Here is a 55,318-nt window from a genome sequence, read left to right as displayed (position 1 = left end):
TCCTTGCCGCTGTTGGCGTGGCTGCAATCGACCATGATGCGGCTGGGGATTTTCAATCGGTTCAAGTCAGCGTGGATTCTGGCCACGCTCTCACGATCATGGTTGGGTCCGTGGTGCCCGCCGCGCAACACCAGGTGAGTATCCGGGTTGCCTGGCGTTTGAATAATCGCCGGGTGTCCCTGACTATCGACCCCGAAATGCCGATGTGGATGGGCTGCCGAGCGCATGGCGTCAACCGCAACGGTCGCTCCGCCGTCGGTGCCGTTCTTGAAGCCTACCGGCATGCTCAGGCCGCTGGCCATTTCACGATGTATTTGTGATTCGGTGGTACGTGCGCCGATGGCCACCCAACTGAGCAGGTCATCGAAGTAACCTGCTGCCATGGGTTGCAACAGTTCGGTGGCCACTGGCAAACCGAGGCGGATCATTTCCAGCATCAGCTCGCGGGAGAGTGTCAGGCCGCCGGCCATGTCGTCACTGCCATCCAGGTGCGGGTCGTAGGCCAGACCTTTCCAGCCGACGGTGGTGCGCGGTTTTTCGACATAGGCACGCATCACCAGCAGCATCTCGCCGCTGACGGCTTCAGCCAGTCGGGCGAGCTTGCCAGCGTATTCAAGGGCGGACTGAGGATCGTGGATCGAGCAAGGGCCGACGATTACCAGCAGGCGCTGGTCTTCACCATTGAGAATTGCGCGGACCGCTTGGCGGTGGGCGGCGACTTGTTGGCTCAAGGCGTTGCTCAATGGCAACTGCTGTTTGAGTTGCAACGAGCTGGGCAGACGCAGGGTCAGTGCTTCGTTGGCGGAATTGAGGGTGGACAGCGGCAGAGCAGAAACGGACGAGTTCATATTCGGTCTTCCTGGGCAGGCGGCGGGTTGTTCCCGCTCGCTCAGCCCTACTGGGGTGTTCGACAATTGGCCGTATTGGCTACATGGGCGTGTTTGCCACCTGTGGGTGACCGATCGGAGGCGGCAGGCTGTCCCGAGCGGAGGCTGGTAAATCGCCAGGCGCTAAAGCTGTCGTAACGGTAATAAGTGGCGTAGTTCATTTTGTGAATCCTCAAAAGTGTCTGGTGTGTTGCGGAAAAAGTCTGGGCCTGAAAAAACAAAACCCCCGATCGGGAAGCCGACCGGGGGTTGAGAAATCTCTGGTAGGCGACCCGTTTTCATGGGCGCCGTGTGGGTATCAGGCGCGCCAGTGGCTAAACCAATACCCAAAATAAAAGCTGACCGAAGCGCAAACGTCATTCACCCAGGCAGCCGCAACCGAGCGCATGGCGCTGACGGTAAGAAGCTGTGAAAGGGCGTTGAACATGGTCTGTCTCCGATGAATGCGCCGAGCTTACTAGAGCCCGATATGCCTCAGCAATCAGAAATTGCTATCGCGTGAGCAACAAAACGCCTATTGCTTGAGCGCAGCGTCAGTTGTGCCACACTCGGCACTTTGCCTGATGACCATGGAAGAATCATGTCGACACTGACCATTGCCGCTGCCCAGGCAACCTCCATTGCCGGTGATCTTGCCGCCAACATTGCTCGCCATATGCGCTTCATCGAAGCTGCAGCGGGGCAGGGCGTGCAACTGCTGGTTTTTCCGGAGTTGTCCCTGACGGGCTATGAAGGCAAGGAGGCTGCAGCATTGGCCGTCGACCCGCAAGACGCAGTCCTTCAGCCGTTGCGCGAAGTTGCTCGTGAGCATGGTGTAACGACGGTCGTCGGCATGCCTGTCCGGTTGGAAAATCATCCTGGAGTGTTGATTGGTGCTCTGATTCTGGGTGCTGATGGCTCGCTCGTGGTGTACAGCAAACAGCATTTGCACCCGGGCGAAGAGCTTGTTTTCGCCCCTGGGTTCGGAGGGCCTGCCCTGGACATCGGCAACCACAAGGTTGCGCTGGCAGTCTGCGCCGATTTTTCCCACGCCAGTCACGCGGCTGCGGCGGCTGAACAAGGGGCTGACCTGTACGCAGCAGGCGTATTGATCAGCGAAAAAGGTTACGCGGCAGACACCGCGCTGCTTCAGGGTTATGCACGGCAACACGCCATGGCCGTGTTGATGGCCAACCACGGTGGCCTTACTGGCGGATGGCAGTCGGCAGGGCGCAGCGCGATATGGTCCGAAAACGGTTCATTGGTCGTTTCCGCGCCGGGAGTGGGTGACTTTTTGCTGGTTGCCCAACGAGACGCCGGAACCTGGCAGGGGCGGGTCGTTCCTGTGATGGTGGGCTGAATGACATTCCAGTTGCGGAAAGCGGCGCCAGAGGATCTGGCATTTTCACGCAATCTCACTTGCCAGAACATGCTGCGTTACTACATTCATCATGATCTGTTGTGGCAGGACGAAGCATTCGACGTAGCCTGGTCGGGACGCGAGAACTGGCTGATATTGCGTGATGATGTGGCAATAGGTTTTTTCAGTCTCAGCCGGGACAGGCGGGCGTTATATATTCGTGAACTGCAGATTGCTCAAGCCTTTCACCGCCAGGGCGCGGGTTCCTGGGCGATTGATCAGGTTATCGGCATGGCCCAGGAAGAGCAGCGGCCGGCTTTGCGCCTGACAGTCTTCGAAAACAATCCGGCGAAACATTTGTATGAAAGAAAAGGACTACACGTACAAGGCGAGGACGAGTGTTTTCTGCGAATGCAGCTGGATATCAGTACACCTGTGCTCTGAAACCCACGGCCGGCAAGCCTTCGATGATGAATTGAAACTTTTTAAATGCTGCTTGCCGCTAGGTCTGTCGGGCACTTTTTGCTAAGGTGTCCGGCATCCCAATAAGACCATATCGCGAGGTGTCTGCTTGATTAGGGTGCTAGTGGTCGATGACCATGATCTCGTTCGTACAGGCATTACACGGATGCTGGCCGATATTGATGGCTTGCAGGTAGTGGGCCAGGCCGAGTCCGGGGAAGAATCCCTGATCAAGGCCCGAGAGTTGAAACCCGATGTGGTCCTGATGGACGTCAAGATGCCTGGCATCGGCGGCCTGGAAGCCACGCGTAAACTGCTGCGCAGTCACCCTGACATCAAGGTGGTCGCGGTTACTGTATGTGAGGAGGATCCTTTTCCTACTCGCTTGCTGCAAGCCGGCGCTGCGGGTTATCTCACCAAGGGTGCCGGGTTGCCGGAAATGGTGCAGGCCATTCGGCTGGTGTTTGCCGGGCAGCGCTACATCAGCCCGCAGATTGCTCAGCAGTTGGCGATCAAGTCCTTTCAACCGTCCAATGATTCTCCGTTCGATGCGTTGTCCGAGCGAGAAATCCAGATCGCGTTGATGATTGTCGGCTGCCAGAAGGTACAGATCATTTCCGACAAGTTGTGTTTGTCGCCGAAAACCGTGAACACCTATCGCTACCGTATTTTCGAGAAGCTTTCGATCAGCAGCGACGTCGAGTTGACGCTGTTGGCGGTTCGTCACGGCATGGTTGATGCCAGCCTCTGACCATGACTGAAGCATTCGATTCCAGCGCCTTCCTGTCGACCGTCAGCGGGCGCCCCGGCGTGTATCGCATGTTCGACAGCGATGCGCGTCTCTTGTATGTCGGCAAGGCCAAGAACCTCAAGAAACGCTTGGCGAGTTACTTTCGCAAGACCGGTCTGGCGCCGAAAACCGCTGCGTTGGTCGGTCGCATTGCGCAGGTCGAAACGACCATTACCGCCAACGAAACCGAAGCGCTGTTGCTTGAGCAGACGCTGATCAAAGAATGGCGGCCGCCTTACAACATTCTGTTGCGCGACGACAAATCCTATCCTTACGTGTTTCTCTCGGACGGACAGTTTCCGCGCCTCAGCATCCATCGCGGGGCGAAAAAAGCCAAAGGCAAATATTTCGGGCCTTATCCGAGCGCGGGTGCCATTCGTGAAAGTCTGAGCCTGCTGCAAAAGACGTTTTTCGTCCGACAGTGTGAAGACAGCTATTACAAGAATCGAACCCGCCCGTGCCTGCAATATCAGATCAAGCGTTGCAAGGCGCCTTGCGTCGGTCTGGTCGAGCCTGAGGTTTATGCCGAAGACGTGCGTCACTCGGTGATGTTTCTCGAGGGGCGCAGTCACGCACTGACCAATGAGCTGTCCACGGCGATGGAGGAGGCAGCGATCAACCTGGAGTTCGAGCGCGCCGCCGAGTTGCGCGATCAGATTGCATTGTTGCGCCGCGTACAGGATCAACAGAGCATGGAGGGCGGCACTGGCGATATCGACGTCATCGCTGCATTCGTCAACCCGGGTGGTGCCTGCGTGCATTTGATCAGTGTCCGTGGCGGACGCGTATTGGGTAGCAAAAACTTCTTTCCGCAGGTCGGTATCGAAGAGGACGTGTCGGAAGTCATGGCCGCGTTCCTTGGCCAATATTTCATCAGCAGTCCGGAACGCGACTTGCCGAGTGAACTGATTGTCAACGTCGTGCACGAGGATTTCCCGACGCTGATCGAAGCGATTCATGAATTGCGTGGCCGGGAACTGGCCATCAGTCATCGGGTGCGGGGCACGCGCGCACGTTGGCAGCAACTCGCTGTCACCAATGCGGAGCAGGCGCTGGGCGCGCGGCTGGCCAATCGTCAGCACACCGCGGCACGCTTTGATGCCTTGGCTGAAGTGTTGAAGCTGGATGAGCCTCCGCAGCGCTTGGAATGCTATGACATCAGTCACTCCAGTGGTGAGGCGACGGTCGCGTCCTGCGTGGTGTTTGGTCCGGAAGGTGCAATCAAGTCGGACTACCGTCGCTATAACATCGAGGGTGTCACGGCGGGGGATGACTATGCCGCCATGCATCAGGCCTTGACGCGGCGTTTCAGCAAACTCAAGGACGGCGAGGGCAAGTTGCCGGATATCTTGCTGGTCGACGGCGGCAAGGGGCAGCTATCGATGGCCCGTGATGTTCTCAACGAACTGGCCGTGCCGGACCTGATCTTGCTGGGTGTCGCCAAGGGCGCGACCCGCAAAGCTGGTTTTGAAACTTTGTATCTGAATGATGCGGCGCACGAGTTCACGTTGCGCGGTGACTCCCCGGCGCTGCATCTGATCCAGCAGATTCGCGATGAGGCCCACCGTTTTGCAATTACCGGACACCGAGCCCGTCGCGGCAAAACCCGCCGAACGTCAACCCTGGAGGGCGTTGCCGGCGTCGGCCCAACCCGTCGTCGCGACTTGTTGAAACATTTCGGTGGATTGCAGGAGCTGTCTCGTGCAAGCATCGAAGAGATCGCCAAAGCCCCGGGGATCAGTAAAAAGCTCGCAGAGTCGATTTATGCAAACCTGCATAGCGAGTAGAATGCCCCTTCACCTCGTAGCCAGTTGTGCCGATGAATATCCCTAATCTGATTACCGTTCTACGCGTTCTGCTCATCCCGATCTTCATTTTGCTGTTCTATCTGCCTTATCAGTGGAGCTACATGGCCTCCGCCTCGGTGTTTGCCTTTGCGGCAGCCACGGATTGGCTGGATGGTTATCTCGCCCGCCGTCTCGAACAAAGCACTCCCTTCGGAGCGTTCCTTGATCCGGTCGCCGACAAGCTCATGGTTGCGGTTGCGCTGGTACTGCTGGTGCAAGAGCACGGCAATCTCTGGCTTACGTTGCCAGCTGCCGTCATCATCGGTCGCGAGATTGTCGTCTCGGCATTGCGCGAGTGGATGGCCGAGCTCGGCGCTCGTGCTCATGTGGCCGTTTCAAATCTCGGAAAGTGGAAAACCGCTGCGCAGATGCTCGCGCTGGTGATTCTCTTGGCCAATCCAAGGGATTTCAGCTTCTGGGTTGTGTTGGGTTATGCCTTGCTGATGGTGTCGGCCGGCCTGACTTTGTGGTCGATGGTTCAATACCTTCGTGCCGCCTGGCCACATCTGAAAACCGATGTTGAAAAGAAATAAAACTTTTTTGAATCAAAGGGTTGACGGGGCTTCTGAAATCTATAGAATGCGCCACACCAAGCGGGAATAGCTCAGTTGGTAGAGCACGACCTTGCCAAGGTCGGGGTCGCGAGTTCGAGTCTCGTTTCCCGCTCCAATTTGTACAGTGTTTGTTGTTGTGCTACTGACAGCAAATGCTTTGAGGCCGAGTAGCAAAATGGTTATGCAGTGGATTGCAAATCCACCTACGCCGGTTCGATTCCGACCTCGGCCTCCACTATAAACAAGCTCCGTAGATCCATGATTTACGGAGCTTTTTTATTTCCAGTGTGCTGCAAGATTTAGTCTTGAAAATCGGCCATTGCGAACTTGCTTCACTGGGGAGTGATGTATATATTTCCCGCACTGCCGCTAGAGCCTGATCCTTTAGGATTACGACTCGGCAGTTGAACAGAGCAACACCGCGCTACCGCCCGAATGGCGAAACTGGTAGACGCATGGGACTTAAAATCCCCCGCTCGTAAGGGCGTGCCGGTTCGATTCCGGCTTCGGGCACCATCTTAAATCAAGGGTTTGCGGGCGAAAGCTGATGCAAGCCCTTGTTTGTTTCCGGTTCGCAATTTTGGCGATGGTTCGCTATTCGCTTTGTAGGCATGACTTTTTTGCCATTACGATTGCGGATGTACTGCTCAAGCGTGTTCGCATCTCTTTGTTCGGTTAAATGCGCAACATCCATCGAGGCCTGCAGCCCTGAGTCCGGTTTGTCGTCTCACCGTGCCGCGCGTGCTGGCAGGAGGTGTGATGGCATTCGGTAATTTTCCCGATAGCGTCTTCAAGGCAGTCAATTTAAAAGTAATAAGGAAATTATGTGCTACGGAAGCTCATGCTGATTTTCGCCGCGTCTCAAATCAGTGGATGCGCCTTCCTCATTGCGGATTCTTACGGGGGCTATAGCTGCTTCGAAGGGACGAAAGTGGAGTTCACAAGCTTGATGCCTTTAGTGGGGCCTCTCATCATTCTTGATCTGCCCTTCACACTGATAGCAGACACTATCGCTTTTCCAACGTGCTTGTAACTTCCAGGGCTTTGGCATCCAGACGACCTGCGGCCAAGCCGTGACAAAAACCGGAGGATAGATGAAAGGAAGCTGCGCCTGTGGGGCCGTAGGTTATGAGATCGACAGCATTGATATGCCGATCAGCCATTGTCATTGCGTGACTTGCCGCAAGACCCATGCAGCGGCGTATGTCTCTACGGCTGGAGTTCTAAGGGAGCATTTCAGATGGACTCAGGGCCTGGCGGCACTGAAGGCTTTCGAATCGTCTCCGGGGAAGATCCGACACTTCTGCTCCAGCTGCGGATCGCATCTCGTGGCTGAGCGAGTCGGCTCAGCTGCAATGATCGTGCGAGTTGCCACGTTGGACGAAGATCCTCGTGCCAGGGCTGAATATCACATCTGGACCGAGCATGACGCCGCCTGGCTGGATGGGGAAGGGCTCCCCAAGTATTCCCAGTGGCAGCCCGGCCGGTAATGGTGACTTTACCGGGACCGGGGTGCGCGGACTCTATCAGCCCTTGCCAAAACCAAATATCGAACGCCACTTGCTCGATTGTTTGCGTTCGTAGAACGGCGTCGTCTGTTTAAGGAAGTAATCGCTAAGCCCTGACTCGCTTTCAGACACGCGATAGAGGTCGACCGGCTCACCGTCAGGAGCGGTATCTCCCGCGACATTGCCTGCCTCGCGCAAGACCAGTTCAATGTCGCCGTCAGCCTCGATGCCGATGATCAGGTGCGGTTTTTCGTCCACCGAGGTGTCGTGCATCAGCGCAAGAAATGCACGCTTCACGTTGCGGTGGCTGGCCAGTAGTTGCGTCAGCGACTGCACCATCTTCGACGGGTACTGGGCCGGTTGCCCGAGCAGCACTTTGGTTTCTTTTTCTACCGTGCGGACTGTCGCCTTTTGGCCGACTTGGTCAGATAGCAGATTGCGTACCTCTTCCGGGAAGAACTCTTTTCCATAAGGCGATTTCGGATTCAGGAAGAGGTGGGTGCCTTGCGTCATCTCGAACAAGGATCTGGCCGGGAGCTCGAGGTAGGACTCCTCGCTGTCTATCGATTTCTGTAGCGTTTGCAGCGAGGAAAAAAACGGGATGACAGAAGTACCGTCCGGTTTTTCCCAATGCGCGATGCTGACTTTGCTGCCGGCCTCCAGATCCGCTGCGCCGTCCTCAGCGTCCGTCGAACCGAGAACGTAGACAGGGGAGTTCAGCAAAATCCGGAAGAACTCAGGCCGATGGGCAGGCTCGTCGGCGGCCAGTCTGAGCGATTGCTCCAGTGAGTTCTCTTGGTGATTCCTGATGTCCATTCGACTACTCCTTAAAATCAGACCTGAACTGGAAGGCAACAACGGACCTTTATTCTGCCTGTCGTCGTTCACAAAAAAAAAGGACCGTCAGCTTCTTGGTAAAGATATTACTAAGTGTTGCCGCAACGCATAGTTGTTTGTTAGATTGCGCGCCTCAAAAATTAACAGGGACGCGTTATGTTTCTTATCTGGCAAGGCTGGGGCATTCTTTCTATTCTGATTCCATTGGTGGGTCTGATTTCTTTCGCCGGACTTCCAAATGGGCTAGGTGTCGGTGTTGGCTTACTGGTTGCCGCTGCAGCTAATGCCTTTATTGGTCACAAGCTGAATAACGCACCGGGCAAAACCTACATTGACCCCGCCACTGGCGGCGAAGTCGTTTTCCGCAAAAAGCACACGTTGTTCTTCGTGCCGATGCAGTACATGTCGGTGCTGATGGTTATCGTTGGGATGTTCGCCTTGCTCAACCTGCACTAAGTACAAAAGGTAAACAGGATGCGCGTGGTCTTTCATGACGGCCACGCGCTCTTTGCGATCGTCCCTGTCAGGGTTTCCCTGATCGCTTAATGAACTCAGCGGTGGCAGAATTTCTCCCCGTGACCCTGATCTATCGGGCGCCGCGACCTTGAAAGCGGGTCTGATCCATGAATTCCTCTCATTGCGTTAGTGTCTTCTTGATGCTGCTCTGCGCCGGGTGCGCCAAAACACCTGTCATACCTCCAGCCGAACTTGCGCTGTTGTCTTTCGAGAAAAGCGCCAATAATTCTTTTATTGTGAATTTCAGCTCGACCGTGAATTTGTTGATTGCTTTCAATCATTACGAAAGATCCAATCAACTCAATCCGACATTGATCTGTTCATTAGACGGAGATATGGAGTTCTCATCAGAACACGCTATCAACGTAAAAGCCGAAGGTCGTGTCGAGGAAAACAGCGAGAATCCATCCGGCTATGAATTCACCACTGAGCTTCTTTTCTATAATGTCAGACACGACGGAACTCAACACGATCTGAATGACTACGAAGCCATCAGGCCTTTACTGATCAAGCAGTCTTTTATTCCGTGCAAAGTGCGTATTACGGCGTATGGCTACAAGGCTTATTACACCCAGACGCTGCTGATCCCGAGCACGCTGATGCAGGAACGAATGTTTCGCTGAGTTAAACGTTTCTGGGCGACTGCGATCTTCTGAAAATCGCAGCGTCGGCATGGATACCGCGCCGAGCAGTGCCCTCAGAGCAAACTCCACGACACCCCGACATACACCCCCATTCCCTCACCCGGTGTAGACCGCGCGGCATCCAGCCCCTTGTCGTCATACCCCGGCGTCACCGTTGCCGCGTAGTGCTTGTTGGTCAGGTTGCGCAGGTCCAGCCAGGTCTGCCAGTCGCCCTTCGGTGCGTTGTAACCCAGCGTCGCGCCAAATAGCGCGTACGGATCGGCGTAGTAGCTATTGGCGTAATCCACGGCAACTTTCGACACCAATTGGGTATTCATCGCCGCAAAGAATCCTTGCGGCCAGTCGTAGCGTAATTCGCCCTGGTAGTAGTGCATCGGCAATCCCGGCAGGCGGTTATCACTGAAGCGATCATCATCGCGGTAGTGGAAGTCGCTGAAGGTATACGCCTGACGCAGGCTCAGTTGGCGGCCGTCATCGGCTGACCAGAGTTTGCTGTTCAAACTGGCTTCGACGCCTTGATGTACGGTGGGGCTGGCGTTGAGCTCATAAGGCGTGACCGTGTTGGCGTCGGGCAGCACGGAAAGCAATTCGTGACGCACCTGCGCGTAATACCAAGCCAGGCTCCATTCGCCGAATGCGCTGTTGCCGCGACCACCGAGTTCGAGGGTGGTGGCAGTCTGGTTTTGCAGTTTGATCGGATCGCGCTGAGTGCCGGTCGCCGCACCGCTGCCGGTCGGGAAGCGCACGTTGGAGCTGTAGATCAGCGACCACGGGTGCGGAGCTTCGACCGAACGGCTGAGGTTGCCGAATACTTGCAGATCAGGCGTTACCTGATAACGCAGGCCCAGGCGGGGGGCGTAGTCCCAGTCGTTCATGCTGGTTTTGCCGCCGCTTTGCGGGTAGGTGACGGCACTTTCGCGACGGGTGTAGATGGCGGCGAGGCCGGTGGTCAGCCACAGGTCGTCAGCGATTTCCAGATCGTTGCCAAAATGCAGGACAGTGTCCGAGCCCTGATAAGTGAAGTTGCGCATATGCGTGCCCGGTGCATAGCCAGATGTGTTGGGCGCGGTAGGAATGCGCACCAGTTCGCTCGCGCCGTCGTTGGGCAAATGTTTGGTTACGCGCACGCCCACATTGCTACGGCTTTCCATGCCCCACAAGGTGTCGCGGCGCTTGTAATCGAAGGTGCCGCTGACATCGGTGTAGGCCACCTTCAGGCGGTTGGGGCCTTCGCGCAGGTCCATCGGATAGTCGTGGTAGACGAGGCCGGTCTGAATACTCGAATCGTCGTCGATGTAGAACGTGGTTTTGTTGCCGATGAAGGTGCTGCCCGGTTGTTTGCGGCTGTCGTCGCGGGATACATAAGCCGGGTTGGCCGCGCGCGGGTCATGTTCGATGGAATGCTTGGTCACGCGCCCAGCGAGGTCGTTGTCAGTCTGGCGATAACGAATATAGAAGCGTGTTTCCAGGTTCGGGTTGAAGCGATAACCGAAGTTGGCGATCACGCCCTGGCTCTCGCTGGCGGTGTGATCCTGATAGCCGTCGGCGTTCGAATCGGTCAGCGACACGTAGTAATCGAAGTCGCCCAGCACCTGCCCGGAACTCACCTGACGCTGCTGATAACCATGGCTGCCGGTGGCGTAACGCACTTGCAGTTTCGGCGCGTCGTAGCCGGTGTGGCTGACGTAATCGATAGCGCCGCCCAAGGCCAGCGAGCCACGATCAAAGCCGTTGGCACCGCGCAGCACTTCCACATGGTCGACCCACAGTGGTTCAAGCAATTCGTAAGGCGTGCCGCCGGGGCCGGTCAGCGGCAAGCCGTCGAGCATCGTGTACAACCCCGAAGCATGCGCGCCCGGTGCCCGATTGATGCCCGAGCCGCGAATCGAAATCTTCACCCCTTCGTTGCCCGCCGATTGCGCATAGACCCCCGGCTGATAGGCCAAGACATCCTGATTGCTCGCCACGCGGCCCTGCAACGGCTGGCGCATATCGACCACGTTGGTGCCCCCGGGCACTTGCTCGAGCCGGGACTTGGCGTCCTCGACTGCCGCGTCCGAGCCGCTGCGATCCTCGGCCGAAATCAGCACTTGTCCCAGTTCCAGACCTTGAGTCTCAGCCATCGCCGGACAGGCAAGGGCCAGGCCCAGCAGGGCAGTGGGCAGGGATTTGGTCGCGGACATCGAGAAAACTCCAGGCAGACAGGGGCGGGCAATGAACATTGCGACGTAAGAAAGAACGAAGGAAACACATGGGAATTTGCTTTCTGCCGGTAAATCCGACACGCGCAGCCAGCTCACTGCGCGGTGGCAACAACGCTACTGCGGGCCAGCGACGCGCCGGGTCACACCACGCTGGCGCGATCAAGACGGCTGATATGCCCGACACCGGCTTCCTTCAGGCGGGCAACCAGATCATCTCGCGCGCTTTGCCCACCCGTACGGATGTATTCGAGCTCGGCAGCGGTGATCAATGTCACGCAGACCAGTCTGACCGGCGACAAAGGCATGTCATCGATGCGGGTGGAGAAATCCGGCTCGGGAGCGCCAATCACCATGCCGGTCATGTCGTCGTCGGTGACGAAATGCGCGGGCAGTTGTTCGCTCATGTAATCCGATTTGCTGAAGCCCGGAATTTCATACGACATCGAACCGTATTTCTCCAACCGATGGACCAGCCCGCCAGCGTGCGCCACTTCGGCCGCGAGGTGTTTCAACAGCTCGAATGCCCAACTGCGCTGGAAGGGGTCGACGTCACCCGGCGCGCCGAGCGCATGCTCGGGAATGTCCGATGTTTCGATGAACAACTCCATCTCGAAACCATTGCCCATGCCTTCGGCGCCATCGAACGGGTCTGACATGCCTTCGGTCGTGAGGATGATCGAGTCACCACGACGCACCACGCGGTAGGCTTGCCGGGTTGATGGCCAGTCGGGGCCGCCCATGAAACTCGGGCTGATCATGTAACCAAGGACGTCTTTTTCGCTGGTCCCGATAGCATTCCAATGCCGATCCAGGGCTTTCTGGCTGGCTTCACGCTCGGCGAAGTTGGCTTTTTCAGCCTCGCTCAGGTCGTCATAACCGAACGACTCGATGTGCTCTTCGGCGTGTTCCGGGGCCTGAATGGCAGGTTTTTTCGATGAGGTGAACAGCTTTTTGAAGAAGTTCATGCGCGTTCCTTGCGGGCTTGGTGTGCAGCGTCGGGGGAGGGGGCGAATGATACAGAGCGCCGGATATGTGAGGAAGATCACAGGTGCGGTAATCCGCCCGTCGACTGCGCTGAACCTCCGGGAGGACGTTTCTTTCTACCGAGTGAGTCCTTCACGAGAAAAACCTATGTTCGATCAGCGCAAGAAAGAATTACTGGCGGCATGGCGCAAATTGGCGACGCAGTCGCAACTGCGGATGGACCCGGAGGAGCAGTATGACGAGTTGCTCAAGGCAGCCGATGAAATGGAGGAGCAGGGACTGATCACCAGCGCCGAATGGCGGCAACTGGTGCGGGATGCGGGCAGCGTGTTCCGGGGCGATGCGGATCAGACACCCGGCTGAAACGGCCCATGCGAATACCGGTTGATCGGCGTTATAAACCCTCCAGATTAAGGCCGCTGCGAGAGCGGTCTTTTTTTGCTTTCGGCTTCGCCGGCTGTGCGCTTCTCGACGTTTGCAACAGGCGTGCGAACGCCGCTTTGTCGATCGGGCGGCTCATGAAATACCCCTGCACTTCATTGCACTGATCCACGCCAAGAATATCCAGTTGCTCTTCGGTTTCGACGCCCTCAGCGGTGACCGTCAGGCCCATGGCTTTGCCCAGACCAATGATGGCTTGCACCACCGCCCGGTCATTGGCGCCGCTGCTGATCGAGGCGATAAAACGCTTGTCGATCTTGATCCCGTCGAACGGATATGCACGCAGGTAACCCAGTGACGAGTAACCGGTGCCAAAGTCGTCCATGTTCAGGCGCACCCCCAGTTCTTTCAGCGCATTCATGGTGGTCAGCGCGCCGTCGGTATCGTTGAGCATGACGTTTTCGGTGATTTCCAGCTCCAGGCGACTCGCCGGAAAACGTGTGGCAACCAGCACTTCGCGGACATCCTCAACTACGTCGGTCACGGCAAACTGCGCCGGGGAATGGTTGACCGACAGCAGAATGTCTTCCGGCCAGCTCAGTGCCGTCTCACACGCTTCGCGCAGCACCCAGCGACCGAGCGGGACGATCAGGTCGGTCTGCTCCGCCAGCGGGATAAACAGGTCCGGCCCAAGCAGGCCCTTGGTTGGATGTTGCCAGCGCACCAGTGCCTCGACCGAGACAATCTGCTTGCCGTCGACCTTGTAGCGCGGTTGATAGTGCAGGACGAATTCGTTGTGCTTGAGCGCGTGGCGCATATCGTCCTCAAGTTGCCGGCGCGTCTGGATCTGGTCACTCATGTGCGCTTCGAAATAACACCAGGTGTTCTTGCCCTCGGATTTGGCCTGATACAGCGCGATGTCGGCGTAACGGATCAGCTCGCCGGGGGCGAAACCGTGGCGGCGACTGAGGGCGATGCCGATACTGGCGCCGATGTGCAGCGGATGATCCTCGAAGATCACCGGTTGGTGCAGGCTGCCGATCAGGCGTGTGCAGAACTTGTCGATTTCGTGGCGGCTGTCCATACCGTTGAGCACAACGACGAATTCGTCGCCGCCGAGACGGGCGACAATGTCGTCGTCGCGGGTGCATTCACGCAGGCGGGCGGCGACTTCTTGCAGCACTGCATCACCGGCAGGGTGGCCGAGTGAGTCGTTGATCGGTTTGAAGTTGTCCAGATCGATCATCAACAATGACAGCGCTGGCGCGTGCTCGCGAAGCATCAGTGCCTCATCCAGATAACGCGCCAGTTTGTTGCGGTTGGGCAGGCCGGTCAGGGCATCATGCATGGACAGGTGCTGGATCTGTGCATGGGCGGCGACTTCGTCGGTGATGTCGCTGGCGGTGCCGCGATAACCGATGACGGCATGCTTGTCGAAGATCGGGCGCGCGGAGAGGCGACAGTGACGTTGCTGGCCGGAATGGTCGCGGTAGGTGCAACGCAAGTCGCTGGCATGGCCTTCTTCAGTGAGTTTTTTCAGCCACAGTTCCAGCGGCGTGGTGTCGCAGAACAACAGTTGGCTGATGCCTTGACCTAGCCAGAAGGTTTGCGGATAACCGGTCACTTCACTGAACCGTGCCGATAAATAGGTCAGCGACAGATCCCGATCAACTTCCCAGATCCAGTCCGAAGCGGCTTCTGCCACCGCACGAAAACGTTCTTCACTGGCTTCAAGTCCACGGTTGGCACTTTCCAGCGCCAGATTCGAGCTCTGCATCACTGCAAAACTTTTGTCGACGTATTGCGATGAGCGCAAGGCGTGGCGAAAGAAGTACGCGGTCAGCAACATCAGCACCACCATTGTTGCGCCGAGGGTAGGCAGCAATGACCACAATAACTGGCGCCCCGGGCGTTCCAGATCTGCAATCAGGCTGTAACCCGTGTTGTCCAGCGATACCCGAGGTCGGGCCGGATCAAGGGTTTCATCCAGTGCCAGAGTCAGGTTGTTCAAGCCATAACCGCTGCCGATCTTGCGCAGCTTGGTCGGGGTGAGCTTCTCGACGAACACCAGCACCGAGGCTTTCTGCGCGGGGTCCAGTGGCCGTTCATCGTTGGGCAGGATCGTCGCCGCCGAGACCAGTGCCGGCCAGCCCTCGAACAGTGCGTAGTTGCTGACGGCCTGGGTCAGATCGCTCTGGCTTTGCACCTGATCCAGCAGCGACGCGGCACTGGCCCCGAGAAACGCGGAGATGTCCGAGTCGAGCATTTGCCCACGAACCACCGCGTATTTGGTCCGCTCGCGATCCAGCACAAACACGCCGTCATAGCCGTCCGTGGTGAACAGGGTTTTGCCGACATTTTGCTCGGTATAGGCCCAGTTCGTGTCGACCTGATCGCCGAGGTGCTCATACGCCGTGGTCCAGTTGGCGTAACTGGTGATGTAGTTTTTTGACGCAGTGATGCGGTTTTCCACGGCGCGAGCGGAATAGAACCGGGTTTTGTTGATTTCTTCGCTGTCGAGCCGGTTGGCGATACCGAGCAGGGCAACGGTCGCAGCAATCACGCCCGTAACAAACAGTGCGCCGAAGGCGACCGCCAGGCGCCGGGTGACGGCGCTTTGCCGGGGTGGAGCAGGCGCCGCATAACTGGAAATATCCATTCGCTCGTCCTTGATCCGCAGTCTTCTGAATCTGGAACAGTGGCGCGTGCACAATGTTCAGATTCTTTTTCGCGATTGCATTGATCCGAATCTGTAGAAGCGTAGTGAACCCGACGAGTCTTTGCCTTGGCGTGTTTGCAACAATTGACGACTGACCCGCAAAACTCGCTGCGGGCATGCATCTGCGGCCCGTAAACCGCGTGGCGCCGGTCAGCGGCGATTCCCGAAAGCACAAGACTTCCCGCTCAAAAACCGGATAATGGCCGCCATTCGTTTAGCCGTATTCTGGTAATCCCGCATGGAAATCAAGGTCAACTTTCTCGACAACCTTCGACTTGAAGCCAAGTTCGACGACTTCACGGTGATCGCCGATCAGCCCATTCGCTACAAGGGCGATGGCTCGGCACCGGGACCGTTCGATTACTTCCTGGCGTCGTCGGCCTTGTGCGCGGCTTACTTTGTGAAGTTGTACTGCGACACGCGCAACATTCCCACTGAAAACATTCGCCTGTCGCAGAACAACATCGTCGACCCGGAAAACCGCTACAACCAGATCTTCAAGATCCAGGTCGAGCTGCCGGCGGACATCTCGGAAAAGGATCGCCTGGGCATCCTGCGCTCCATCGACCGTTGCACCGTGAAGAAGGTCGTGCAGACCGGTCCCGAGTTCATCATTGAAGAGGTGGAAAATCTCGACGCCGATGCTCAGGCGCTGTTGATGCCGCATTCCACTTCAGAAGCGGGCACTTACATCGCCGGCAAGGATCTGCCGCTGGAGCAGACCATCGCCAACATGTCGGGGATTCTCGCCGACCTGGGCATGAAGATCGAAATCGCTTCGTGGCGCAACATCGTGCCGAACGTCTGGTCGCTGCATATCCGCGACGCGCACTCGCCAATGTGCTTCACCAACGGCAAGGGCGCGACCAAAGAGGGCGCGCTGGCCTCGGCGCTGGGCGAGTTCATCGAGCGGCTGAACTGCAACTTCTTCTACAACGATCAGTTCTGGGGCGAAGAGATCGCCAATGCCGAGTTCGTGCATTACCCGGACGAGCGCTGGTTCAAGCCCGGCCCGAAAGACGCGCTGCCAACCGAAATCCTCGACGAATACTGCCTGGGCATTTACAACCGCGATGGCGAGCTGCTCGGTTCGCACCTCTACGACACCAACTCCGGCAACACCCAGCGCGGCATCTGCTCGCTGCCGTTTGTGCGCCAGTCCGACAATGAAGTGGTGTACTTCCCGTCCAACCTGATCGAAAACCTGTTCCTCAGCAACGGCATGAGCGCTGGCAACACGCTGGCCGAAGCGCAGGTGCAGTGCCTATCGGAAATCTTTGAACGCGCGGTCAAGCGCGAAATCCTCGAAGGTGAAATGGCCCTGCCGGATGTGCCGCAGGCAGTGCTCGAGAAGTACCCGAGCATTCTGGCCGGTATCAAGGGTCTGGAAGAACAGGGCTTTCCGGTGCTGGTCAAGGACGCGTCGCTGGGCGGTGAATTCCCGGTGATGTGCGTGACCCTGATGAACCCGCGCACCGGCGGTGTGTTTGCCTCGTTTGGCGCGCACCCAAGCCTGGAAGTGGCGCTGGAGCGCAGCCTGACCGAATTGTTGCAGGGTCGTAGCTTCGAAGGCCTGAACGACTTGCCGCAGCCGACTTTCTCGGGTCAGGCTGTAACCGAGCCGAACAACTTCGTCGAGCACTTCATCGACTCCAGCGGTGTGGTGTCGTGGCGCTTCTTCAGTGCCAAGCCAGACTTCGAATTCGTCGAGTGGGACTTCTCCGGTCAAGGCGAAGACTCCAACGCCGAAGAAGCCGCAACACTGTTCGGCATCCTCGAAGACATGGGCAAAGAAGTCTACATGGCGGTCTATGAGCACATCGGTGCCAAGGCCTGCCGGATTCTGGTGCCAGACTACTCGGAGATCTACCCGGTCGAAGACCTGATCTGGGACAACACCAACAAAGCCCTGCAATTCCGTGCCGACATCCTCAACCTGCACAGCCTGAGCAAAGTCGGCCTGCGTAACCTCGCCCAGGGCCTGGAAAACAGCGAACTGGACGATTACACCGAAATCACTACGCTGATCGGCGTCGAGTTCGATGACAACACGCCGTGGGGCAAGTTGACCATCCTCGAACTGCGCCTGCTGATCTACCTCGCCTTGCAGAAGTACGATCAAGCGAAAGACCTGGTCGAAGCCTTCCTGCAATACAACGACAACACCGTCGAACGCGGCTTGTTCTATCAAGCGGTGAACGTGGTGCTGGAGATGGAACTGGACGAGGACCTGGTGCTGGCTGACTACGAAACCAACTTCCGCCGCATGTTCGGCGACGAGCGCATGGACGCGGCCATTGGTTCGGTAAACGGCAGCGTGCGCTTCTATGGTTTGACGCCGACGAGCATGAAGCTGGAAGGACTGGACCGGCATCTGCGCTTGATCGAGAGCTACAAGAAGCTGCATTCGGCGCGGGCCAACTTCACGGCCTGAGACCATGAATGGTGCAGGCACTTGTGGCGCTGACTAACTGCGGCGAGGGAGCACACTTCCTCGCCGCAGTGGTGATGCAAGGCTTTCGAAACCCTCTGAATTAATGGAATGCCCTCAGTGATGGAGACACGCAGATGGTTGGAGTAGTGGTGAAGTCGAAGCTGGTCAACTTTCTGGTGACCGGTGTGGAGGTGAATTACGACAGGGTTGGCGCTGTGTATGACATCGTCGGCAGCGGCGATGTCGACGTGTTGGCCCGCGTGATGAAGTCCTTCGAAAAAGCCTACGGTGGTTTGTGGGTGGGCGGGAAAATGCTGCTGACCGAGACGGCGGTTCACCTGAGTGCCAATGTTTTGAACCGCATGGTGCAAAAAGGCTCGCTGGACATTGAGATTCCCCTGGAACTGATTCGCAATGTTTGCAACGAAGGCGGGTTCTTTACCAAAGTCATCCGCCTGGACACTGACGCCGGCAGCGTCAAATTCCGCTGCTACGGTGCAAAGGAGGTCGTTGCGTTGATCGAGCGCTACCAAAAGCTGCATTCGGAGGCAGTCAGGGTGGCGGGTTGAACCCAAACCAGCGAAACACCTGTGACTGAGTACCTGTGGCGAGGGAGCTTGCTCCCGCTGGAATGCGCAGCAGGCCCGCTCTTTATAAGAGAGGCCGTTGCGCACCCCGGCGGGACGCAGCGACGATCCGACAAGCCTTCGCCACAGTTCTGTGTAGCGTCAGGAATGGCCCAGGCGTTTCTCCATGATGATCGTGCGTTCGACACCATGAAACTCATCGCGGATTTTCTCGAAGCCCAGCGAGGCATAAAAGGCTTCGGCGGTAATGGAGGAGGGCACTCGCAGACGCTGTACGCCTTCCTTGATGGCAATTGACTCAAGGGTCTCCATCAGCTTTTTGCCGATTCCGGCGCCTTGATGGCACGGAGCAACAAACACGCTTCTGACCACATCCCGATCAAGACTGGCCGTTGCAACAACGTGCTGATCGATTGTCGCCACAAACATCCGACGTTGATTCAACAACTGCAGGATCGCCGCAGGAGAAAAGCTTTTCTCCACCTGATCGATGATTTCTGGCGAGTAGTGTTGGGCGTTGGATTCACGCAAAGCAGCGACAATGACTTGGCTTATGGCTTGGGCATCGAAGTGGGATGCGAGGCGAATCTGCTGACTCATTGAGATGGCTCCATGGTTTACGCTACCTTCCGTGGCTCTATACGGGGCAATGCCCGAGTGAAAATAGCAAAAAAGGAACGGTATGGCAGGTGAAGGGCTTGAGGACATTCTTGTGAATGAACTTTCGGTGATCTTTTGCGGCATCAATCCCGGCCTGCTGGCCGCCGCACAGGGACATCACTTCGCCGGCCGTGGCAACCGGTTCTGGCGCACGTTGCATCTGGCCGGGTTCACGCCTGAGGAATTACGTCCGGAACACGACCGCAGAATTCTGGACTATCACTGCGGATTGACCGCTGTCGTGGATCGCCCGACGGCGCGAGCGGATCAGCTGTCCATGGATGAATTCAATGCCGCTGCCGCCAACTTCGAGCAAAAGATCAGGCGTTACGCCCCCGGGTTTGTCGCGTTTCTGGGCAAAGCGGCGTTTGCCGCGTTGTCCGGTCAGCGTGAGGTGCAGTGGGGGCGTCAGGACAGCACCTTTGGTGGGGCCGCGGTGTGGGTATTGCCCAATCCGAGCGGGCGCAATCTGGCGTTCACGCAGGAGCAATTGGTGACGGCGTATCGAGCTCTTCGTCTGGCCGTCAGGCCTTAGCGTCCCTGCGCCGACGCTGCCAACTGCGCGGTGTCGACCCGCACAAATACCGAGTCGCCCACCGCTGTCAGCACATCCGCTGCAAACACCTCGCAGATCACCCGGGTCTTGCGCCCGACTTCACCTTCGACTTTCGCCTTCAGGGTCAGCGCTACGCCCATCGGCGTCGGTTTGATGAACTTGATGCCAAGGTTGCCGGTGACGCAGTCGATGCGCGGCAGGGTCCCAGGATCGCGGTTTTCTGCGCGGTAGTGATAAGCCATTGCGGTCCAGTTGGAGTGGCAATCGACCAGCATCGCGATCAGCCCGCCGTAAACCAGTTCCGGCCAGCCGCAGTATTGCGCCTCAGGCAGATGTTCCGCGACAACGTGGATGCCGTCTTCGTGCCAGCGGCTTTTGATGTGCAGGCCGTGCGGATTGCGACCGCCGCAGCCATAGCAAACGCCCTCGGGCGCGGCGCTGTCTTGCAGTGAGGTGTCGAAGCTGGACATGGGGATGCTCATCCTGGAGTGGTGCGCCCGGTCAGGCGAATGCGGTTGCGCCCGCCGCGTTTGGATTCGTAGAGCGCGGCGTCGCCTTGTTCGATCAGTGCGGCGAGACTGGCGGGCGGTGTGTCGAAAATCGTGGCACCGATGCTCAGCGTCACGGCGTCAGGCGTCGGGAATGTCTGTGAAGAGGTTGTCAGGAATTGCTCGCGCAAGGCGTTGCCCAGTTCAACTATGCGTTCATTGGAGGCATGGGCCAACAGGATCACGAACTCGTCGCCGCCCAGACGCGCCGTCAGCGCTTCACGGGGCAGAAGCGCGCGGATCAACTCGCTCAAGGCGATCAGCAAGCGGTCGCCGGCGGTGTGGCCGTACTGGTCGTTGACCAGTTTGAAATTGTCGATATCGATCAGCAACAGAGCGCCGGGACGTTGCGGCGAGGTGTCCTGCAACAGGCGCGGTGCGCGCATTTGGAGGGCGCGGCGGTTGTACAGGGCCGTCAGCGGATCGCGGGCCGCGAGACGGGCGATCTCTTTTTCGCGGCGGTAGCGTTCGGTGCCGGTCATCGACAGCGCAATCAGCATGATCGCCATGGCGCCTTCGACCAGCGAGATCTGAATGATCTCGCCACGAAACGCCGCCAGATCGATGAGCGTGCCGGGAATCATCACGGTCAGCGCTTTGAGAACATAGAAAATCCCGTGGGCCAGCAAGACGTAGCGCAGTTGCACCGCACCGACGCTTAGCGACTTGCCGTGGGGGCGCAGCAGAAAACTCGCCTTGAGTGTCGACAGCGCCACCAGCAGCGAGTTGGCCGCCAGCATCACCTTCGACCACAGCGGTCCTTCCGGCAACACCAGCATGACCAGCCAAATGACAAAGATCAGCGACCAGCCGCGAGACAGGCGTGTCTGGGTGAAGCGTGCAACACCCAGCAGAAACAGAAAATGGGCGGTCACCAGCAGACCGTTGGCGAACCAGATGCCGATCAACACAAAGCCACTGCTGCGCAGCAGGGCAAGGGTTGAACCCACGGTAATCGTGGCGAAACCAGCGCTCCAGAACAGTAGCGAGGGCTCACGAATACTGCGCCACTCGATCGCCAGATACAGCGCCGCGGCGGCGGCGAGGGCGATCGAGATGGTCAACATCGTAGGAGGGTCGAGCGGCATTTCTGGCAGAGCCTGTCTGATTGTCAGTTAGACGGGCGATTGTAAGCGTTCGGGGCTGTTTTGGCAGGAGGGGCGGCGCGTCCGGCAATGGCCGACGCGCCGTTGTTTTATTGACTGGCGTCCAGCACCACGCGGTAGCGCGCCTTGCCGCTACGCAGATGCTCGACCGCCTCGTTGACTTTGCTCATGGGAAACATCTCGACTTGCGGCAGGATCTGGTGCCGCGCACAGAATTCCAGCATGGTCGCCATGGTGCCCGGCGAGCCTACCGGCGAGGCGGAGAGCGACTTTTGCTGCGGAATCAAGTCGAACACATGCACCGGGATGGCGCTGGGCACAATGCCGACAAAGTGCAACCGGCCATTGCCGCGCAGGGTGGCCAGCATGGCCGGCCAATCAAGGTCGGCGTTGGCGCTGATCAGCAGGAAGTCCAGGGTGCCGGCAATCGCTTTCAACGCGTTGCTGTCGGTTGAGGCGACGACGTTATGCGCGCCAAGACGTTTGGCTTCGTCCTGCTTGTTCAGCGATGAGGTGAATGCGCTGACTTCGCAGCCCCAGGCATTGAGAAAGCGCAGCGCCAGATGACCGAGGCCACCGATGCCGACCACGCCGACCCGGTCGGTGGGTTTAACGCCGAATTGCAGCAGCGGGTTGAACACCGTCGAGCCTGCACAGAACAGTGGCCCGACCAGCGCCGGATCAAGCTTTTCGGGTACCGGAATCGCCCACGCCCAGTGCGCGCGCAAACGGTCGGCGAACCCGCCGTTGCTGCCGATGATGGTCGGTTGCGCAGTGCCGCACAGTTGTTGTGAGCCAGAGATACAGGACGAGCAGTGCATGCAACTGCCCTTGTACCAACCGATCCCGACCCGCTGACCCAGTTCGAGACCGCGTACCTGTGGCCCCATGCGCACGATCTTGCCCACCACTTCGTGGCCCGGGACGAACGGATAGCGGCTGATGCCCCAGTCATTGTCGATCAGTGACTGGTCGGAGTGGCAGACACCGCAATATTCCACAGCGACTTCGACCTCTTCTTCGCCCAATGCACCGGGGTCATAGCTGTAACGCTCCAGTGGCGCGCCGGCAGCGGTCGCGGCCCAGCCGTTGAACGTTGTGGGTTCGGTGTTGCTCATGGGACACCTCCGGGTGAACAGACAGGGACATTGGCAGCCCGGAAAGTCTAGTCGGTCATTCGTCCGGCGCGAGCCACGTATCGACGACCCGTCGATCCAGCTCCTCCCAGTACGCCATACCCAATACCCGCGTGGTGTTGAGGCCGCGCAAGTAACCGCGCAACTCATGGGCGGTGTCCCGAATGAGTTGCGGGTCGGCGTCGTTTCTATTGAGCAATACACTTTCGTACTGGACCAGGTATTCAGCCACCCGCTCGCGAAAATCGGGCAGAACGGCATCTCGGATCAGGTCAAACGTTCTCAAGGAGGGTTCCTCATTCATGTTTTTCTAGTTGTGTTTGAGTGTGTATCAGTCTGCACGTCGAGCAACTATCGCTAGAAGTAATAGTGACCATCACGAAACGCAAGTTCTGCTTTCGCGGCAATGGGCGGAAAATCGCCTCCATCGAAACGCAGCTCAAGGAATTTGCGCGATGAACATTCTGACTCGACTGGCGCTGGCCGCACTGCTGATGGGCGCTGCCGCTGCACCGACCTACGCAGACGATGCCCGGTCGTGTCATTTTCAAACCATTACGGGCAGCAGTGCCACGTTGCAGCACTCGCAGACCGTCGGTGTGTTGTACAGCGAAAACACCCTGGACAACCTGCAATACCTTGAGCGTTACCACGACATGGCGGTCAACGGCGCGAAAGATGCGCTCGACTCGCGGATTCGCGAAGCCTTCGTCGAAAGCTCCGATCCGGAATTGGCCATCGACTGGCTGGTGAGTTCGCTGCAGCAACAGTTTTTGTCCGTGACCGTTTACGACAGCCTTGATGCGTTGATTCAGGCCCATCCGGATGTGGTGGTGAAGCTCGACACCTTCAATCGCCTGTTGACCCAACGCAACAGCCTGGTTGAAGCGCGTTTCACTGCACGTTTCTACGATGCCGACCTGCAATACATCGGCAAGGCCGAAGGGGCGGTGGAAAAACAGCTGCCATCGGTCTGGGTCCACAACCAGGCAGCGCCGCAAATCGCTGCGCAGATCGAGAAACAACGGGACTTGCAACTCAACGCATTGAAGCAGTTCGACAGCTCACTCAAGGCGTTGGTGTCCGCAAGCTGAACACTTAAAACATAAAAGGCAGCGGCGGCGCCGTGAAGCTGGACCGTTGCCGGTTGAACCGAACCTTTATTTTCAGGATTACACCGATGCGTCCTTTATTCGTGCCTGCCATGACAGTTGCTTCTTTGTTGCTTGCCGGTTGCGCCTCCGCGCCGAACGACCCGACCCTGACGCTGCAGACCCGCAAGACGCCGGCTCAGTACGCCGATTGCGTGGTGCCGAAGCTGCAGGGCAGCGCACTGAACCCGACTGTGTCGCAGACCCAGCGCAGCTACCGGATCGTCGTTCCGAGCAAGGTGGCGGCGGACAACGTGCTGGAAGCTTACAAGGCCGGCAGCGGCGGCAAGGTGTTTCTCTATGAACGTCACCTGTTGGCCTCGAACTTCCTGCCGTCGAGTTTTGAGCGGGCGGCTCAGGACTGCATCTGATTTCACCCGTTCACCGTATCTGACAGAGCTCCTTTGGTTGGCCGCAACCAACCAATTTTTTGCCCCGTGCCTTCATTCGGTCGCGGGGCTTTTTTTTGCCTGCAATCGTTGAGGTTCAGACGATATCGATCACCACCTTGCCGACGCCCGTGCCTTGCTCCACCGCATCATGGGCCTGACGCGCCTCACTCAGGGTAAAACGCTGCGAATGCAGCAATGGCTTGACCTTGCCTTCCTCGATCAATCGCGTGGCATAACCGAGAATCTCGGCGTGGTGCTTGCGTCCGGTACCGGTAAGCATCGGCAGCAACACAAAAATCCCCGACAGCGTCGCACTGCGCAGCGAGCCGGTGGCCAGGTTGTGGGTGCCGAACGCCGCGCAACTGGTGACGTGGCCATACAGGCGAATCGCAGCAAAAGCGTCATCGAGGCTCTTGCCGCCGACTGTGTCGTAGATCACATCGAAACCTTTGCCGGCGGTGTACTGATTCACGTATTGCTCGACCGGCACGTCGCGGTAGTCGATGGCTGTGGCGCCGTAGCCTTCGACAATCGAACGCTTGCCCGGCGAGACCGTGGCGAACACCTCGGCGCCGAGTGCCTTGGCAATCTGCACCGCCATGTGACCGACACCGCCGGCACCGCCATGCACCAGCACTTTCTGCCCGGCCTGGACATGGGCGCGATCCACCAGACCTTCCCAGGCCGTCAGGAACACCAGCGGGATCGCTGCCGCTTCGCGAAAGTCCAGATTCTTGGGTTTGCGCGACACCAGATCGGCATCCACAGCGATGTATTCGGCGAGTGAGCCGGGCAAGCCGCGCACGCCTCCGACCATCCCGTAAACCTCATCACCCACGGCCAGATGCTGGATGTCGGCGCCTACGGCTTCGATGACACCCGCCATGTCCGTGCCGAGAATCGCCGGCAGTTCCGGCATGGCGTACGGCGCATTGCCGGAACGAATCTTGTAGTCGATCGGGTTCACACCGCTGGCGACGACACGCACCAGCACTTCATGGGCTTGCGGCTGCGGGCGGCTGATCTGCGCTTCACGAAAGGCGTTATTGGCGTAGTCATCCAGGATCAACGCACGAATAGTCGGTTGGCTCATTACACGCCTCGCTGTCATTTTTAAGGAGAGGGCAATGGTGGTAGCTGAGCGGAGGTTTGTCGACCCCCCCGAAGGTAGACGCGGCCTGTAGGCAGATTCTGCGGGTTCGAAACGATCACGCGTGTCCATGCGGATAGCGCTCTCCTCGGCAGGCAATCGTGGCTCAGAGGAAGTCATAGCCGTTGAAAAGCAAGCAGCCGGGCCTGACAGCGCGCCCGGCTCCTGTAATATGCAGTCCACCACTTACCACGAGCATTGAAAATGGATTCTCACTCGATTCTGGCGTTTACCCTGGTCGCTGCGATCGCCATCGCCAGCCCCGGCCCCGCCACGCTGATGGCGATCAACAACAGTCTGGCCCACGGGCAACGCAGCACGATCTGGTCGTCACTGGGCAATGCCAGTGGTCTGTTTTGCCTGTCAGCCGCGGCCATGCTCGGCTTGGGCGCTGTATTGGCGAGTTCCGAGTGGCTGTTCAATGCAGTGAAGATCATCGGCGCCGGCTACCTGTTCTACCTCGGGGTCAAGCAGTTGTTCAAAAAGGGCCCGATGCTCCCGGACGCTCTTGAGGGCGACGCGAACAAGCCGCGCCCGACTCACGGCAAGCTCTACAAATCAGCCTTTCTGACCGCCGTAACCAATCCCAAGGCAACGATGTTTTTCACCGCGCTGTTCCCGCAGTTCATCGATCAGGGCGCGGCGTTGCTGCCGCAATTTCTGATCCTTACCGCGATCTTCATGGCGTTATCGGTGTCGTCGTTGAGCGTCTATGCCGCGATCGCATCGCGGGCCAAAGGCGTATTGACCCGGCCCGCGCTGTCGCGCTGGGTCAGTCGAGTCGTGGGGACGACCTTTATCGGCTTTGGTGCGGCCATCCTGACGATGCGTCGGCAGACGGCGTAAGGGCGGGGCGGGGGATCAGACCCATTTGAACTGTGCCGGGAACCGCGCCACAAATCGCGTTCCCGATTCAACGTCCGAGGTCACGCTCAACGTGCCGTTGTGTGCCGCCGCAATCTGCGAGGCGATGTAAAGCCCCAGGCCCAGGCCTTCACAGCGCTGACCGGCTTCTGACCGGGAAAAAGGCTCGAACAGCAGTGGCATCAATTGCGCTGGGATCGGCGTGCCTTGGTTGGTTAGCGAAATGACAATCTCGTCGTTCTCGGCGTAGGCCTTGAGGACGATCGGCGCATCGGTTGAACCATGGGTGACCGCGTTGCCCAACAGGTTGGACAGCAACTGGCTGATGCGCAACGCGTCGCAGTAAACCCCCGCTGGTACATCCAGTGCATGGCTGATGATTGCCTGTGGATGGGTCACCTTGATTTCTTCAAGGGTCAGCAGCAGCGTGCGCTGCAAGTCGTCCACCAGTTTGCGCTGCACCGGAATCCCGCCACCGAGGCGACCCCGGGCAAAGTCGAGGATGTTTTCGATCAGCACCCCCATGCGCACCGAACTGTTGCGGATTGCCGCAATGAAATTCAGCGAGCGTTTGTCTTCGGTCTTGCTTTCCAGCAGGTCGGCGCTCATGCGAATGGCGCTCAGCGGTGTGCGCAGGTCATGCCCGAGCACTGCGATGAACTGCTCGCGCAGCCGGCCCAGCTCATTGGCGCTATCCAACTCTGTTTTGGTGGCCAGCAGACGACTTTGCGTGTCGAGGCTCATGGCAATCAGTTGGGCGAACAGCGTCAGCGTCTTGGCAATGGCCGGTTCGTCCAGATTGGCCGGTACGGAATCGATCGCACAGAGCGTGCCGAAAAAATCGCCGTTGGCTTTGACGATGGGAATGGATATGTAGCTCTCCAGCCCATAGGTTCTCGGCGTGTGATGTTGCGAAAACAGCGGATGCAGGCTGGCATGGCCGAAGATCACGGGTTGTTTGTGTTGGCGGATTTCGTGACAGATGGTCGATTCGAGTACCAGTTCGCCACCGGGTTTGAGCCCGAAATCAATGGAGTCGTCGACCGCGCAGGCCACCCAGTTCCTTTCGGTGACCCGAGCCACAGCGGCGAAGCGCATGCCGGTGAGGTGCTTGACCATGCTCAGGATCACGGGCACCGCATCAATGCTGCGGATGGCTTCAATGTCTGGTGTGAACTCTGGGTTGGTCATGGGGGCGCTTCGCGATGATGTCGGGCAGAGACTATCGCTTCTTGTCGCCTATTGCTAATGGGTCAGGTGCAGGAACGCCAAGGGCGCCGCGGATTTTCCGGGGCGCCCTTGGCCAGTGTCGTCGACGGCGTGCGCGACTCAGAACTTGTATTTGGCGGTCAGCATGTAACTGCGCGGATTGCCGTAGTTGTCGTTGGAACCCCACGTGATGTTGCTGCCGATGGCGGAATAGTAGACGCGGTCAAAGATATTGTTCGCGTTGACTTGCAGGTCGAGGTGCTTGGTGAGTTCGTATCCGGCCATCAGGTCGGTGGTCGCGTAGCCGCCTTGTTCGAGTCGATAGTTGCCGCCATTGGCAAGCGCGACGTCGTTGTACATGCGGCTTTGCCAGTAGACGTTGCCACCGACGCGGAGTTTTTGTAGCGGGCCCTGGAAGCGGTACACCGTCGAGACCTTGAACAGGTGCTCGGGTGTGTCGGTTTTGAATTTCTGATTATTGTTGGCCGGGTTTTCATCCTTGATGTAGTGCGCGCGGGTGTAGGTGTAGCCAGCGCCCAGCTGCCAGTTTTCGGTCAGCGCGCCTTGCAGTTCCATGTCGATGCCTTGGCTGCGCACTTTGCCTGAGCCGTTGTAGCAGGTCATGACCGGGCAACCGAACTGATTTTCCGCCAGGGTTGCGCGGTTGGTCTGGTCCATCTGGAATACGGCCAGACTGGCGTTGAGGGCGCCATTGAAATATTCGCCCTTGATGCCGACTTCGTAGTTTTCACCGACGATCGGGTCCAGCACTTTGCCGGAAAGATCCTTCGAGGTTTGCGGGGTGAAGATGTCGGTGTAGCTGGCGTAGACGGAATGATGCTCGTCCAGCTTGTAGATCAGGCCGGCATAACGGGTCAGGTTGCGGGTGACTTTGTAGTCGCCGTCGCCGGTGCGGTCATCGTAGTCATACCAGTCCAGGCGACTGCCGAGGATCAGCGTCAGCGGATCGGCCAGGCTCAAACGGGTGGTCAGGTAAACGGCGTCCTGAGTGGCAACGCTGCGCGTTTTGCCGCCACGCACGAAGTCCGGCTTTGGCGCACCGATCGGCCAGGCCGTGGTGTACGGATCGTACTCCTTGGAGGTCGCATCGTAGACGCGATGGCTGGAGCCGACGACCAGTTCGTGGGTGCGGCCGAAGGCTTCGAACGGGCCGCTGGCAAAACCGTCGAAAGCGTTTTGCTTGTCGGTGTTGTGCGATTGGTAAGCGGTGGTTTCCAGCGGGCCGTTGTAGCGCGACAGGTAAGTGCCGGAGAACTCGCCGTTGAGCGTCGAGGAAGAACCGGCGACGTGCAGTTTCCAGTCGTTGTCGAAGCGATGCTCGACTTCGCCGAAGACCGTGTCGATCTGCAGTTTCTTGTTTTCCCAGTCGGTGCCGGGGTAAGTGGAGCGGGGCAGATCAAGGTGATGGCCGTTGGTGCCGATCGGCAACCCGCCCCAGAAATAGTTGGTCTGTTCATTTTGCCGGGAGAAACCCAGAGTCGCGGTGGTGCTTTCGCTCAGGTCGGCTTCACCGATGGCGTAGAACAGGCCGTGATCGTTTTGTTCCTTGTCGCGGAAACTGTCGGCGCCCTGATAGGAGCCCACCACACGGCCACGCAGCGTGCCGCTGTCGTTCAAAGGGCCGGAAGCGTCGATCTCGCCGCGATAATCATCCCAACTGCCAGCCGCGCCGGTGAGCGTCACCTGGGGCGTGGCCGTCGGGCGTTTACGCACCATGTTGATGGCGGCTGACGGGTTGCCGGCACCCGTGACCAGGCCGGTGGCGCCGCGAACGATTTCAACCCGGTCAAACATCGCCAGGTTCGGTTGCACCGCCATCGAATACGGTTGATAGGAGCTGGGCAGGCCGTCGTACATGATGTTGTCGATGTCGAACCCGCGTGCGCTGTAAGCCTGTCGGCCCGGACCGCTGGACTGGTTGAGGAACAAGCCCGGCGTGCCGCGCACCACGTCGTTGATGCTGGTCATGCCCTGATCATCCATGCGTTGACGGGTGATGACGGTGACGGCTTGAGGCGTTTCGCGCATGGTCAGCGACAGCTTGGTCGCGGTCTGCATGGGGCCAGTCGTGTAAGACTGCGAACCCTCGGTGGTGCTGCTCATCTGGGTAGCACCGATCTCGGTCGCGCCGAGTTCCAGCGTGGCGGGAGGGGCAGCATTTTCCGGCGATGGCGGTGGAGCTTCATCAGCTGAAACGGATGAGAGGCTGACCATGCCAATGGCGAGTGCCAGCAGGTTGGGTGAGAGGTTCGAACGGCGGTGGCGGGTGTGAAACGACATCAATCTGCTTCCCCAAAAATTACCAAAACGAATCTGATGCACATGCATGTAAGAAGTATTCGCATTAGCATGTCAGATTGATTCGGTTGAAGAAAGGTACTGACTTCAATTGGTTAACAAATTTTTCACATTTGCGGCGTAGGGAAACGATCACCGCCACGGCGCAAATCAAAGCCACTGGTGGAAATCAGTAGATCCAGTAGAGGGTGCAGAAGGGCCAAGTTGCGCGACCGCGCCCGATCAACATGAAGTTTGATCGGGCGCGGTCAGAGGGAGGGGAACGCTTGGATCAGCTCAGGTCTTCAGCGTCATGGCGTTCAGGAACCTGGCTCGCTTCATCACCCCACGTGCGGTTGACGCGCTGCCCACGGATGACCGCCGGGCGCTGGGCGATAGCCTCTGCCCAGCGCTGCACATGGATGTACTCATCGGCCGCGAGAAACTCCGCCGCCGAATAAACATTGTTGCGCACCAACTGCCCGTACCAGGGCCAGACCGCGATATCGGCGATGCTGTAGTGCTCGCCGGCCAGGTAGGGGCTTTCGGCCAGACGTCGATCCAGCACATCCAGTTGGCGCTTGGCTTCCATGGTGAAGCGATTGATCGGGTATTCCATTTTCTCCGGCGCATAGGCATAGAAATGCCCGAACCCGCCGCCCAGGTAAGGCGCAGCGCCCATCTGCCAGAACAACCAGTTGAGGGTTTCGGTGCGTCCTGCCGGATCCTTGGGCAGGAATGCGCCGAACTTCTCCGCGAGATACAGCAGGATCGAGCCTGACTCGAACACCCGAATCGGCGGCTCGACGCTGCGGTCCAGCAGTGCAGGGATTTTCGAGTTCGGATTGATCTCGACGAAACCGCTGGAGAATTGATCGCCCTCACCAATGCGGATCAGCCAAGCGTCGTACTCGGCGGCGCTGTGCCCCAGCGCCAGCAGCTCTTCGAGCAGGATAGTGACCTTCACCCCGTTGGGCGTGGCCAGCGAATAGAGCTGCAACGGATGCTTGCCGACCGGCAGCGTTTTCTCGTGGGTCGGCCCGGCAATCGGGCGGTTGATGCTGGCGAACTGACCACCGGACGGCGCTTCATTTTTCCAGACCTTGGGCGGAACGTAGGGCGTTTTGCTCATGAAACGGACCTCATCGTGACTGGCTGAGAACAGATGACCACCGTAGGGAAAAATTCCGATGGATGCCAGTCCGATTTATCGTTACATCACGATATGCACAGGCGTCGAGCCTTTTCTGGTCACGGGAAAATAAACCAGAGACCCGATAATTTCTTTTTTCATCAGGCGGTTACAATCGCCGCTTTTTCACCCTCAAGGATGCTGGCGCTGTCGATTGGAGCGCCGGGCGATTGGATTTACGGATAAAACCCGCAATGCGAAGTCAACTTCCCCTCAAAGCCATTTCCTGCCTGACCGCCCTGATACTGATGCTGACCGGCTGTGTCGGAGCGTCGGTTTCAACGCTGGGCCCGCTGCCGCACTCTGAGCAGCAAACCGTCGCTGCCGAGACCCCGCGAGAATGGTGCGGGATTACGCTTTGGGCGGTCGTGCCCATCCCGTTGAAGTTGCCGGTGTGCAAGCTGCAGAGCGGCCAGCACATGTCCAATCCTCTTTATGCGTGTGGGCCGTTCATGTATTGGGGGCCGCTTCTGTATGGCTATAAGGGAAATGCCCTGTGTGGCGTGTTCCCTTATTGGTGATAAATACCCGACCTATTTCAATCCGCAGCAGAGCGCGCCAGAAACTCGCTGATCAGCAAAATCGTCTGTTGCTGGATTTCCGTGCGCGCGCGTCCGCCGTCGCCATCGGTGCAAATGATGCCGTCGCCGGGTGCGTCTTCTTCGAGCATTGCCATCGCGCCAGGCTTGCATGGCGACATGAAACTGAAGTGGCTGGCGTCGCTGATCTCGACGTATTGGCTCGATGTTTTCGGCAGTCGCTTGACCAGATCGGCGGACTCAAGCTGAGCGGGAAGGTCTTGCGACGGCACGCCCGCTGCGATGACCAGTACCGGAACAGGCAGTGCCGCAAGGCTGGCATCGGTGAAACCACGTGACAGACCGAGGTCCAGTGAAACCACGGCAGAGACGCGTTTGTCGTGCAAGTCGGCGGCCAGTCGAGTCTTCGAATCCGCTCTGCTGGCGGGATTCATCTGCTGATAGACGGAACAACTGGCCAACTGCGAATGGGCTTTGCAGTCTTCGGTGAAACGCTCGGTGTCGAAACGTGCGCCAGCGATTTCCAGGCTGGTCCAGCCGCCGAGAGAGTGGCCCACGACGGCAATGCGAGGTTTCGCGACCGTACCGAACTTTTCAGGCTGTGCCGTCACCGCATCGATGGCTCGACTGACATCCGCAGGACGCAGCCATAACTGTGCCGCCGCCTGAGGGCTGCGGTCATGCGTGGTGCTGCCGGGATGATTGACCGCCGCGACGATATAACCCTGGTGCGCGAGCGCGCTGGCCAGCCATGCCTGGTTGCTCCAATTGCCGCGGTAACCATGTGAGAGCACTACCAACGGGTGTTCACCGGCAGCCGGTGGCGCATTTTTCGCGACCATTACACCGACAAACGCCGGGTTGTCGGCGACCAGTTCCGGCGCGGCAGTGGTTGCACCGGCTGGGTACCAGACGACCATTTCCAACGGACGCTCATTGCTCGCGTCCGCCAGGGTCGAGAGCTGAAAACCGACAGGATTCCCGTCAGCGAATACGTGGGTGGTCAGGCAGAAAAGAAGCAGGGCGCCGAAAGCATGTTTCATTGTTTTTTATCTTCCGTGATGAGCCTCGATTGGCGAGGTGGACTTTGCCTTAATCGGCGCGCTTCAGCGAGTCAGGATTGAAAATCAGATTGGCGATTTCGCTGGCGTCCGGTTCTTGCTGCCATTCGCCAGAAGCGTTGGCAGTTTCGCGCACAATCCATTGCTGCGAGCCGGTCCAGGACAGCTCGATGCAGGGTCCCGTCAGCTCTGCGTTGTCGATCAGCAAACCGACTTCATCCGCTGGACCGGGACACATGCCGCCAACCGAAAAAGGTACACGCGCACATATCAGGTCTTTGAGCATGCCCAGCAGTTCGTCATGAGAGCAGAAGGGTACGTGTCGGTCCCCGGCAACACCGCCAGCAAAAACCAGATGGCCTGCCGCCGAGCCCTCAGTATTTATCGAGGCCAGATGCACGGGAGGCCGGCCGGAGCCCTTGGCATAACGTGATGTGTTCACAGCAGCTCCTTGTCCGTGGATGCTTGAAACGGTGCGGTCAAAGCATCTTCCTGCGGCCAACGCATCTTCAAGTGTTCGATCAGATAGTCCATGAATGCCTTGACCTTCGGTGTCATCGCCGCACGCTCCTGCACACAGGCATAAATGTCCATTCGCTCGACAAAGCCGTGACCTGCTCCGTCATGGTTCTGGAACAGCGGCAGCAGTTGGCCACTTGCGATGTACGGTGCCGCCACGAACTCGGCCAGACGCGTGATGCCCGCACCGTTGACCGCCATCTGCGCCAGTGCATCGATGTCATCGCTGATGGTCGTGGCATTGATATTGGCCTCGTAACTCTGGCCGTCCCGCGAGAAAGTCCAACGAAGAAAGCGTCCGTCCAATGGGTAACGGAACGCCAGGCACGCATGGTTTTGCAGATCGTCCGGCGATCGCGGCGTGCCTGCGCGCTCCAGATAGGCTGGGGCGGCGCACATGATGAAGGGCAGCGAAACGATCTTGCGCGCAACAATGCCATCTTCCAGTTGCGGTTTGATCCGCAGGCTCAAGTCGATGCCGTCCTGGATGTGATTGATTTTGCGGTTGGTGGTCGACAGCTCCAGCAGAAGGCGCGGGTGCAGCGCCGCGAACCCGGCGATCAAGGGCGCGAGCACATGCCGTCCGAATGCAGAAGTGGAGGCAATGCTCAGCCGTCCTTGCAGCTCGGTCTGTTCGTTGCTGATTGAGCTTTGCGCCGACTCCAGATCTGCCGCGATGCGCTTGACCTTGTCGTAGTACACCGCGCCGTTTTCAGTCAGCGCCATGCTCCGCGTGGTGCGCTGCAGAAGTCTCACGCCGAGATGCGTCTCCAGACGATTTATCGTCTGGCTCACCGCTGCCGCACTGACGCCCAGGGCTTTGGCGGCGCCGACAATGGAGCCCGATTCCACCACTTTGATAAAACTGGCAATTGCCGCTAATAGATTCATCCATGGCCTGCCGAGAACGGTTTGATTCGTAAGTTGTGCTTTATAAAGTACCTACGATTAGCCGTCTAGTTGAGGGGAGTCGCGCTTGTTAAGGTGCCCGCTCCCTGTCAATGGATGGAAACGCCATATGAATCAAACAACCAGCACCGATGCTTTGATTGTCAGCCGTCGCAAGCTGTCACCGCGTGCCACGCCCTATGTGTTTGCCTTGTACATGGCGACGATCATGGCGTTTCTGATGTCACTGGTGATCACCGCCGCCAACTCCGGCATTGATAACGATTACCTGAGTAATGCGCTGCACGCGTACAAACTGGCGATGCCGGTGGCATTTCTGTGCATCCTTGTTGTTCGGCCCGTCGTGATCAAACTGGTGGCGTGGACAGTGCATCCGCATCGTTGAGTGCTGAACGCTTCCGGCGCCTCAGAAAAACTCGTCAAGCAACTGATAAAAGGCAATCCGTTGCAGATCAGGCTCTACGCCATAGGCCTCGAAAAACACTGGCACCCACTGCTCGCCGAGGTTGTAGGTAATGCTGTTGGCGGCCAACGCCAAGTCCTGATAACGGTCAGAGACGCCAAGTCGCCCGCAGTCGACAAACCCGCTGAACTTGCCATTGTCAGCGAGCAGGTTGGGCAGACACGCATCGCCGTGTGTCACCACCAGATCCTCGTGATCAGGACGGGCGGCAAGCATTTGCTGAAACACCTGTTCAGCACTGCGACCCAGACGTGAATCGTCGAAGTCTTCCTCGTCAATCAGGCCCGCCAGCAGATGCTCGCGGGCGAGGGCGATTTTTGCGTCGAGGCGGTGATCGAACGGGCAGCTGTCGATGGCGACCGCGTGCAGTGATCGCAAGGCTGTGGCCGCGAGCGTCACGATCTGCTCCGGCGCCAGGTGCGCGCTGCGGGCCAGATCGCGACCGGGCACAGCCGTCATCAGCAACCAGTTGCGCTCATTTTCAGTGGTGGTGTCGAGCACCCGAGGCGCCGGGAGATCCTGCTCTGCCAGCCAGCGCAGTCGCTGAATTTCCCCGGGCAGTTCGCCCCAGGTCATCACCTGTTCAGACTTCACAAACAGCGGCGCTGAACCCGCCGGCGTAATCCGCAGTACATCGGCGCGGGACTCGCCAATGGTTTGTTGTTCGATCTGTGCGTCAGCGAATCGCGGGTGCCATATCGCGGGTAAGTCCATGTCGATTCGTCCCTTGTAAATCTGTTGATGAGGCGCATTGTGCCGCGCCGGTGATTTTGCGCGCAAACACCGGGGCAGGGCGTTGCCCTGGCAAATCAATCGAAACTTCGTCGCCAGCCCGACTGTCCAGACCCTTACACCTCTCGGCGGATGCACTGCCGGGAATGCTCGATGCACCGGTGAAGGCGAGGAACACGATGACGATGACAGTTGGAGATTTTCTGGTTGAGCGGCTCAGCCAATGGGGCGTCACGCGGATTTTTGGTTATCCGGGTGACGGCATCAATGGCGTGTTCGGCGCGCTCGACCGGGCCAAGGGAAAGATCGAATTCATTCAGGCGCGCCATGAAGAAATGGCCGCGTTCATGGCCTCGGCCCACGCCAAGTTCACCGGGGAGTTGGGTGTGTGCATCGCGACTTCAGGGCCGGGCGCATCGCACCTGATTACCGGGCTCTACGATGCGCGGATGGACCACATGCCGGTGCTGGCGATTGTCGGTCAGCAGGCGCGCACTGCACTAGGCAGCCACTACCAGCAGGAGCTGGATCTGGTCTCGATGTTCAAGGACGTCGCTGGCGCCTTTGTGCAGCAGGCTTCGGCACCGTCGCAAGTGCGCCACTTGCTCGACCGCGCGGTGCGCACGGCCGTCGGCGAACGCCGCGTCACGGCGATTATCCTGCCCAATGATTTGCAGGATCTGCCCTACGAAGCGCCGGCCCGCGCCCACGGCACCGCACATTCCGGTGTCGGGTACAGCAAGCCGAGAGTGCTGCCGTACGAGGCGGATTTGCAGCGTGCCGCCGAGGTTTTGAATGCCGGTGAAAAAGTCGCAATTCTGGTCGGTGCCGGTGCTCTGCAAGCCACGGATGAAGTGATCGCCGTCGCCGAAAAACTCGGCGCCGGAGTCGCCAAAGCCTTGCTCGGTAAAGCCGTGCTGCCCGACGATCTGCCGTGGGTCACCGGCAGCATCGGCCTGCTCGGCACCGAGCCCAGCTACAAACTGATGACCGAGTGCGACACGTTGCTGATGATCGGCTCGGGTTTCCCGTATTCGGAATTTTTGCCCAAGGAAGGTCAGGCGCGGGGCGTGCAGATCGACTTGCAGCCGGACATGCTCAGTCTGCGCTACCCGATGGAGGTCAATCTGCAGGGCGACGCGGCTGAAACACTCGCCGCGTTGCTGCCGCTGCTGGAACAGAAAACCTCGGGCAAATGGCGCAAGAAGGTCGAAGGCTGGCGCGGCACCTGGGAGAAAACTCTGGAAAAACGCGCCATGGCCAAGGCCAGACCGATCAATCCGCAACGGGTGGTGTACGAGTTGTCACCGCGCCTGCCGGACGAGGCGATCATCACCAGTGATTCCGGCTCGTGCGCCAACTGGTACGCCCGCGACCTGAAAATCCGCCGTGGCATGAAGTGCTCGCTGTCCGGCGGTCTGGCCTCGATGGGCGCCGCGGTGCCGTATGCGATTGCGGCGAAATTCGCCTACCCCGAGCGTTCGGTGATTGCCCTGGTGGGCGACGGCGCCATGCAAATGAACAACATGGCCGAGCTGATCACCGTCGCCAAATACTGGCGGCAGTGGCAAAGCCCGAAATGGATCTGTGCGGTGTTCAACAACGAAGATCTCAATCAGGTCACCTGGGAGCAGCGGGTGATGGAGGGCGATCCCAAGTTCGAAGCGTCGCAGAGTATCCCGGATGTGCCGTATCACCTGTTCGCCATTTCCATCGGCCTGAAGGGCATTTTTGTTGATCGCGAAGAGGACGTCGCCGCGGCCTGGGAGCAGGCATTGGCCTCGGACGTTCCGGTGTTGATCGAATTCAAGACCGATCCGAACGTGCCGCCGCTGCCACCGCACATCAAGCTTGAGCAGGCGAAGAAATTCGCCACGACCTTGCTCAAGGGCGATCCGGATGAGGCCGGAATCATCGTCCAAGCCGCCAAACAAGTGCTGAGCTCGGTACTGCCCGGCAAAAAATAACCCGAATTTCCTCGCGAAACCTGTAGGAGTTGCCGACGGCTGCGATCTTTTGATCTTCAAAAACAACATCAAAAGATCGCAGCCTGCGGCAGCTCCTACATTGGAATGGAGGCAGGCAATTGATTTTCATCGGCTGTGCAGGCTGGAGTCTTGCGCGTGAACATTGGCCGGCATTCCCGGCTGACGGCACGCATTTGCAGCGCTATGCCGCGCAATTCAACAGCGTCGAAATCAACAGCTCGTTCTATCGCCCGCATCGCCGACAGACCTACGAACGTTGGGCGGATTCGGTGCCGGACGGTTTTACTTTTTCAGTGAAGATCCCCAAACACATCACCCATGAACTGCGCCTGATCGGCTGTGAGGCTGCGCTGGAAGAATTCCTTGGGCAATGCAGCGGATCAGGCGATCGCCTGGGCTGCCTGCTCGTGCAGTTACCGCCGTCGCTGGCGTTTGATGCGGCCGTTGCCGAAGGGTTTTTCAGCGCACTGCGCCAGCGTTTCTCCGGGCCTGTGGTGCTGGAGCCGCGCCACGAATCATGGGTCGGCGGCGAAGCGCTTTTGATCAAGTACCAAATCAGCCAAGCGGCGGTCGACCCCTCGCGTATCACCAATGACGCTTCACCGAGAGGCTGGCAGGGCACGAAGTATTGGCGCTTGCACGGTTCACCGCGCATCTACCACAGCGCCTACGATTTGCCGTACCTGCAACAAATTGCGCGAGCGTTGCAGATCGCCTCAGAGGAGGGCGCCGCAACCTGGTGCATCTTCGACAACACCGCCAGCGGCGCCGCGATCGGCAACGCTTTGAGCCTGGTGAAAGCGCTGCTTATTCCGGCGCCAGATCGCCGTACCAGTACGCCGCTGTAACGCCGCCATCCATCAGGAAATCGCTGCCGGTGACCAACGCCTGAATGGATTCGCGAGAGCCCACGTCAACGATGCAAGTGGTCACTTTGAAACCGGCATCAAGCAGGACGCGGGCAGCAGCGTCAGCATTGTCCTGCTTCAAATCCGCCAGCACGACGTGTTTGCCGTCACTGACGCGACGGGTAATGGCCTGACCGATCGAACCGGCGCCAATGACGACAATAACGTTGGTCGGGGTGGGCATGGCGTCTCTCCTCAAAGTGATGCGCCAACCTATATAGCGGGTGTTCGCTCAACAATACGGTGATTGCCGCATAAGCTGATGAGCGAGGCTCATGAATGCGCGCTGTCGCGTGGTAACTCGACCACTATCTGATCACCGTCTAGAGTTTTTGCACCCGAAGACGTTGAGGACACGTCATGAAGAACGAAGAAGCAATCGCTGCATCAGTGCAGATTGATCAGCGCATCAAGGACCTGAGTGACTGGCGCGGTGAAACCCTGGCACAGATCCGCGCGATCATGCACAAGGCTGATCCCGAGATAGTCGAAGAGTGGAAATGGCGCGTGCCGACGTGGTCGCATGGCGGGATTATCTGCACCGGTGAGACTTACAAGGCAGTGGTGAAAATGACTTTTGCCAAAGGTGCGTCGCTGGAAGATCCGACGGGATTGTTCAATTCAAGTCTTGAAGGCAATACAAGGCGGGCGATTGATGTGCATGAGGGCGAGGAGATTGATGAAAAGGCCTTGGTGGCACTGATTCGAGAGGCGGTGAAACTGAATACGTCGAAGCCCTCACCCTAACCCTCTCCCAGAGGGAGAGGGGACTGATCGCGTTGTTCTTTCGAGATACACCGACCTGAACTGTCGCGCCGAACTCAGGTTTGATCCCACTAGAGATCGGCTCACTTTTCCCTCTCCTAGATTGAGAGGGGACTGACCATGGTGTTCTGTTCTTTCGAGGTACCCGAACTGAGATTTAGAGTCGAACTCAGGTTCTGAACTGTACTCGGTCGGCTCCCTTTCCCCCTCGCCCCCTTGGGGGAGCGGGCTGGGGTGAGGGGGTGAATCCAACAATCACCATAAATCTCAATTCCCATCCGCAACCTTGCGCTCAATCTCATCGACCTTGCGCTGCAGCTCTTCAGCATCTTGCTCTTTGACGCGGGTGGAGGAAGGCGTGATGACCTCGTCCACAGCACGGGTGTCATCGTCCCGATCCTGCAAATCGCGCTCGACCACGTTCACGGGTTTGCCCGATGTATCGGTAGGTGGGGCGTTCGGGGTTTTGTCGTCGTTGCTGTTCATATCGTTGACCTCCATGGGTGTAAACATTGGAGGTAGCACTGCGACGAGCGTTCGATTTTTTTTCGACTGCGAACCGACGGTGAAACGCCAGTTCCGCGTTAACACCAACCCCCTGTGGGAGCGAGCAAGCCCACTCCCACAGGTTGACCGCATTCCAGCGGCCTGAGGTCAGGTCAATCCTTGAGGATGTCGCGATCCTTGGTTTCCGGCAGGAAGAACGTGCCGAGTATCGCCGTCATCACCGCAATCACGATCGGGTACCACAGCCCGTAGTAGATATCCCCGGTGGCCGCCACCATCGCGAACGCCACCGTCGGCAGGAAACCGCCAAACCAGCCGTTGCCGATGTGATAGGGCAGTGACATTGAGGTGTAGCGGATGCGAGTCGGGAACAGCTCGACCAGCCACGCCGCAATGGGCCCGTACACCATGGTCACGTAGATCACCAGGATGGTCAGCAGGAGCAACACCATCGGATAGTTGGTTTTTGCAGGGTCAGCCTTTTCCGGATAACCCGCTTCTTTCAGTGCAGTGCCGAGGGTCGCGGTGAAGGCGTCGTTGCGGGTCTTGAAGTCGGCGGCGGGCAGGGCGCTGCCCTCGAAGCTCTCGACGACTTTGTCACCGATGCGCACTTGCGCGACGGTGCCCGGTTCGGCGATCACGTTCTCATAAGGGATCGCCCGTTTCGCCAGCAGGGTCTTGGCCAGGTCGCAGGAACTGGTGAATTTGGCCTTGCCCACCGGGTCGAACTGGAACGAACACTGATCGGGATTGGCTATCACCTTGACCGGGTTTTTCTCCTGGGCGATGAACACGTCGGGGTTACCGTACTGGGTCAACGCATGGAAGATCGGAAAGTAGGTCAGCGCCGCCAACATGCACCCGACCATGATGATCGGTTTGCGCCCGATGCGGTCGGAGAGGCTGCCGAAGATCACGAAGAACGGCGTGCCGATCAGCAGCGAACCGGCGATCAGCAGGTTGGCGGTCTGCGGGTCGATTTTCAGCGTCTGCAACAGGAAGAACAGCGCGTAGAACTGCCCGGTGTACCAGACCACCGCTTGCCCGGCCGTACCGCCAAGCAGCGACATGATCACCACTTTGAGGTTGTCCCAGCGGGCGAAGGATTCGGTCAGCGGCGCCTTCGACGCCTTGCCTTCGGCCTTCATTTTCTGGAACACCGGCGACTCGCTCAGTTGCAGGCGGATGTACACCGAGACGATCAGCAGCAGGATCGACAGTAGAAACGGAATCCGCCAGCCCCAGGCTTCGAACGCTTCGGTGCCCAGCGCGGTGCGGCAAGCGAGGATCACCAGCAGCGACAGAAACAGGCCAAGGGTCGCGGTGGTTTGAATCCATGAGGTGAAGAAACCGCGTTTATTGCGTGGCGCATGTTCAGCGACGTAAGTGGCCGCGCCGCCATATTCACCGCCCAGTGCCAGACCTTGCAGCAAGCGCAGGGTGATCAGAATGACTGGCGCGGCGACGCCGATGGTCGCGTAGCCGGGCAGCAAACCGACGATCGCCGTGGAGACACCCATGATCACGATGGTGATCAGGAACGTGTGCTTGCGCCCGATCATGTCGCCGAGCCGGCCAAACACGATCGCGCCGAACGGCCGCACCGCAAACCCCGCTGCAAACGCCAACAGGGCAAAAATGAACGCGGTGGTTTCGTTGACGCCGGCGAAGAAGTGCTTGGCGATGATCGCCGCCAGTGAGCCGTAGAGGTAAAAGTCGTACCACTCGAACACCGTGCCGAGGGACGAAGCGAAGATGACCTTGCGCTCCTCCTTGGTGATGCCGCCGCTGCGCGGTGGACTGCCGGTGGATGCTGTGTCGATTGTAGCCATGGGTGCTCTCCGTCGTGCTTATTGTCGTAGGCCGGAGTCCCCCGATACCGCTATCGCACTCTGGCCTTGTGGCGTATGCCGCATTGCTCTCGCGTGAAACCTGCACAGTCTGACGGCCGCGCATTGCTGCACGGTTTCCTGAAGCATAATCAGCTTCTGGCAGATATCCACTCGCCAAAGGCGTCGATTAAAGATCAACTGCCGGCGGCCGATAGCAGCCGATCAGCCACCCATCAAAAAACCACTTTCAGGGAAGATGTCCATGAACGCTTCATTGCAGAGCGCTGCCGCGCAAATCCGTCAGGCCGTGCGGGTCGCCACCGAGGGGCTGGTGGGGCGTGAGCAATTGGCCGAGCTGATTGTGCTGGCCGCTGTAGCGCAGGAGCACATTCTGGTCATCGGCCCACCCGGTACGGCGAAAAGTGCGGTGGTGCGGCGCGTGGCGCAATCGATGGGCGGGCGCTATTTCGAATACCTGCTGGGGCGTTTCACCGAACCCTCGGAGCTGTTTGGCGCAGTCGACCTGAAAAAGCTGCGCGAAGGCACGGTGGAAACCGACGTCAGCGGCATGCTGCCGGAAGCCGATATCGTCTTTCTCGACGAGGTTTTCCTCGGTTCGACGGCGATCCTCAATACTTTGCTCGGCGTGCTCAACGAACGCCGCTTCCGCCGCGGCCACACGCAGATCCAGTGCCCGTTGCGGGTGTGTGTCGGCGCCTCCAATGGTCTGCCGGATGATGAAGCGTTGGCGGCATTCGGTGACCGCTTCCTGCTGCACCTGTTTGTCGAATCGGTGCCAGACAATCAGCTCGAAGCGATGCTCGCCGGTGGCTGGCAGTCCGAGCAGCGCCCGGTGCAGCAACTGCTGGGCCTGAGCCAACTCGACACCCTCGGCCAGGCTCTGAAAAACGTCGATCTGACTGCCGTGCGCCCGGCACTGGCCCAGGCCATTCGGCGTCTGCGCGAGGCTGGCATTCAGTTGTCGGATCGGCGCATCGTCAAATCCCAGCGCCTGATCGCCGCAGCGGCGTTACTCGGCGGGCGACTTGAAGCCAGCGAGGCGGACCTGTGGCCGCTGCTGTATGTACTGCCGACCAAGGAAACCCAACAACATGGCCGCGAAGTGCTGCGCGAGATTTTCGCGCAGTCGAGCAACAGCCATTTGTTCAGCGCGGTGGAAGAGGCGACCCTGCAACCACTGTCGCGGCTCAGTCGCTTGCTGGAAACCGGCGAGGAGTATCTGGCCCGCAGCGAACCACCGGCCAGTGCCTTGCTTGAAGGCCTGCTGCGTGAGATTGATGCCAACTTCAATGATCAGACCATTCCGTCGTCGTTGCAGGACGTGCGCGGTCAGGTGGCGCGTCTGCTGACGTCTGCGGCATGACGATCAAACCGCTGAGTTGGGCCTGGCAGTCACGGCAGACTCCGGTCGAGCCCCAGGCCGCCGTGGCGTGGGGCGACGTAGCACGGCGTTTGCACGCACGCTTGTTGCTGATCCCCGAGGAACAGGCCGGGCGCCTGCAGGCCACGGCCAATCGCGACGTGTTGGTGGTGACCGGTGTCGCGGCGGATCTGCCGTGGGTCGACGGCGTGGCGTATGCGGCGATGGACGAACGTGCACCGGGACTGTGGCTGCCGACCAGTTGGGAGCCCGACCGCCCGACAGACCTGCTGGGGCAGGCGCTGTCCAGCCGATTCGCGCGGGCGCCGCTGCTGCTCTGGCGCGAGCCCGCCGCCGTGGTGCCGCTGGATCGTTTGTTGCCGGTGACGACGCAGCATTTGCAGCGCATTGGCGCTTACTGGGCGGGCCGCTGATGCAATTACCTGAATCGCTGCAACCCTGGCGCGACTGGCTGCAATGGTTTGCTCCGGCACAACTGCCGCTGTTTGCCGACCTGTTCGGGCGTCTGGATCCGCTGCTCGGTCCGCTGCGTGGCCAACAGCAGGGCGGCGTGCCCGAGCCCGATGGCTTGGCCGATCTGCAACGTCGCGGCCCTTATGAGCGGTTGTTGTCGAGTGAATGGCTGTTGGCCGATGAAGTGCCTGATGAGTTTTTGCGCAGGGCCGTGGTGGGCGAGCATCTGTTTCTCGCGCCGCAATATCGCTCGCATCAGGCCAGCCGCTTGATGGTGGTGTTGTTCGATGCCGGGCCGTTGCAACTCGGCGCTGCGCGTCTGGTGCACATGGCCTTGCTGATCCTCCTTGCGCGTCGCGCCAAAGACGCCGGCGCCGAGCTGCGCTGGGGCATTTTGCAGCAGGCGCCGGAGCTGCATGCGCTCGACAGCGCTGCACAGCTCAAACGCTTGCTCAGCGCCCGTACCTTTAAAACTGTTGACGCCGGGCACTGGCAGGCCTGGCGTGACGGCTTGAATGCGCAACCGGAGCCCGTCGGCGAATGCTGGCTGGTGGGGCAGCGCTTGCCCGCGACCGAGGGTTTGCCCTGCAGCCATCGCGTGCAGGTCTCGCGCAGCCTCGACGGACGCAGTCTGTCGGTGGCTCTGCACGCGGCGGGCGCTCGTCGAGTGTCGCTGCCGCTTCCCGACGAGCGCCTGGCCTTGCAGTTGCTCAAAGGCCATTTCGAAGGTGAAGTGGTCGCAGCCGCACCGACCGCGAAGGGCCGCGTCCCGCGAGTGTCGCTGACCTTGCAGCCGGTGATTTCCAGCGCGGGTACGCATGTCGCCCTGAAACTGCTCGGTGAGCCCGGCATGGTGGTGATCAAGCTACCGGTGCACAACCAGAAGAAACCCCTCGAAATCCGCAAAAGTCTATGGTCTGCGCAGCAAACGGCACTGGCGGCGACCTTCAACGGCAAGGCCTTGGGCGCCGTTTTGAGTGATCAGTGGCAATTGACGTTCTGGAGCATGCCCGGGCTGAAACCGGTCGACAAACCGGGCCTTGAAGAACTCAAGCTGCCGCCGGGCACCGCTTCGCTCCTGCCGGTAGCCGGGTTGCGCAATAAGTCGACGGGCCGATTGTTTCTGCTCGACGGCCAGGGTCATCTGGCGTTCTGGGTAGTGGAAACCGGCCGTACGCCGGCCAACCCCAAAACCCGGCGCACCCACCGCTTAGCGGCGGACGTGTTGAGCATGGCCAAGGTTGACAGTGACGTCGTGGTGTATGCACGCCGTGAGGGTGATCGATTGCACACGCACTCGGTCAACGCTGACGGCGATGTCACGGCGGCGCATGTGGTGGGTCTCGCCAATCAAGTCGATCAGGTGCTGTTCGCCGCCAGTCCTTTATGGCGCAGGGGCTTTGGCGGTTGCGCGGTGCTGAGGATAAGCGACGGGTGCGAGAGTTGGGGCGTGGTGTCAGCCAAGGGCGCGGCCTCGGAAATCGAACGCATCGTGCTGGCTCCCGGCTGGAAGGGCATCGGCCTGCTGCAAGAAGACAACGAGCGATATTCACTGTTGTTGCTTGCCCCCAACCAGCACGCTATCGCTGTGTACTGCGAAGGCGGTCAGCGCGTGTTGTTTTCCACCGCCGCCCCCATCGTCAAATACAGCTTTTGCCCGCTGAGCGGCGTGATCGCCGTGCTGACCAAGGCCCGCGAACTGCTGGTGTACGCGGTCCCGCAACGCCTCCTGCGTTTGCAGATCATTTGTAATGAACATCCGGAAAACAAGGACGGCAGCGATGCTTGAGCATAACGCAGCGTTGATCCGCCGCCCGCTGTTGACCGGTCATCAACACATTGAAGGCCTGTGGTTCGCAGCCGAGCGTTTCAGCGAGGCCGAACGCGCCCGGCGCGTGATCGAACAGTGGCAAACCGGCGCCAGCGTCTACCGTTTTGCCGACGGCGATCTGCTGCGCTTTCGTCAACCCGTGACCGTGCAGTGCGAGGCGCTGTCGGGCTGGCCGTTGATTCGCCAGGGCAATGCGCTGAGTTCTGCGTTGCTCGACCCACAGGAAATCCGCAGCCTGCCTGCCGCCGATATCTGGCTGGTGCGCGGCAGTCACGTCAGGGCCCAATATTTGCGCGATGCTGAGGCCCTGGCATCGGGTGACTGGCTTGATATCAATGGCCTCACTTTGCTCGACACCTATGACTGCCGAAACGTGCTGCCGGAGCCAGTGCTTGAACCCGTGGCCGTGGTCACCGACGTTCGGGAAATTCTCGGCGACGCGTTGCGTCCGGTCAGTCCCGAGCAGGAACAGGTCATGCAGGCCTTGCTTGATCGCCAGCAAAAAGCTGCGAAAGTGCCGGTCTATCAAGCCGTCACGGCGAAAGAAACCGGCTGGACGCAATCGGCCGATACGCCTTTGCCGTGGCTGAAGCTCAGCGTGACCTTGGCGATTCTGATAGCGATTTTCTGGATGGGGTCGCAGGGGCAAAATCCTGGCCTGCAAGGCTTGCCGGCGAAGACAGCGACGCCGGTATCGGTGCAAATCAGCGGCATCGTGGTCGGCACATTGATCGGTGGTATTGCCCTGACCTTGATATTGGCCGGGTTGCGCCACGTGTTGCGCCGGCCGGTGCCGGTGCAGCCTGCGGCACCCCGCGCCGCCGAACCAGGTATTGAACCCCGCGCCACACCGGCCAAAGCCAAGCCCTCGCGCTGGCGGCGCTGGGTGACGCGCCTGACTGAAAATTCGCGCCTCTCGGCCCTGTATGGCAAGCGCCAAGCCGCTTACATGCGGCGCATGCTCGAGATGTTCGAGGACGGCGATTTCGCAGAGGCGCTGCGTCACGCGATTCCATTGGGCAGCGAGCAAAGCAGCGGCGAGCAATCGTTCGGTACGCCGCAGCGACGTCAGGATCTGATGATCGATCACAGCCGTGGGCCCACGCGCTCGATCCGGTTCGAACACGACATGGAAATGCATCTGCGGCAGGTCTACCGACAGACCTTTGAGCGCCTCGACCGCGCGGGCCGCATCGAGGAAGCGGTCTTCGTGCTCGCCGAACTGCTCAAGGTCCGCCAGGAGTCGCTCGACTATCTGGAGAAGCACGGCCGCTTGCAGCAAGCCGCCGACCTCGCGCTGGCCTGGGATATGCCGTCCGCGATGATCGTGCGCCTGCTGTGTCTGGCCGATAACTGGCAGCGCGCCTTGCTGGTCGCTCGACGTGACAATGCGTTTGCCGCCGCCGTGACATTGCTGCAAGGCAAGTGGCCAGAGAGCGCCGACCGTTTGCGTCTGGAATGGGCCGAATCGCTGACCCGCAAGGGCCTCTGGCTGCAAGCCGTCGAAGTGATCTGGCCACTGAGCGCGGAGCGTAAACGCGCCGGCCAGTGGCTGCTGGATGCCGAAGCGGCAGGAGGCGCGCTGGCATTGGGCGCATTGGTCAAACGGGCCGCGCTGTTGCCCGATACCTTGCAGGCGTATGCCGAGTGGGTCGAGCAACTGCGCGATGATCCGGCGCGTCACGCCGAACGCGCGGCATTGGCCGAGATTTTGTTGCAGCACAAGACGCACGTGAATGCACTGGCATGGCTGGCCGCTGCCATCGTGCACGCGGTGCTGGCGGACCAGATCGACGGCCATGGGCGCTTGTCGCATCTGCAATTGCAGGCACTGGTCAGCATGAGCAAGGACAAGTTGTTGCAGGCCGATCTGCCGGGGGCGTTGCCGACCCTCGCCGCAAGCGTCCCGCTGTCGAAGATGAGTGAGCCACTTGAATGGACAGCTCCGTTCATGGGCAACCGCAAGATTCTCGACGCGGTACCGCTGGAGGATGGGCGTTACTTACTCGCGCTGGGCGAGGCGGGGGCGGTGGTCATCGATGCGCACGGCCAGACCCTGTGTCATTTTTCGGTGCCGGCACACAACATCGTGCTGGCCCATGATCGGCAGGTCGTGCTGGTGCTGGCGCGGCGTGATGATGTCTGGCGCATCAGCAAGCTCGATCTGGTCACGCGCAGCGCGACGGACCTGGGCGTGCAAATGTTCGATGTGTTCGCCCGATCATTCGACGGTTTGACCTGGACCCTCGGCCGGGGGCGGCAGGTGCGGGTGGTGGATGTCGATCATGGATTCGAAACGCTGTGGCATGTCAGCGATTTGCCGGCTCACGTCGGTGGCCTGAACGATGACGCGCACAACGAATATCTGTGGTTGAACGCTGGGGAGAAAGGTACGTACCTGTGGCATTACCGATTGCCCGAGCGTCGGTTGATGAGCCGGGATTTACTGCCGCACATGCCCGCGGACAATTTCCGGCTGCTCGACGCCGATGGCCGAGTGATCGAGGCACATCTTAATGTTGCCGGGAATGTTCTTGAGCTGGCGTGGCCTGACGGGCGCAAGAACTATCGCTTGCCCGGGCTGGACCTTTATGAAATCGATCTGATGGATGCTTATTTGCAGGGCCAATGGCTGGTCATCAGATACCTGACCGTCGATCAGGATATGCGCTGGCACTTCATCCACCTTCCTGGCGACCGTCTCTGCGCCACTCTGCAATGGCCTGTGCAAGGTGTGAAGATGCGTTGTGTCGGCGCCGATTACTTGCTGTTCGATCTCCACGGGCGTTTGAGCCATATCAACGTCGATACGGCCACTCAACACAACATTTCACTGAACTGATCCGACCGGGCCGCCTACGCCTTGACCCAGCGCTGGCGGCTCCACGCACTCAACCAGTCGACCGCAAACACCAGCACCAGCATCGCCAGGATCACCGTGCTCGCCTGTGCTTCCTGAAACAGGCTCAGGCTCACATACAACATTTGCCCAAGTCCGCCAGCACCGACGAATCCCAATACGCTGGCCATGCGGATGTTGTTTTCCCAGCGATACAGAACGTAGGCGAGCAGTTGCGGGGCAAGGTTGGGCAGGGTGCCGTAGCAGAACGCGAGCATCGGGTTGCCGCCCTGCAAGCGGATCGCCTCGGCCGGTTGCGGCGGTGTGTTTTCCAGCGCTTCGGCGAACAACCGGCCAAGCACGCCAGTGGTATGCAGGGCGAGGGCGAGGGTGCCGGCGTTGGGGCCGAGGCCAGCGGCGAGCACCATCAGCGCCGCCCAGACCAGTTCCGGAATCGCCCGCAGACCGTTGAGCAACAGGCGCGCAGCACTGCGCAACGGCCAGCCGAAACGCCCGGCGGCAGGCAGGGCGAGGACGATGCCGAACAGCGCCGCGAGCAAAGTTCCCAAGGCTGACATGGCTAACGTTTCCATCGAGCCATGGACGATGGCTTTCAGGTAATTGGCGCTCAAGTCCGGGCTGAGAAAGCGCTGCACATACGCGCCCATCTGCTTGAGGCTGGTGGCACTGCCCAACTCGCCGAGATCGAGGCTCAGATAAGCGAACGAAGCAACAACCGCCAAAGCAATGCCGGCGATCAGCAACAGATTGATCAGACGATTCATGCCAGCCTCCAGCGCAGCAGACGGCTGAGTTGATCGGCCACCAATACCAACAGCAGGAAAGTCAGCAGAATGCTCGCCACTTCACCGCCGGCAAACATGCGGATCGACAGGTCGATCTGCTGGCCGAGGCCACCAGCACCGACAAAGCCCATCACCACCGAAGCGCGGATCGCACACTCCCAGCGATAGACCGTGTACGACAGTAGTTCACCGGCGACATTGGGCAGGATGCCGTAGGCAAAACTGGCCAGCCGACCACTGCCCGATTGCAGCAAGGCATGCGCCGGACGCTGGTCGGTGGATTCGAAAATTTCCGCGTAGACCTTGCCGAGCATGCCGCTGTAAGTGATGGCAATCGCCAGCACACCCGCCGCCGGCCCGAGGCCTACCGCGCGCACGAACAACAGCGCCCAGACGATCTCCGGCACGCTGCGCAGGAAAATCAACAAACCGCGCACCGGCCAGCGCAACAAGCGGCCGAGGCGGCTCGGCACCCCGCCGCGTGAAGCAGCGGACAGCGACAAGGCACGGCTCGCCAACAGGCCGGCGGGAACGGCCAACAGCAGCGCCAACGCCATGCCGGCGGTGGCGATTGCCAAAGTCTGCAAGGTGGCTTTGAACAGCAACTGCAGGAAAGCTTCATCGTGCGCAGGCGGCCAGAATTGCGCGACAAACCGGCCCATTTCATTCTGGCTGTCGGGCAGCAATACGCGCAGATCCAGTTCGCTGAGCTGGATTCCCGGCCACAGTAAAGCAATCGCCAACAGCGTCAGCAGCAAACGTGGCCAGGCGGCGGGATCGCGTGAATCGGCTCTCAGCATCGTGGGATCTGCACAGTCAAAGGCGCGAGCGCAACGGCTGGCGATTGCAGTTGTTCGTTGGCGTACAGCGCGTCGAGCATCGCTCGGCTGACTTGATCGGCAGGGCTGTCGAAGAGGATCTGCCCGTCACGCAAGCCGATGATGCGCGGGAAGTGCGACAGCGCCAGATCTACCGCGTGCAGGCTCGCCACCAGCGTGACGTTGTGTTCGCGGGCATGGCGCGACAGGATCGACAGGGTGTGCCCGGCCATCACCGGGTCCATCGCTGATACCGGCTCATCCGCCAGCAGAATTTCCGGCGCCTGATAAAGCACACGCGCAATGCCGACTCGCTGCAACTGACCGCCGGACAATTGCTGGCAATGGGCGAACAGTTTGTCGCCCAGATCAAGTCGCGCCAACGCCGCACGGGCACCGGGCACGTCCAGCGGATGCAGCAGGTTCAGCAGACTTTTGCCCAGACTCCATTGCCCGAGTTTGCCGGCCAGCACCGCCGTTACCACGCGCTGACGCAACGGCAGGGGCGGCGCCTGGTGCACCAGGCCGATCCGCGCACGCAGGCGTTGCCGCTTTTGAGCCGACAAGTGCCAGGCGCGCTCGCCCAGCACTTCCACCTCACCGCTGCTCGGCCGCAGAGCGGTGGCCATCAGATTGAGCAATGTCGATTTACCGGCCCCGGACGGGCCGATGATAGCGACCTGTTCGCCAACGCCAATCTGCAAGTCGATACCGCGAAGCGCATCGACCCCATTGGCGTGGCGCAGGCTGCATTGGTTAAGGCGAAGCGTCATTTCAGCAGGTCGGCAGCGCGGGCGGCTTCCTCGATGCCCTTGTAGTTGTCAGGCTTGGTGTCGATGAAGCGGGTCGCCGCTTGCAGATCGAGGATCTTCTTCTGCTCGGGGTTGGCCGGGTCGAGATCGAGGAAGGCTTTTTTGATCTTCGCCGCCAGTGCCGGATCGAGCGTGCCACGCACCGTCCAGTTGTAATCGAAGTAGGGCGGGGTGGTGGCGAAGACTTTGACCTTGTTGGTGTCGACCTTGCCGGCATCCACCAGTTTCTGCCAGACACTGGCGTTCAACACACCGGCATCGACCTTGCCGGCCTGCACCCAGGCCACGGTGGCGTCATGGGCGCCGGAGTAGGCGACGCGGCTGAAATACGCTTCAGGCTTGATGCCGTCATTTTTCAGCATGAAATAACGCGGCATCAGGCTGCCGGAAGTCGAGGAGACGGAACCAAAGGCGAAGGTCTTGCCTTTCAGGTCGGCAAGGCTTTTGACATTAGGGTCGGCGGTGATGAACTTGCTGGTGAACTGCGCATCCTGTTCACGCTGCACCAGCGGAATCACCGGGGTGGTGGCGTCAGTCTTCAAGCGTGCCTGAACAAAGGTGAAACCGCCCAGCCAGGCCATGTCGAGACGGTCGGTGGCCAGCGCTTCAACCACTGCCGGATAATCGGCCACCGGCACGAATTGCACTTTCATGCCCAATTGCTGCTCCAGATAAGCACCCAACGGCTCGAACTTGCGCAGCAATTCGGTCGGGGCTTCATCGGGAATTGCGCTGACTTTCAACACGTCAGCGGCGTGCGTCACCAGTGCGGATAGAGACAGGGCCAGACCGGCCGTCAGTGCCAGGGTTCGCTTGAGCATGGAGATCTCCGTTTCATGAGCGTCAATGTCGGTGCGCCTGTACTGAACAATCGGCGCAGGCGCAAAGTCAGGGTAGACGAAACGGCGAGGTTATACGCAGCCGGTGGCTCAAAGACCAGCTACGACGGCCGGTGATGTTTTACGCCACGTTTCTCCTGCGGGAGAGCTCAGTGTGTTTCGGGGACCATGGCTATCACCTTGATCTCGAAATCGAAGCCGTACAACCACGTCACGCCGACGGCGGTCACGGTCGGATGTGGCGCATCGCCTCAGGCCTGTGAGAGCAGTGTTTATCGATTGGGTGGTGAAGTTAATGGCGTAGAGAGTGACTGGTGCAGTTTTTGCTAGCTCGCTCCGAAGCCGTCAAATAACCAACACTGCTGGCGTCCCGCAGACCTGAGGCGTTGACCAGAAAAGCTCTGGGTTCAAGGAATTTCACATGAATATGTACATCGATATCGTCGGCGCCTGCAATCTGAGCTGCCCCTCTTGTCCGATGGGTAACTCGGAAAACCTCAACTACAAAAAAGCCATGCAGCTCGACATGTTCCGGGCGATCGTCGAGAAAGCCAAGCGTGAAGGCGTCAGCTCTATCTTTCTCTACAACTGGACTGAGCCTCTGGTGCATCCAAAGATCGGCGAGTTCATCGAGATCATCAATGCGGCGGGCATCAACAGTGGCGTCAGCACTAACCTGAACCTGGCCAAAAACATGGAAAAAGCCTTGTTGGCCGAGCCGGGTTTCTTTCGTATCTCGCTGTCAGGGTTTTACCAGGAGACCTACTCGAAGGGGCATGTCGGGGGGGATATCGAAGTTGTAAAACAGAACATGATCACCCTCAGTGAACTCGTGCAGCAGCATGGTCTGAATACCCGGATAGACGTTTATTACCATCGTTATCTGGACAACCTCGAAGAAGAAATGCTGATGCGCGAGTTCAGTGAGCGTCTCGGCTTCACATTCGGCACGGGTTATTCCGTGATGATGCCGCTGGAAAAAGTGCTGGCCATTGTCGAACACGATCCTTCGGTGACTGAAACCGACCACGAGACCTTGAAAAGGCTGGCATTGCCGCCTTACGATGATCTGGTCAATGTTGTGCAGAACTTCCACAAACAAGCGTGCACGCTCAAGGACAATTGGCTGGTGATCGACTGCAACGGCAATACAGTGCTGTGTTGCACGATCTTCAATCAAAGCGAATACCAGGTCGGCAAGTATCTCGACATCGCTGTCGACGAGTTGATGCAGCGTAAAAACACCCAGAAAAACTGCGTCGACATGTGTGATCGGTGCGTCAACAAAGGGATGCACATCTACGCGATGTATCCCGGCAAGGGCGCGCTTGAAAGTCATGCAATAAATCGCATGATCGATTTCCAGCAGCGCAGCATTGCGGGTTTGCCGATTGATAGCGAACAACTTGGCCGGGCCGGTGAAGTCAGTGCCGAAAACTTCGATGAAGCCCGATACCTTCAATTGAATGACGACGTCCGACAGGCCGTTCACAACGGCTCCTTCTCCAGTGGCTATCAGCACTACGTGCTGTTTGGACGCCTGGAAGAAAGAGTCGGTGCCGGTGCCTTTTCAGCCGTTTGATCGCCAGTCAGGCTGACTGCAGATGATCCGATAGCCACGCGGTAAAACGCTGGGCCAGCGGGTCATTTTCACTGTCACGGTGAGTCAGCAGTGCCCAGTTAGGCCCGCGAATGGTGTCCTCGACCAAGGGCAGCAACACGCCGTCAGCCCTTGCCTGCCGGCTGAGCAACTGACTCACCAGCGCGATACCGAGACCTGAACAAGCGGCATCGAGCAGCAATCCCGGATCGGAAAAATTCAGGCCCTGATCCTGCTGGCCGACATCGATTCCGGCCTCTACTGCCCAATGGCTCCAGTCCATTTCCCGCTCACCATGCAATGTGGTGCGTTGCGCGGCAGGCAGCTCCAACACGCTTGGATGGCACGCCGGATAAAGACGATCGGCATACAGCACTTTGAAGCTGCACTCCGCCTGCGAACTGATGTCGTCGCGTACCGCCAGATCGATGGTCTGCGTGGTCATGTCCGGCACTTCATCGGTACTGAAGATCCACAGATCGACCTGCGGATGCTCCCGGCGAAACGCCCCCAGTCGCGGCAACAGCCAATGCCGGGCGAACGCCGGTGTGGTGTTGAGCACCAGTTGATTGGGCTTCTGATACTGCCCGAGACGACGAATCCCGACCGCCAATTGCTGCAGCATCGCCTGCGTGGTGCTGAGCAAATCATTGCCGGCATCGGTGAGCGCCACGCTGCGACCGTTGCGGAAAAACAGCGGTTGTTCCAGATACGTCTCCAGGCTGCGGATCTGCTGGCTGATCGCCGACTGCGTGAGGTGCAACTCGTCGGCAGCCTTGTGAAAACTGCCCAGCCGGGCGGCGGCTTCAAAGCCGCGCAGCGAGCTGAGTGGGGGCCAGTGCTTGAGCATGATCGATAAGTTCCTCTAATCAGTTGTGCGCTAAATCCATCGTTTGTTCGCTGTTTTTATGGCCCGTAGCATAGGCGCCATTGAACACAACAGCTTAACTCACGAGGCTTATCATGCAGCACAACGATATTAAAAACAGCGGTTGGATGATGCCGGCCGAATGGGTGGCGCACGCGGCGACGTGGATGGTCTGGCCACATAACGAGGCCCTTTGGCAATCCGCGTGGGGCGTCACCTTACCGTTGGTGCAGCAGGATTTTGCCGGCGTGGCCAATGCCATCGCCCGCTTCGAACCGGTAAAAATGGTCGTCGATCCCTCGGCTATCGCCAGTGCCAAAGCCCTGTGCGGGCCGAACGTCGAGTTGATCCCCTTGGCGGTCAACGACAGCTGGTTCCGTGACTCAGGCCCAAGCTTTATCTGCCACCCGCAATTTGGGCTGGCCGGTGTCAGCTGGCGCTTCAATGCCTGGGGCGGCAAGTCGGCGCATGATCTGGATGAAAGCGTGGCACGGCGTGCGCTCAATCACTTGGGCCTGGAGTGCTTCGGCACGCCGCTGAGCAACGAAGGCGGGGCGATTCATGTCGACGGCGAAGGCACGCTGATCACCACCGAATCGGTGCTGCTCAACCCCAATCGCAACCCGGGCATGAGCAAAGCCGAGATGGAAGAAATCTTCAGCCGCCTGCTCGGCGTGAAGAAAACCATCTGGCTGCCGGGCGATCCGGACTATGTCACTGGCGACGTGACCGACGGCCATGTCGACGGCGTGTGTGCCTTCGCCCGTCCGGGTGTGCTGCTGGTGGATGCGACCCATGACCAAAGCTCTGTGTATGCCGAAGTGGCCCGGGAAAACCGCCGCGCACTGGAACTGGCGACTGATGCCCTGGGCCGTAAATTCGAGCTGATCGAACTGTTCGAAGCCTCCGAGGCGGTCGACACCGAGGCCGAAGTGTTCTGCGCGTCGTACACCAATTTCTACATCGCCAACGGCGCGATCATCATGCCGGCCTACGGTATCGAGGCCGACCACGTTGCGGCGAAAGTACTGAAGCAAGCCTTCCCCGGTCGTGAAGTGGTGCCGGTGCGGATCAATAATCTGGCCCATGGCGGTGGCGGTGTGCATTGCATCACCCAGCAGCAGCCAGCCTGGCCTCTGGAGGCGTGAACGATGACGCTACTGACCATCGCCACAACCCAGATGCCGTGCACCTGGGATTTACCCGGCAATCTTGATCAGGCGGAACGTCTGGTGCGGGAAGCTGCGGGGAAGGGCGCGCAAGTCATCCTGTTGCAGGAACTGTTCGCCACGCCGTACTTCTGCATCGAACAAAACCATAAACACATGGCGCTGGCCGAGGAGTATCGCGACAGCCGCGTGCTGGATCGCTTCGCCGCACTGGCCCGGGAGCTGGGCGTGGTGTTGCCGCTGAGCTGGTTCGAGAAGGCCGGTAATGCCTACTTCAATTCGCTAAGCGTGGCCGATGCTGACGGGCGCCTGTTGGGGGTGTATCGCAAGACCCACATCCCCAACGCCATCGGCTATCAGGAAAAGGAATATTTCAGCCCCGGCGACACCGGTTTCAAAGTCTGGGACACCGCGTTTGGCCGCCTCGGCGTCGGCATCTGTTGGGATCAGTGGTTCCCGGAAACGGCGCGGTGCCTGGCGTTGATGGGTGCGGAAGTCTTGCTCTACCCGACGGCTATCGGCTCTGAACCGGGCTGCGCGACGCTGGATTCCCGCGACCATTGGCAGATGACCATGCGCGGCCACGCCGCCGCCAACTTGCTGCCGGTGGTGGCATCGAATCGAGTTGGCCGAGAAGTCGCGACGACCGATCCGAGCCTGCAAATGAGCTTCTACGGCTCATCGTTCATCAGCGATCACAAGG

General features: G+C 59.3%; 54 protein-coding genes, 3 tRNA genes and 2 pseudogenes (2 of these 59 running past the window's edge). 31 read left to right on the top strand and 28 right to left on the bottom strand.

The window, feature by feature from the left end; all coding sequences use genetic code 11:
- Both AC3WMT_RS02460 and AC3WMT_RS02455 read right to left on the bottom strand, forming a co-directional pair.
- Positions 1 to 848: the 5' portion of a 3-deoxy-7-phosphoheptulonate synthase gene (locus AC3WMT_RS02460; protein ID WP_103302330.1), read on the bottom strand. It extends 229 nt beyond the left edge of the window; only the first 848 of its 1,077 coding nucleotides appear in the window; it begins with the start codon at positions 846 to 848; the stop codon falls past the left edge of the window.
- 337 nt (positions 849 to 1,185) lie between these two features.
- Complete coding sequence (locus AC3WMT_RS02455) at positions 1,186 to 1,314, bottom strand: hypothetical protein (RefSeq protein WP_256583446.1); 129 nt, start codon at positions 1,312 to 1,314, stop codon at positions 1,186 to 1,188.
- 153 nt (positions 1,315 to 1,467) lie between these two features.
- On the opposite strand from AC3WMT_RS02455, the gene AC3WMT_RS02450 reads away from it, so the two are divergent.
- The 10 genes from AC3WMT_RS02450 (at position 1,468) to AC3WMT_RS02405 (ending at position 7,369) form a co-directional block, all read left to right on the top strand.
- The gene (locus AC3WMT_RS02450) at positions 1,468 to 2,226 is read left to right on the top strand and encodes a carbon-nitrogen hydrolase family protein (protein WP_103302329.1); all 759 of its coding nucleotides are present in this window, start codon (positions 1,468 to 1,470) and stop codon (positions 2,224 to 2,226) included.
- On the top strand, positions 2,227 to 2,670 hold the full coding sequence (locus tag AC3WMT_RS02445) for a GNAT family N-acetyltransferase (protein WP_103302328.1): 444 nt from the start codon (positions 2,227 to 2,229) through the stop codon (positions 2,668 to 2,670). It begins immediately after the preceding gene.
- A 127-nt stretch (positions 2,671 to 2,797) separates the two neighbouring features.
- A complete protein-coding gene (gacA, locus tag AC3WMT_RS02440) occupies positions 2,798 to 3,439 on the top strand; it encodes a response regulator transcription factor GacA (protein WP_016984198.1) in 642 nt (213 codons plus the stop codon).
- A 2-nt stretch (positions 3,440 to 3,441) separates the two neighbouring features.
- Positions 3,442 to 5,265 (top strand): excinuclease ABC subunit UvrC, encoded by a 1,824-nt coding sequence (gene uvrC, locus AC3WMT_RS02435; RefSeq protein WP_103302327.1) that lies wholly within the window; start codon positions 3,442 to 3,444, stop codon positions 5,263 to 5,265.
- Between the two features lie 32 nt (positions 5,266 to 5,297).
- On the top strand, positions 5,298 to 5,858 hold the full coding sequence (gene pgsA, locus AC3WMT_RS02430) for a CDP-diacylglycerol--glycerol-3-phosphate 3-phosphatidyltransferase (protein WP_008080159.1): 561 nt from the start codon (positions 5,298 to 5,300) through the stop codon (positions 5,856 to 5,858).
- A gap of 60 nt (positions 5,859 to 5,918) precedes the next feature.
- Positions 5,919 to 5,994 (top strand) — tRNA-Gly (locus AC3WMT_RS02425).
- Between the two features lie 46 nt (positions 5,995 to 6,040).
- Positions 6,041 to 6,114: transfer RNA gene (locus AC3WMT_RS02420), tRNA-Cys, on the top strand.
- Positions 6,115 to 6,308: 194 nt separating this feature from the next.
- A tRNA-Leu gene (locus AC3WMT_RS02415) sits at positions 6,309 to 6,395 on the top strand.
- A 325-nt stretch (positions 6,396 to 6,720) separates the two neighbouring features.
- Positions 6,721 to 6,912 (top strand): YceK/YidQ family lipoprotein, encoded by a 192-nt coding sequence (locus AC3WMT_RS02410; RefSeq protein WP_103302468.1) that lies wholly within the window; start codon positions 6,721 to 6,723, stop codon positions 6,910 to 6,912.
- A 61-nt stretch (positions 6,913 to 6,973) separates the two neighbouring features.
- Entirely contained in the window at positions 6,974 to 7,369 is a 396-nt protein-coding gene (locus AC3WMT_RS02405; protein WP_103302326.1) for a GFA family protein, read from the top strand.
- Positions 7,370 to 7,405: 36 nt separating this feature from the next.
- Here AC3WMT_RS02405 and sseB read toward each other — a convergent pair whose 3' ends face one another.
- Positions 7,406 to 8,203 carry an enhanced serine sensitivity protein SseB gene (sseB, locus tag AC3WMT_RS02400; protein ID WP_103302325.1) on the bottom strand — a complete coding sequence of 266 codons (798 nt, stop codon included), beginning with the start codon at positions 8,201 to 8,203 and terminating at the stop codon, positions 7,406 to 7,408.
- A gap of 177 nt (positions 8,204 to 8,380) precedes the next feature.
- Here sseB and AC3WMT_RS02395 point away from each other — a divergent pair, with 177 nt between their 5' ends.
- Positions 8,381 to 8,680: a hypothetical protein gene (locus tag AC3WMT_RS02395; RefSeq protein ID WP_103302324.1), complete on the top strand. Its 300-nt coding sequence runs from the start codon at positions 8,381 to 8,383 to the stop codon at positions 8,678 to 8,680.
- 167 nt (positions 8,681 to 8,847) lie between these two features.
- Positions 8,848 to 9,363: a hypothetical protein gene (locus tag AC3WMT_RS02390; protein ID WP_103302323.1), complete on the top strand. Its 516-nt coding sequence runs from the start codon at positions 8,848 to 8,850 to the stop codon at positions 9,361 to 9,363.
- A 74-nt stretch (positions 9,364 to 9,437) separates the two neighbouring features.
- Here the strand turns inward: AC3WMT_RS02390 and AC3WMT_RS02385 are convergent, their stop codons facing one another.
- Positions 9,438 to 11,567, bottom strand: a complete 2,130-nt coding sequence (locus AC3WMT_RS02385) for a TonB-dependent receptor family protein (protein ID WP_103302322.1) — start codon at positions 11,565 to 11,567, stop codon at positions 9,438 to 9,440.
- A gap of 161 nt (positions 11,568 to 11,728) precedes the next feature.
- Positions 11,729 to 12,553, bottom strand: coding sequence for a suppressor of fused domain protein (locus AC3WMT_RS02380; protein WP_103302321.1), 825 nt, complete (start codon positions 12,551 to 12,553; stop codon positions 11,729 to 11,731).
- A gap of 166 nt (positions 12,554 to 12,719) precedes the next feature.
- On the opposite strand from AC3WMT_RS02380, the gene AC3WMT_RS02375 reads away from it, so the two are divergent.
- A complete protein-coding gene (locus AC3WMT_RS02375) occupies positions 12,720 to 12,935 on the top strand; it encodes a hypothetical protein (RefSeq protein ID WP_103302320.1) in 216 nt (71 codons plus the stop codon).
- Positions 12,936 to 12,966: 31 nt separating this feature from the next.
- Here the strand turns inward: AC3WMT_RS02375 and AC3WMT_RS02370 are convergent, their stop codons facing one another.
- Positions 12,967 to 15,612 carry a bifunctional diguanylate cyclase/phosphodiesterase gene (locus AC3WMT_RS02370; protein ID WP_103302319.1) on the bottom strand — a complete coding sequence of 882 codons (2,646 nt, stop codon included), beginning with the start codon at positions 15,610 to 15,612 and terminating at the stop codon, positions 12,967 to 12,969.
- Positions 15,613 to 15,910: 298 nt separating this feature from the next.
- Between AC3WMT_RS02370 and AC3WMT_RS02365 the strand changes: the two genes are divergently transcribed.
- Together AC3WMT_RS02365 and AC3WMT_RS02360 are read left to right on the top strand one after the other, a co-directional pair.
- Positions 15,911 to 18,106: an OsmC domain/YcaO domain-containing protein gene (locus tag AC3WMT_RS02365; protein ID WP_103302318.1), complete on the top strand. Its 2,196-nt coding sequence runs from the start codon at positions 15,911 to 15,913 to the stop codon at positions 18,104 to 18,106.
- A gap of 134 nt (positions 18,107 to 18,240) precedes the next feature.
- Entirely contained in the window at positions 18,241 to 18,675 is a 435-nt protein-coding gene (locus tag AC3WMT_RS02360; RefSeq protein WP_103302317.1) for a hypothetical protein, read from the top strand.
- A gap of 159 nt (positions 18,676 to 18,834) precedes the next feature.
- Here AC3WMT_RS02360 and AC3WMT_RS02355 read toward each other — a convergent pair whose 3' ends face one another.
- A complete protein-coding gene (locus AC3WMT_RS02355; RefSeq protein WP_103302316.1) occupies positions 18,835 to 19,293 on the bottom strand; it encodes a GNAT family N-acetyltransferase in 459 nt (152 codons plus the stop codon).
- A gap of 82 nt (positions 19,294 to 19,375) precedes the next feature.
- Here AC3WMT_RS02355 and mug point away from each other — a divergent pair, with 82 nt between their 5' ends.
- The gene (gene mug / locus AC3WMT_RS02350; RefSeq protein WP_103302315.1) at positions 19,376 to 19,888 is read left to right on the top strand and encodes a G/U mismatch-specific DNA glycosylase; all 513 of its coding nucleotides are present in this window, start codon (positions 19,376 to 19,378) and stop codon (positions 19,886 to 19,888) included.
- Here the strand turns inward: mug and AC3WMT_RS02345 are convergent.
- The 4 genes from AC3WMT_RS02345 to AC3WMT_RS02330 form a co-directional block, all read right to left on the bottom strand.
- Entirely contained in the window at positions 19,885 to 20,379 is a 495-nt protein-coding gene (locus tag AC3WMT_RS02345; protein WP_103302314.1) for a PaaI family thioesterase, read from the bottom strand. The genes mug and AC3WMT_RS02345 overlap by 4 nt on opposite strands.
- 8 nt (positions 20,380 to 20,387) lie before the next feature.
- Positions 20,388 to 21,545 (bottom strand): GGDEF domain-containing protein, encoded by a 1,158-nt coding sequence (locus AC3WMT_RS02340; RefSeq protein WP_103302313.1) that lies wholly within the window; start codon positions 21,543 to 21,545, stop codon positions 20,388 to 20,390.
- A 107-nt stretch (positions 21,546 to 21,652) separates the two neighbouring features.
- A complete protein-coding gene (gene ahr, locus AC3WMT_RS02335; protein ID WP_103302312.1) occupies positions 21,653 to 22,681 on the bottom strand; it encodes an NADPH-dependent aldehyde reductase Ahr in 1,029 nt (342 codons plus the stop codon).
- A 55-nt stretch (positions 22,682 to 22,736) separates the two neighbouring features.
- Positions 22,737 to 22,985 (bottom strand): hypothetical protein, encoded by a 249-nt coding sequence (locus AC3WMT_RS02330; protein WP_103302467.1) that lies wholly within the window; start codon positions 22,983 to 22,985, stop codon positions 22,737 to 22,739.
- Positions 22,986 to 23,154: 169 nt separating this feature from the next.
- On the opposite strand from AC3WMT_RS02330, the gene AC3WMT_RS02325 reads away from it, so the two are divergent.
- Together AC3WMT_RS02325 and AC3WMT_RS02320 are read left to right on the top strand one after the other, a co-directional pair.
- Entirely contained in the window at positions 23,155 to 23,793 is a 639-nt protein-coding gene (locus AC3WMT_RS02325) for an ATPase (protein WP_103302311.1), read from the top strand.
- Between the two features lie 86 nt (positions 23,794 to 23,879).
- Positions 23,880 to 24,221, top strand: coding sequence for a YajG family lipoprotein (locus AC3WMT_RS02320; protein ID WP_103302310.1), 342 nt, complete (start codon positions 23,880 to 23,882; stop codon positions 24,219 to 24,221).
- A 115-nt stretch (positions 24,222 to 24,336) separates the two neighbouring features.
- On the opposite strand, the gene AC3WMT_RS02315 is transcribed toward AC3WMT_RS02320, so the two are convergent.
- Positions 24,337 to 25,335, bottom strand: a complete 999-nt coding sequence (locus tag AC3WMT_RS02315; RefSeq protein WP_103302309.1) for a zinc-dependent alcohol dehydrogenase family protein — start codon at positions 25,333 to 25,335, stop codon at positions 24,337 to 24,339.
- Positions 25,336 to 25,596: 261 nt separating this feature from the next.
- On the opposite strand from AC3WMT_RS02315, the gene AC3WMT_RS02310 reads away from it, so the two are divergent.
- Positions 25,597 to 26,238: a LysE family translocator gene (locus tag AC3WMT_RS02310; protein ID WP_103302308.1), complete on the top strand. Its 642-nt coding sequence runs from the start codon at positions 25,597 to 25,599 to the stop codon at positions 26,236 to 26,238.
- 15 nt (positions 26,239 to 26,253) lie between these two features.
- Here the strand turns inward: AC3WMT_RS02310 and AC3WMT_RS02305 are convergent, their stop codons facing one another.
- The 3 genes from AC3WMT_RS02305 to yghU all read right to left on the bottom strand — a co-directional run bounded on the left by AC3WMT_RS02305 (position 26,254) and on the right by yghU (position 30,895).
- Positions 26,254 to 27,447, bottom strand: coding sequence for a GAF domain-containing sensor histidine kinase (locus AC3WMT_RS02305; protein ID WP_103302307.1), 1,194 nt, complete (start codon positions 27,445 to 27,447; stop codon positions 26,254 to 26,256).
- Positions 27,448 to 27,585: 138 nt separating this feature from the next.
- A complete protein-coding gene (locus tag AC3WMT_RS02300) occupies positions 27,586 to 29,766 on the bottom strand; it encodes a TonB-dependent siderophore receptor (RefSeq protein WP_103302306.1) in 2,181 nt (726 codons plus the stop codon).
- A gap of 289 nt (positions 29,767 to 30,055) precedes the next feature.
- Positions 30,056 to 30,895, bottom strand: coding sequence for a glutathione-dependent disulfide-bond oxidoreductase (yghU, locus tag AC3WMT_RS02295; RefSeq protein ID WP_492577632.1), 840 nt, complete (start codon positions 30,893 to 30,895; stop codon positions 30,056 to 30,058).
- A 254-nt stretch (positions 30,896 to 31,149) separates the two neighbouring features.
- Between yghU and AC3WMT_RS02290 the strand changes: the two genes are divergently transcribed.
- Positions 31,150 to 31,476: a hypothetical protein gene (locus AC3WMT_RS02290; RefSeq protein ID WP_103302304.1), complete on the top strand. Its 327-nt coding sequence runs from the start codon at positions 31,150 to 31,152 to the stop codon at positions 31,474 to 31,476.
- 17 nt (positions 31,477 to 31,493) lie between these two features.
- Here the strand turns inward: AC3WMT_RS02290 and AC3WMT_RS02285 are convergent, their stop codons facing one another.
- Genes AC3WMT_RS02285 through AC3WMT_RS02275 form a run of 3 tightly spaced genes read right to left on the bottom strand, consistent with a single transcriptional unit; the run spans position 31,494 to position 33,965 of the window.
- Positions 31,494 to 32,537 (bottom strand): alpha/beta hydrolase family protein, encoded by a 1,044-nt coding sequence (locus AC3WMT_RS02285; RefSeq protein ID WP_103302303.1) that lies wholly within the window; start codon positions 32,535 to 32,537, stop codon positions 31,494 to 31,496.
- Positions 32,538 to 32,586: 49 nt separating this feature from the next.
- Positions 32,587 to 32,997, bottom strand: coding sequence for a hypothetical protein (locus tag AC3WMT_RS02280; protein ID WP_103302302.1), 411 nt, complete (start codon positions 32,995 to 32,997; stop codon positions 32,587 to 32,589).
- A complete protein-coding gene (locus AC3WMT_RS02275) occupies positions 32,994 to 33,965 on the bottom strand; it encodes a LysR family transcriptional regulator (protein ID WP_103302301.1) in 972 nt (323 codons plus the stop codon). The genes AC3WMT_RS02280 and AC3WMT_RS02275 overlap by 4 nt, the downstream gene beginning before the upstream one ends.
- Positions 33,966 to 34,092: 127 nt before the next feature.
- Between AC3WMT_RS02275 and AC3WMT_RS02270 the strand changes: the two genes are divergently transcribed.
- Positions 34,093 to 34,368, top strand: a complete 276-nt coding sequence (locus tag AC3WMT_RS02270; RefSeq protein WP_103302300.1) for a DUF2798 domain-containing protein — start codon at positions 34,093 to 34,095, stop codon at positions 34,366 to 34,368.
- 21 nt (positions 34,369 to 34,389) lie between these two features.
- On the opposite strand, the gene AC3WMT_RS02265 is transcribed toward AC3WMT_RS02270, so the two are convergent.
- Positions 34,390 to 35,160, bottom strand: a complete 771-nt coding sequence (locus AC3WMT_RS02265; protein WP_103302299.1) for an APH(3')-II family aminoglycoside O-phosphotransferase — start codon at positions 35,158 to 35,160, stop codon at positions 34,390 to 34,392.
- A gap of 197 nt (positions 35,161 to 35,357) precedes the next feature.
- On the opposite strand from AC3WMT_RS02265, the gene AC3WMT_RS02260 reads away from it, so the two are divergent.
- Complete coding sequence (locus AC3WMT_RS02260) at positions 35,358 to 37,145, top strand: thiamine pyrophosphate-requiring protein (RefSeq protein ID WP_103302298.1); 1,788 nt, start codon at positions 35,358 to 35,360, stop codon at positions 37,143 to 37,145.
- A 119-nt stretch (positions 37,146 to 37,264) separates the two neighbouring features.
- Positions 37,265 to 38,014 carry a DUF72 domain-containing protein gene (locus tag AC3WMT_RS02255; protein WP_103302297.1) on the top strand — a complete coding sequence of 250 codons (750 nt, stop codon included), beginning with the start codon at positions 37,265 to 37,267 and terminating at the stop codon, positions 38,012 to 38,014.
- Here AC3WMT_RS02255 and AC3WMT_RS02250 read toward each other — a convergent pair.
- Positions 37,980 to 38,258, bottom strand: a pseudogene (locus AC3WMT_RS02250) (SDR family NAD(P)-dependent oxidoreductase); the annotation flags it as partial. The gene AC3WMT_RS02255 and the pseudogene AC3WMT_RS02250 sit on opposite strands and share 35 nt — an antisense overlap.
- 176 nt (positions 38,259 to 38,434) lie before the next feature.
- On the opposite strand from AC3WMT_RS02250, the gene AC3WMT_RS02245 reads away from it, so the two are divergent.
- Positions 38,435 to 38,821, top strand: coding sequence for a DUF1801 domain-containing protein (locus tag AC3WMT_RS02245; protein WP_103302296.1), 387 nt, complete (start codon positions 38,435 to 38,437; stop codon positions 38,819 to 38,821).
- Between the two features lie 285 nt (positions 38,822 to 39,106).
- Here AC3WMT_RS02245 and AC3WMT_RS02240 read toward each other — a convergent pair whose 3' ends face one another.
- A complete protein-coding gene (locus AC3WMT_RS02240) occupies positions 39,107 to 39,325 on the bottom strand; it encodes a hypothetical protein (RefSeq protein ID WP_103302295.1) in 219 nt (72 codons plus the stop codon).
- A gap of 173 nt (positions 39,326 to 39,498) precedes the next feature.
- A complete protein-coding gene (locus tag AC3WMT_RS02235) occupies positions 39,499 to 41,178 on the bottom strand; it encodes an MFS transporter (RefSeq protein ID WP_103302294.1) in 1,680 nt (559 codons plus the stop codon).
- 262 nt (positions 41,179 to 41,440) lie between these two features.
- Between AC3WMT_RS02235 and AC3WMT_RS02230 the strand changes: the two genes are divergently transcribed.
- From AC3WMT_RS02230 to AC3WMT_RS02215, 4 genes are read left to right on the top strand one after another with little or no spacing between them, the layout of a single operon-like run.
- The gene (locus AC3WMT_RS02230) at positions 41,441 to 42,562 is read left to right on the top strand and encodes an AAA family ATPase (RefSeq protein ID WP_103302293.1); all 1,122 of its coding nucleotides are present in this window, start codon (positions 41,441 to 41,443) and stop codon (positions 42,560 to 42,562) included.
- Complete coding sequence (locus AC3WMT_RS02225) at positions 42,559 to 42,993, top strand: bpX5 domain-containing protein (protein ID WP_103302292.1); 435 nt, start codon at positions 42,559 to 42,561, stop codon at positions 42,991 to 42,993. The genes AC3WMT_RS02230 and AC3WMT_RS02225 overlap by 4 nt, the downstream gene beginning before the upstream one ends.
- On the top strand, positions 42,993 to 44,822 hold the full coding sequence (locus AC3WMT_RS02220) for a hypothetical protein (protein WP_103302291.1): 1,830 nt from the start codon (positions 42,993 to 42,995) through the stop codon (positions 44,820 to 44,822). The genes AC3WMT_RS02225 and AC3WMT_RS02220 overlap by 1 nt, the downstream gene beginning before the upstream one ends.
- A complete protein-coding gene (locus tag AC3WMT_RS02215; RefSeq protein ID WP_103302290.1) occupies positions 44,815 to 47,706 on the top strand; it encodes a bpX6 domain-containing protein in 2,892 nt (963 codons plus the stop codon). The genes AC3WMT_RS02220 and AC3WMT_RS02215 overlap by 8 nt, the downstream gene beginning before the upstream one ends.
- A gap of 14 nt (positions 47,707 to 47,720) precedes the next feature.
- On the opposite strand, the gene phnE is transcribed toward AC3WMT_RS02215, so the two are convergent.
- The 5 genes and pseudogenes from phnE to AC3WMT_RS02190 all read right to left on the bottom strand — a co-directional run.
- Positions 47,721 to 48,488: a phosphonate ABC transporter, permease protein PhnE gene (gene phnE / locus AC3WMT_RS02210; RefSeq protein ID WP_103302289.1), complete on the bottom strand. Its 768-nt coding sequence runs from the start codon at positions 48,486 to 48,488 to the stop codon at positions 47,721 to 47,723.
- The gene (locus AC3WMT_RS02205) at positions 48,485 to 49,309 is read right to left on the bottom strand and encodes a PhnE/PtxC family ABC transporter permease (RefSeq protein WP_103302288.1); all 825 of its coding nucleotides are present in this window, start codon (positions 49,307 to 49,309) and stop codon (positions 48,485 to 48,487) included. The genes phnE and AC3WMT_RS02205 overlap by 4 nt, the downstream gene beginning before the upstream one ends.
- The gene (locus AC3WMT_RS02200) at positions 49,303 to 50,100 is read right to left on the bottom strand and encodes a phosphonate ABC transporter ATP-binding protein (RefSeq protein WP_103302287.1); all 798 of its coding nucleotides are present in this window, start codon (positions 50,098 to 50,100) and stop codon (positions 49,303 to 49,305) included. The genes AC3WMT_RS02205 and AC3WMT_RS02200 overlap by 7 nt, the downstream gene beginning before the upstream one ends.
- Positions 50,097 to 50,960, bottom strand: a complete 864-nt coding sequence (locus AC3WMT_RS02195) for a putative selenate ABC transporter substrate-binding protein (RefSeq protein ID WP_103302286.1) — start codon at positions 50,958 to 50,960, stop codon at positions 50,097 to 50,099. The genes AC3WMT_RS02200 and AC3WMT_RS02195 overlap by 4 nt, the downstream gene beginning before the upstream one ends.
- 167 nt (positions 50,961 to 51,127) lie before the next feature.
- Positions 51,128 to 51,229: pseudogene (locus AC3WMT_RS02190) on the bottom strand (RidA family protein); the annotation flags it as partial.
- Between the two features lie 170 nt (positions 51,230 to 51,399).
- Here AC3WMT_RS02190 and AC3WMT_RS02185 point away from each other — a divergent pair.
- Positions 51,400 to 52,560, top strand: coding sequence for a radical SAM/SPASM domain-containing protein (locus AC3WMT_RS02185; RefSeq protein WP_103302285.1), 1,161 nt, complete (start codon positions 51,400 to 51,402; stop codon positions 52,558 to 52,560).
- A gap of 7 nt (positions 52,561 to 52,567) precedes the next feature.
- Here AC3WMT_RS02185 and AC3WMT_RS02180 read toward each other — a convergent pair whose 3' ends face one another.
- Positions 52,568 to 53,428 carry a LysR substrate-binding domain-containing protein gene (locus tag AC3WMT_RS02180; protein WP_103302284.1) on the bottom strand — a complete coding sequence of 287 codons (861 nt, stop codon included), beginning with the start codon at positions 53,426 to 53,428 and terminating at the stop codon, positions 52,568 to 52,570.
- Between the two features lie 113 nt (positions 53,429 to 53,541).
- Between AC3WMT_RS02180 and AC3WMT_RS02175 the strand changes: the two genes are divergently transcribed.
- Positions 53,542 to 54,594 carry an agmatine deiminase family protein gene (locus AC3WMT_RS02175; protein WP_103302283.1) on the top strand — a complete coding sequence of 351 codons (1,053 nt, stop codon included), beginning with the start codon at positions 53,542 to 53,544 and terminating at the stop codon, positions 54,592 to 54,594.
- 3 nt (positions 54,595 to 54,597) lie between these two features.
- Positions 54,598 to 55,318 carry the 5' portion of an N-carbamoylputrescine amidase gene (gene aguB / locus AC3WMT_RS02170; protein WP_103302282.1) on the top strand. 188 nt of this gene lie beyond the right edge of the window, so 721 of the gene's 909 nt are visible here — the first part of the coding sequence; its start codon is at positions 54,598 to 54,600; its stop codon lies off the right edge, out of view.

The organism is Pseudomonas sp. FW305-7, assembly GCF_058786735.1.
The sequence above is the reverse complement of the archived record's forward strand: the minus strand, read 5'-3'. Positions and strand labels throughout refer to the sequence as shown.

Coding starts and splice junctions, on each gene's coding strand:
- AC3WMT_RS02455 (WP_256583446.1), bottom strand. CDS start 1,314: ATGTTCAACGCCCTTTCACAGCTTCTTACCGTCAGCGCCATGCGCTCG.
- AC3WMT_RS02450 (WP_103302329.1), top strand. CDS start 1,468: ATGTCGACACTGACCATTGCCGCTGCCCAGGCAACCTCCATTGCCGGT.
- AC3WMT_RS02445 (WP_103302328.1), top strand. CDS start 2,227: ATGACATTCCAGTTGCGGAAAGCGGCGCCAGAGGATCTGGCATTTTCA.
- uvrC (WP_103302327.1), top strand. CDS start 3,442: ATGACTGAAGCATTCGATTCCAGCGCCTTCCTGTCGACCGTCAGCGGG.
- pgsA (WP_008080159.1), top strand. CDS start 5,298: ATGAATATCCCTAATCTGATTACCGTTCTACGCGTTCTGCTCATCCCG.
- AC3WMT_RS02410 (WP_103302468.1), top strand. CDS start 6,721: ATGCTGATTTTCGCCGCGTCTCAAATCAGTGGATGCGCCTTCCTCATT.
- AC3WMT_RS02405 (WP_103302326.1), top strand. CDS start 6,974: ATGAAAGGAAGCTGCGCCTGTGGGGCCGTAGGTTATGAGATCGACAGC.
- sseB (WP_103302325.1), bottom strand. CDS start 8,203: ATGGACATCAGGAATCACCAAGAGAACTCACTGGAGCAATCGCTCAGA.
- AC3WMT_RS02395 (WP_103302324.1), top strand. CDS start 8,381: ATGTTTCTTATCTGGCAAGGCTGGGGCATTCTTTCTATTCTGATTCCA.
- AC3WMT_RS02390 (WP_103302323.1), top strand. CDS start 8,848: ATGAATTCCTCTCATTGCGTTAGTGTCTTCTTGATGCTGCTCTGCGCC.
- AC3WMT_RS02385 (WP_103302322.1), bottom strand. CDS start 11,567: ATGTCCGCGACCAAATCCCTGCCCACTGCCCTGCTGGGCCTGGCCCTT.
- AC3WMT_RS02380 (WP_103302321.1), bottom strand. CDS start 12,553: ATGAACTTCTTCAAAAAGCTGTTCACCTCATCGAAAAAACCTGCCATT.
- AC3WMT_RS02375 (WP_103302320.1), top strand. CDS start 12,720: ATGTTCGATCAGCGCAAGAAAGAATTACTGGCGGCATGGCGCAAATTG.
- AC3WMT_RS02370 (WP_103302319.1), bottom strand. CDS start 15,612: ATGGATATTTCCAGTTATGCGGCGCCTGCTCCACCCCGGCAAAGCGCC.
- AC3WMT_RS02365 (WP_103302318.1), top strand. CDS start 15,911: ATGGAAATCAAGGTCAACTTTCTCGACAACCTTCGACTTGAAGCCAAG.
- AC3WMT_RS02360 (WP_103302317.1), top strand. CDS start 18,241: ATGGTTGGAGTAGTGGTGAAGTCGAAGCTGGTCAACTTTCTGGTGACC.
- AC3WMT_RS02355 (WP_103302316.1), bottom strand. CDS start 19,293: ATGAGTCAGCAGATTCGCCTCGCATCCCACTTCGATGCCCAAGCCATA.
- mug (WP_103302315.1), top strand. CDS start 19,376: ATGGCAGGTGAAGGGCTTGAGGACATTCTTGTGAATGAACTTTCGGTG.
- AC3WMT_RS02345 (WP_103302314.1), bottom strand. CDS start 20,379: ATGTCCAGCTTCGACACCTCACTGCAAGACAGCGCCGCGCCCGAGGGC.
- AC3WMT_RS02340 (WP_103302313.1), bottom strand. CDS start 21,545: ATGCCGCTCGACCCTCCTACGATGTTGACCATCTCGATCGCCCTCGCC.
- ahr (WP_103302312.1), bottom strand. CDS start 22,681: ATGAGCAACACCGAACCCACAACGTTCAACGGCTGGGCCGCGACCGCT.
- AC3WMT_RS02325 (WP_103302311.1), top strand. CDS start 23,155: ATGAACATTCTGACTCGACTGGCGCTGGCCGCACTGCTGATGGGCGCT.
- AC3WMT_RS02320 (WP_103302310.1), top strand. CDS start 23,880: ATGCGTCCTTTATTCGTGCCTGCCATGACAGTTGCTTCTTTGTTGCTT.
- AC3WMT_RS02315 (WP_103302309.1), bottom strand. CDS start 25,335: ATGAGCCAACCGACTATTCGTGCGTTGATCCTGGATGACTACGCCAAT.
- AC3WMT_RS02310 (WP_103302308.1), top strand. CDS start 25,597: ATGGATTCTCACTCGATTCTGGCGTTTACCCTGGTCGCTGCGATCGCC.
- AC3WMT_RS02305 (WP_103302307.1), bottom strand. CDS start 27,447: ATGACCAACCCAGAGTTCACACCAGACATTGAAGCCATCCGCAGCATT.
- AC3WMT_RS02300 (WP_103302306.1), bottom strand. CDS start 29,766: ATGTCGTTTCACACCCGCCACCGCCGTTCGAACCTCTCACCCAACCTG.
- yghU (WP_492577632.1), bottom strand. CDS start 30,895: ATGAGCAAAACGCCCTACGTTCCGCCCAAGGTCTGGAAAAATGAAGCG.
- AC3WMT_RS02290 (WP_103302304.1), top strand. CDS start 31,150: ATGCGAAGTCAACTTCCCCTCAAAGCCATTTCCTGCCTGACCGCCCTG.
- AC3WMT_RS02285 (WP_103302303.1), bottom strand. CDS start 32,537: ATGAAACATGCTTTCGGCGCCCTGCTTCTTTTCTGCCTGACCACCCAC.
- AC3WMT_RS02275 (WP_103302301.1), bottom strand. CDS start 33,965: ATGAATCTATTAGCGGCAATTGCCAGTTTTATCAAAGTGGTGGAATCG.
- AC3WMT_RS02270 (WP_103302300.1), top strand. CDS start 34,093: ATGAATCAAACAACCAGCACCGATGCTTTGATTGTCAGCCGTCGCAAG.
- AC3WMT_RS02265 (WP_103302299.1), bottom strand. CDS start 35,160: ATGGACTTACCCGCGATATGGCACCCGCGATTCGCTGACGCACAGATC.
- AC3WMT_RS02260 (WP_103302298.1), top strand. CDS start 35,358: ATGACGATGACAGTTGGAGATTTTCTGGTTGAGCGGCTCAGCCAATGG.
- AC3WMT_RS02245 (WP_103302296.1), top strand. CDS start 38,435: ATGAAGAACGAAGAAGCAATCGCTGCATCAGTGCAGATTGATCAGCGC.
- AC3WMT_RS02240 (WP_103302295.1), bottom strand. CDS start 39,325: ATGAACAGCAACGACGACAAAACCCCGAACGCCCCACCTACCGATACA.
- AC3WMT_RS02235 (WP_103302294.1), bottom strand. CDS start 41,178: ATGGCTACAATCGACACAGCATCCACCGGCAGTCCACCGCGCAGCGGC.
- AC3WMT_RS02230 (WP_103302293.1), top strand. CDS start 41,441: ATGAACGCTTCATTGCAGAGCGCTGCCGCGCAAATCCGTCAGGCCGTG.
- AC3WMT_RS02225 (WP_103302292.1), top strand. CDS start 42,559: ATGACGATCAAACCGCTGAGTTGGGCCTGGCAGTCACGGCAGACTCCG.
- AC3WMT_RS02220 (WP_103302291.1), top strand. CDS start 42,993: ATGCAATTACCTGAATCGCTGCAACCCTGGCGCGACTGGCTGCAATGG.
- AC3WMT_RS02215 (WP_103302290.1), top strand. CDS start 44,815: ATGCTTGAGCATAACGCAGCGTTGATCCGCCGCCCGCTGTTGACCGGT.
- phnE (WP_103302289.1), bottom strand. CDS start 48,488: ATGAATCGTCTGATCAATCTGTTGCTGATCGCCGGCATTGCTTTGGCG.
- AC3WMT_RS02205 (WP_103302288.1), bottom strand. CDS start 49,309: ATGCTGAGAGCCGATTCACGCGATCCCGCCGCCTGGCCACGTTTGCTG.
- AC3WMT_RS02200 (WP_103302287.1), bottom strand. CDS start 50,100: ATGACGCTTCGCCTTAACCAATGCAGCCTGCGCCACGCCAATGGGGTC.
- AC3WMT_RS02195 (WP_103302286.1), bottom strand. CDS start 50,960: ATGCTCAAGCGAACCCTGGCACTGACGGCCGGTCTGGCCCTGTCTCTA.
- AC3WMT_RS02185 (WP_103302285.1), top strand. CDS start 51,400: ATGAATATGTACATCGATATCGTCGGCGCCTGCAATCTGAGCTGCCCC.
- AC3WMT_RS02180 (WP_103302284.1), bottom strand. CDS start 53,428: ATGCTCAAGCACTGGCCCCCACTCAGCTCGCTGCGCGGCTTTGAAGCC.
- AC3WMT_RS02175 (WP_103302283.1), top strand. CDS start 53,542: ATGCAGCACAACGATATTAAAAACAGCGGTTGGATGATGCCGGCCGAA.